54 protein-coding genes and 3 tRNA genes (1 of these 57 cut by a window edge) are annotated in these 57,124 nt (G+C 69.9%); 42 read left to right on the top strand and 15 right to left on the bottom strand.

The genetic code is table 11. The features are described from left to right. The coding region (locus R4I43_RS04880) for an electron transfer flavoprotein subunit alpha/FixB family protein (RefSeq protein ID WP_407691196.1) at positions 1–187 on the top strand (187 nt) is incomplete at its 5' end. Between the two features lie 58 nt (positions 188–245). On the opposite strand, the gene rnhA is transcribed toward R4I43_RS04880, so the two are convergent. Then, on the bottom strand, positions 246–692 hold the full coding sequence (rnhA, locus tag R4I43_RS04885; protein WP_324264309.1) for a ribonuclease HI: 447 nt from the start codon (positions 690–692) through the stop codon (positions 246–248). Positions 693–936: 244 nt separating this feature from the next. Here rnhA and R4I43_RS04890 point away from each other — a divergent pair, with 244 nt between their 5' ends. The 7 genes from R4I43_RS04890 (at position 937) to R4I43_RS04920 (ending at position 8,576) form a co-directional block, all read left to right on the top strand. Continuing rightward, complete coding sequence (locus tag R4I43_RS04890; RefSeq protein WP_324264310.1) at positions 937–2,133, top strand: glycosyltransferase; 1,197 nt, start codon at positions 937–939, stop codon at positions 2,131–2,133. An 86-nt stretch (positions 2,134–2,219) separates the two neighbouring features. After that, the gene (locus R4I43_RS04895) at positions 2,220–2,984 is read left to right on the top strand and encodes a GNAT family N-acetyltransferase (protein ID WP_324264311.1); all 765 of its coding nucleotides are present in this window, start codon (positions 2,220–2,222) and stop codon (positions 2,982–2,984) included. After that, positions 2,981–3,805 (top strand): lysophospholipid acyltransferase family protein, encoded by an 825-nt coding sequence (locus R4I43_RS04900; RefSeq protein WP_324264312.1) that lies wholly within the window; start codon positions 2,981–2,983, stop codon positions 3,803–3,805. Before R4I43_RS04895 ends, R4I43_RS04900 begins: the two co-directional genes overlap by 4 nt. 172 nt (positions 3,806–3,977) lie before the next feature. Further along, on the top strand, positions 3,978–5,351 hold the full coding sequence (locus R4I43_RS04905) for an MFS transporter (protein ID WP_324264313.1): 1,374 nt from the start codon (positions 3,978–3,980) through the stop codon (positions 5,349–5,351). A 62-nt stretch (positions 5,352–5,413) separates the two neighbouring features. After that, on the top strand, positions 5,414–6,640 hold the full coding sequence (locus R4I43_RS04910; RefSeq protein ID WP_324264314.1) for a cysteine desulfurase family protein: 1,227 nt from the start codon (positions 5,414–5,416) through the stop codon (positions 6,638–6,640). Between the two features lie 3 nt (positions 6,641–6,643). Then, entirely contained in the window at positions 6,644–7,732 is a 1,089-nt protein-coding gene (mnmA, locus tag R4I43_RS04915; protein WP_324264315.1) for a tRNA 2-thiouridine(34) synthase MnmA, read from the top strand. Positions 7,733–7,802: 70 nt separating this feature from the next. After that, complete coding sequence (locus R4I43_RS04920; RefSeq protein WP_324264316.1) at positions 7,803–8,576, top strand: alpha/beta fold hydrolase; 774 nt, start codon at positions 7,803–7,805, stop codon at positions 8,574–8,576. Here R4I43_RS04920 and R4I43_RS04925 read toward each other — a convergent pair. Together R4I43_RS04925 and R4I43_RS04930 are read right to left on the bottom strand one after the other, a co-directional pair. After that, entirely contained in the window at positions 8,573–8,782 is a 210-nt protein-coding gene (locus R4I43_RS04925) for a hypothetical protein (protein WP_324264317.1), read from the bottom strand. The genes R4I43_RS04920 and R4I43_RS04925 overlap by 4 nt on opposite strands. After that, a complete protein-coding gene (locus R4I43_RS04930) occupies positions 8,779–8,991 on the bottom strand; it encodes a zinc finger protein (RefSeq protein WP_324264318.1) in 213 nt (70 codons plus the stop codon). The genes R4I43_RS04925 and R4I43_RS04930 overlap by 4 nt, the downstream gene beginning before the upstream one ends. A 95-nt stretch (positions 8,992–9,086) precedes the next feature. On the opposite strand from R4I43_RS04930, the gene R4I43_RS04935 reads away from it, so the two are divergent. Both R4I43_RS04935 and R4I43_RS04940 read left to right on the top strand, forming a co-directional pair. Then, a complete protein-coding gene (locus R4I43_RS04935) occupies positions 9,087–9,944 on the top strand; it encodes a helix-turn-helix domain-containing protein (RefSeq protein ID WP_324264319.1) in 858 nt (285 codons plus the stop codon). Next, positions 9,941–10,141, top strand: coding sequence for a DUF397 domain-containing protein (locus R4I43_RS04940; RefSeq protein ID WP_324264320.1), 201 nt, complete (start codon positions 9,941–9,943; stop codon positions 10,139–10,141). Before R4I43_RS04935 ends, R4I43_RS04940 begins: the two co-directional genes overlap by 4 nt. 19 nt (positions 10,142–10,160) lie before the next feature. Here the strand turns inward: R4I43_RS04940 and R4I43_RS04945 are convergent, their stop codons facing one another. Then, positions 10,161–11,357: an FAD-dependent monooxygenase gene (locus R4I43_RS04945; protein ID WP_324264321.1), complete on the bottom strand. Its 1,197-nt coding sequence runs from the start codon at positions 11,355–11,357 to the stop codon at positions 10,161–10,163. A gap of 87 nt (positions 11,358–11,444) precedes the next feature. Between R4I43_RS04945 and R4I43_RS04950 the strand changes: the two genes are divergently transcribed. The 7 genes from R4I43_RS04950 (at position 11,445) to R4I43_RS04980 (ending at position 19,263) form a co-directional block, all read left to right on the top strand. After that, positions 11,445–11,972, top strand: a complete 528-nt coding sequence (locus tag R4I43_RS04950; RefSeq protein WP_324264322.1) for a TetR/AcrR family transcriptional regulator — start codon at positions 11,445–11,447, stop codon at positions 11,970–11,972. An 87-nt stretch (positions 11,973–12,059) separates the two neighbouring features. Beyond that, on the top strand, positions 12,060–13,589 hold the full coding sequence (locus tag R4I43_RS04955; RefSeq protein WP_324264323.1) for a fatty acyl-CoA synthetase: 1,530 nt from the start codon (positions 12,060–12,062) through the stop codon (positions 13,587–13,589). A 60-nt stretch (positions 13,590–13,649) separates the two neighbouring features. Next, positions 13,650–14,681, top strand: coding sequence for a methionine synthase (locus R4I43_RS04960; protein ID WP_324264324.1), 1,032 nt, complete (start codon positions 13,650–13,652; stop codon positions 14,679–14,681). A 140-nt stretch (positions 14,682–14,821) separates the two neighbouring features. Further along, positions 14,822–15,808 (top strand): DUF6461 domain-containing protein, encoded by a 987-nt coding sequence (locus R4I43_RS04965; RefSeq protein WP_324264325.1) that lies wholly within the window; start codon positions 14,822–14,824, stop codon positions 15,806–15,808. Between the two features lie 51 nt (positions 15,809–15,859). Continuing rightward, positions 15,860–16,525, top strand: a complete 666-nt coding sequence (locus tag R4I43_RS04970) for a hypothetical protein (protein ID WP_324264326.1) — start codon at positions 15,860–15,862, stop codon at positions 16,523–16,525. A gap of 43 nt (positions 16,526–16,568) precedes the next feature. Beyond that, positions 16,569–18,740 (top strand): NAD-dependent DNA ligase LigA, encoded by a 2,172-nt coding sequence (ligA, locus tag R4I43_RS04975; protein WP_407691197.1) that lies wholly within the window; start codon positions 16,569–16,571, stop codon positions 18,738–18,740. Positions 18,741–18,777: 37 nt separating this feature from the next. Beyond that, positions 18,778–19,263: a GNAT family N-acetyltransferase gene (locus R4I43_RS04980; protein ID WP_324264327.1), complete on the top strand. Its 486-nt coding sequence runs from the start codon at positions 18,778–18,780 to the stop codon at positions 19,261–19,263. Between the two features lie 24 nt (positions 19,264–19,287). Here the strand turns inward: R4I43_RS04980 and R4I43_RS04985 are convergent, their stop codons facing one another. Further along, positions 19,288–19,941, bottom strand: coding sequence for an ACT domain-containing protein (locus R4I43_RS04985; protein WP_324264635.1), 654 nt, complete (start codon positions 19,939–19,941; stop codon positions 19,288–19,290). Between the two features lie 287 nt (positions 19,942–20,228). Between R4I43_RS04985 and gatC the strand changes: the two genes are divergently transcribed. Genes gatC through gatB form a run of 4 tightly spaced genes read left to right on the top strand, consistent with a single transcriptional unit; the run spans position 20,229 to position 23,774 of the window. Beyond that, positions 20,229–20,528, top strand: coding sequence for an Asp-tRNA(Asn)/Glu-tRNA(Gln) amidotransferase subunit GatC (gene gatC, locus R4I43_RS04990; RefSeq protein ID WP_093413507.1), 300 nt, complete (start codon positions 20,229–20,231; stop codon positions 20,526–20,528). Continuing rightward, positions 20,528–22,039, top strand: a complete 1,512-nt coding sequence (gene gatA / locus R4I43_RS04995) for an Asp-tRNA(Asn)/Glu-tRNA(Gln) amidotransferase subunit GatA (RefSeq protein ID WP_324264328.1) — start codon at positions 20,528–20,530, stop codon at positions 22,037–22,039. The genes gatC and gatA overlap by 1 nt, the downstream gene beginning before the upstream one ends. Positions 22,040–22,074: 35 nt before the next feature. Then, positions 22,075–22,272 (top strand): hypothetical protein, encoded by a 198-nt coding sequence (locus tag R4I43_RS05000; protein WP_132676766.1) that lies wholly within the window; start codon positions 22,075–22,077, stop codon positions 22,270–22,272. Further along, the gene (gene gatB, locus R4I43_RS05005; protein ID WP_324264329.1) at positions 22,269–23,774 is read left to right on the top strand and encodes an Asp-tRNA(Asn)/Glu-tRNA(Gln) amidotransferase subunit GatB; all 1,506 of its coding nucleotides are present in this window, start codon (positions 22,269–22,271) and stop codon (positions 23,772–23,774) included. The genes R4I43_RS05000 and gatB overlap by 4 nt, the downstream gene beginning before the upstream one ends. 192 nt (positions 23,775–23,966) lie before the next feature. Here gatB and R4I43_RS05010 read toward each other — a convergent pair whose 3' ends face one another. Both R4I43_RS05010 and R4I43_RS05015 read right to left on the bottom strand, forming a co-directional pair. Beyond that, positions 23,967–25,115 (bottom strand): PQQ-dependent sugar dehydrogenase, encoded by a 1,149-nt coding sequence (locus R4I43_RS05010; protein ID WP_324264636.1) that lies wholly within the window; start codon positions 25,113–25,115, stop codon positions 23,967–23,969. 57 nt (positions 25,116–25,172) lie between these two features. Next, positions 25,173–26,003, bottom strand: a complete 831-nt coding sequence (locus R4I43_RS05015; RefSeq protein WP_324264330.1) for an alpha/beta fold hydrolase — start codon at positions 26,001–26,003, stop codon at positions 25,173–25,175. A gap of 249 nt (positions 26,004–26,252) precedes the next feature. On the opposite strand from R4I43_RS05015, the gene R4I43_RS05020 reads away from it, so the two are divergent. Further along, positions 26,253–26,999, top strand: a complete 747-nt coding sequence (locus tag R4I43_RS05020; RefSeq protein WP_324264331.1) for a DoxX family protein — start codon at positions 26,253–26,255, stop codon at positions 26,997–26,999. Positions 27,000–27,074: 75 nt separating this feature from the next. Here R4I43_RS05020 and ilvD read toward each other — a convergent pair whose 3' ends face one another. Together ilvD and R4I43_RS05030 are read right to left on the bottom strand one after the other, a co-directional pair. After that, a complete protein-coding gene (gene ilvD, locus R4I43_RS05025; protein ID WP_324264332.1) occupies positions 27,075–28,919 on the bottom strand; it encodes a dihydroxy-acid dehydratase in 1,845 nt (614 codons plus the stop codon). A gap of 192 nt (positions 28,920–29,111) precedes the next feature. Further along, on the bottom strand, positions 29,112–29,594 hold the full coding sequence (locus tag R4I43_RS05030) for a PH domain-containing protein (RefSeq protein ID WP_324264333.1): 483 nt from the start codon (positions 29,592–29,594) through the stop codon (positions 29,112–29,114). A gap of 386 nt (positions 29,595–29,980) precedes the next feature. Here R4I43_RS05030 and R4I43_RS05035 point away from each other — a divergent pair, with 386 nt between their 5' ends. From R4I43_RS05035 to R4I43_RS05070, 8 genes are all read left to right on the top strand, one after another. After that, positions 29,981–31,813, top strand: coding sequence for an acetolactate synthase large subunit (locus tag R4I43_RS05035; protein WP_324264334.1), 1,833 nt, complete (start codon positions 29,981–29,983; stop codon positions 31,811–31,813). A gap of 139 nt (positions 31,814–31,952) precedes the next feature. After that, positions 31,953–32,459: an acetolactate synthase small subunit gene (gene ilvN, locus R4I43_RS05040; RefSeq protein WP_093413489.1), complete on the top strand. Its 507-nt coding sequence runs from the start codon at positions 31,953–31,955 to the stop codon at positions 32,457–32,459. Positions 32,460–32,560: 101 nt separating this feature from the next. Next, on the top strand, positions 32,561–33,556 hold the full coding sequence (gene ilvC, locus R4I43_RS05045) for a ketol-acid reductoisomerase (RefSeq protein WP_324264335.1): 996 nt from the start codon (positions 32,561–32,563) through the stop codon (positions 33,554–33,556). Between the two features lie 171 nt (positions 33,557–33,727). Beyond that, entirely contained in the window at positions 33,728–33,973 is a 246-nt protein-coding gene (locus R4I43_RS05050; RefSeq protein WP_324264336.1) for a DUF397 domain-containing protein, read from the top strand. 265 nt (positions 33,974–34,238) lie between these two features. Further along, positions 34,239–35,834: a phosphoglycerate dehydrogenase gene (gene serA / locus R4I43_RS05055; protein ID WP_324264337.1), complete on the top strand. Its 1,596-nt coding sequence runs from the start codon at positions 34,239–34,241 to the stop codon at positions 35,832–35,834. A gap of 271 nt (positions 35,835–36,105) precedes the next feature. Beyond that, positions 36,106–37,149, top strand: a complete 1,044-nt coding sequence (locus R4I43_RS05060) for a 3-isopropylmalate dehydrogenase (RefSeq protein ID WP_132676788.1) — start codon at positions 36,106–36,108, stop codon at positions 37,147–37,149. 271 nt (positions 37,150–37,420) lie between these two features. Then, entirely contained in the window at positions 37,421–39,040 is a 1,620-nt protein-coding gene (cimA, locus tag R4I43_RS05065) for a citramalate synthase (protein WP_324264338.1), read from the top strand. A gap of 94 nt (positions 39,041–39,134) precedes the next feature. Then, the gene (locus R4I43_RS05070) at positions 39,135–39,917 is read left to right on the top strand and encodes a fumarylacetoacetate hydrolase family protein (RefSeq protein WP_324264339.1); all 783 of its coding nucleotides are present in this window, start codon (positions 39,135–39,137) and stop codon (positions 39,915–39,917) included. Positions 39,918–40,014: 97 nt separating this feature from the next. Here R4I43_RS05070 and R4I43_RS05075 read toward each other — a convergent pair whose 3' ends face one another. Then, a complete protein-coding gene (locus R4I43_RS05075; protein ID WP_324264340.1) occupies positions 40,015–41,244 on the bottom strand; it encodes an FAD-dependent oxidoreductase in 1,230 nt (409 codons plus the stop codon). Between the two features lie 95 nt (positions 41,245–41,339). Between R4I43_RS05075 and gltX the strand changes: the two genes are divergently transcribed. From gltX to R4I43_RS05100, 5 genes are all read left to right on the top strand, one after another. Continuing rightward, positions 41,340–42,845 (top strand): glutamate--tRNA ligase, encoded by a 1,506-nt coding sequence (gltX, locus tag R4I43_RS05080; protein ID WP_324264341.1) that lies wholly within the window; start codon positions 41,340–41,342, stop codon positions 42,843–42,845. Positions 42,846–43,052: 207 nt separating this feature from the next. Further along, positions 43,053–43,820 carry an HAD family hydrolase gene (locus R4I43_RS05085; RefSeq protein ID WP_324264342.1) on the top strand — a complete coding sequence of 256 codons (768 nt, stop codon included), beginning with the start codon at positions 43,053–43,055 and terminating at the stop codon, positions 43,818–43,820. 156 nt (positions 43,821–43,976) lie between these two features. Then, positions 43,977–44,048 (top strand) — tRNA-Gln (locus R4I43_RS05090). Positions 44,049–44,079: 31 nt separating this feature from the next. Next, positions 44,080–44,152, top strand: a tRNA-Glu gene (locus R4I43_RS05095). A gap of 411 nt (positions 44,153–44,563) precedes the next feature. Then, a tRNA-Glu gene (locus R4I43_RS05100) sits at positions 44,564–44,636 on the top strand. Between the two features lie 63 nt (positions 44,637–44,699). Here R4I43_RS05100 and R4I43_RS05105 read toward each other — a convergent pair. Next, entirely contained in the window at positions 44,700–45,401 is a 702-nt protein-coding gene (locus R4I43_RS05105) for an IclR family transcriptional regulator (RefSeq protein WP_324264343.1), read from the bottom strand. 89 nt (positions 45,402–45,490) lie between these two features. Between R4I43_RS05105 and leuC the strand changes: the two genes are divergently transcribed. The 3 genes from leuC to R4I43_RS05120 all read left to right on the top strand — a co-directional run bounded on the left by leuC (position 45,491) and on the right by R4I43_RS05120 (position 48,434). Next, entirely contained in the window at positions 45,491–46,894 is a 1,404-nt protein-coding gene (gene leuC / locus R4I43_RS05110) for a 3-isopropylmalate dehydratase large subunit (RefSeq protein WP_324264344.1), read from the top strand. A gap of 27 nt (positions 46,895–46,921) precedes the next feature. After that, positions 46,922–47,524 carry a 3-isopropylmalate dehydratase small subunit gene (gene leuD / locus R4I43_RS05115; RefSeq protein ID WP_324264345.1) on the top strand — a complete coding sequence of 201 codons (603 nt, stop codon included), beginning with the start codon at positions 46,922–46,924 and terminating at the stop codon, positions 47,522–47,524. 232 nt (positions 47,525–47,756) lie between these two features. Next, the gene (locus tag R4I43_RS05120) at positions 47,757–48,434 is read left to right on the top strand and encodes an HU family DNA-binding protein (protein ID WP_324264346.1); all 678 of its coding nucleotides are present in this window, start codon (positions 47,757–47,759) and stop codon (positions 48,432–48,434) included. Positions 48,435–48,704: 270 nt separating this feature from the next. Here R4I43_RS05120 and R4I43_RS05125 read toward each other — a convergent pair whose 3' ends face one another. The 3 genes from R4I43_RS05125 to cofC form a co-directional block, all read right to left on the bottom strand. Then, positions 48,705–49,670: an NUDIX hydrolase gene (locus R4I43_RS05125; RefSeq protein ID WP_324264347.1), complete on the bottom strand. Its 966-nt coding sequence runs from the start codon at positions 49,668–49,670 to the stop codon at positions 48,705–48,707. A 35-nt stretch (positions 49,671–49,705) separates the two neighbouring features. Further along, positions 49,706–51,964 (bottom strand): RNA degradosome polyphosphate kinase, encoded by a 2,259-nt coding sequence (locus R4I43_RS05130; RefSeq protein ID WP_324264348.1) that lies wholly within the window; start codon positions 51,962–51,964, stop codon positions 49,706–49,708. 197 nt (positions 51,965–52,161) lie between these two features. Beyond that, positions 52,162–52,806 carry a 2-phospho-L-lactate guanylyltransferase gene (gene cofC, locus R4I43_RS05135; protein WP_324264349.1) on the bottom strand — a complete coding sequence of 215 codons (645 nt, stop codon included), beginning with the start codon at positions 52,804–52,806 and terminating at the stop codon, positions 52,162–52,164. A 122-nt stretch (positions 52,807–52,928) separates the two neighbouring features. On the opposite strand from cofC, the gene R4I43_RS05140 reads away from it, so the two are divergent. The 4 genes from R4I43_RS05140 to R4I43_RS05155 all read left to right on the top strand — a co-directional run bounded on the left by R4I43_RS05140 (position 52,929) and on the right by R4I43_RS05155 (position 56,729). After that, positions 52,929–53,705, top strand: a complete 777-nt coding sequence (locus tag R4I43_RS05140) for a lysophospholipid acyltransferase family protein (protein WP_324264350.1) — start codon at positions 52,929–52,931, stop codon at positions 53,703–53,705. Further along, on the top strand, positions 53,692–54,699 hold the full coding sequence (locus tag R4I43_RS05145; RefSeq protein WP_324264351.1) for an NAD(P)H-dependent glycerol-3-phosphate dehydrogenase: 1,008 nt from the start codon (positions 53,692–53,694) through the stop codon (positions 54,697–54,699). The genes R4I43_RS05140 and R4I43_RS05145 overlap by 14 nt, the downstream gene beginning before the upstream one ends. Before the next feature lie 46 nt (positions 54,700–54,745). Continuing rightward, the gene (locus R4I43_RS05150; RefSeq protein ID WP_324264352.1) at positions 54,746–55,852 is read left to right on the top strand and encodes a cystathionine gamma-lyase; all 1,107 of its coding nucleotides are present in this window, start codon (positions 54,746–54,748) and stop codon (positions 55,850–55,852) included. Between the two features lie 439 nt (positions 55,853–56,291). Beyond that, entirely contained in the window at positions 56,292–56,729 is a 438-nt protein-coding gene (locus R4I43_RS05155) for a cysteine dioxygenase (RefSeq protein ID WP_324264353.1), read from the top strand. Positions 56,730–56,734: 5 nt separating this feature from the next. On the opposite strand, the gene R4I43_RS05160 is transcribed toward R4I43_RS05155, so the two are convergent. After that, positions 56,735–57,124, bottom strand: partial view of a pyridoxamine 5'-phosphate oxidase family protein gene (locus R4I43_RS05160; protein WP_324264354.1) — the 3' portion only. It continues 252 nt past the right edge of the window; only the last 390 of its 642 coding nucleotides appear in the window; the start codon falls outside the window, past its right edge; the stop codon is at positions 56,735–56,737.

Here is a 57,124-nt window from a genome sequence, read left to right on the forward strand (position 1 = left end):
CTACATCGCCCTCGGTATTTCCGGTGCGATCCAGCACCGGGCGGGCATGCAGACGTCCAAGACGATCGTCGCGGTGAACAAGGACCCGGAGGCGCCGATCTTCGAGATCGCCGACTACGGCGTCGTGGGTGACCTGTTCAAGGTCGCCCCGCAGCTCACCGACGAGGTCACCAAGCGCAAGGGCTGACCCCTGACGCGAAAGCGGGCCGTGCTCCCACTGGAGCGCGGCCCGCTTTTCGTTCGCCTCAGCGCGCCTCGTCGCGTCCCTTGCAGGCGAGCTTGTCGGCGCGCTCGTTCTCCGGGTGACCGGCGTGTCCCTTCACCCACTCCCACTGCACCTCGCCGTGGCGGGAGCATTCGGCGTCCAGCCGCTGCCAGAGATCGGCGTTCTTGACCGGCTTCTTCGCCGAGGTCAACCAGCCGTTGCGCTTCCAGCCGCGCATCCACTCGGTGATGCCTTTGAGCACGTAGGTGCTGTCGGTGTAGACGCGCACCACCGGGATCGGCCGGGTCAGGGCGGCCAGTCCCTCGATCACGGCCATCAGCTCCATCTTGTTGTTGGTGGTGGTCGGGTCCTTGCCGTAGAGCTCCCGCTCGTGATCGCCGTAGCGCAGCACCACACCCCAGCCGCCCGGGCCGGGATTCCCGCTGCATGCGCCATCGGTGTAGAGGTCGACGCGCTCGATCTGCATGCGCTGAATCTAGCCGTCCCGCCCGGCCTGACCGGGCAGCGGCGTGCGAGGAAAGTTCCCATGCTCACGACAGGACCGCTACGACGCGGGGTGAAAGAAACGTTCCCACGCTCACCTCGGCTCGCGGGCCGAAGCCGGTGACAGGAACGTTCCCATGATCGGGTCGTGTGGTGGCTGACAGGAAGGGTCCCTTGTTCTCTGGAGGGGACGGTGCGCGGTCGCGGGGAGTGGCAAGCTCGGCACCGTGCGAATCCTGTTCACCGCCGGGCCCGCGCACGGGCTGATGCTGCCGGTCGTGCCGCTGGTGTGGGCCGCTCGGGCCGCTGGGCACGAAGTGCTGTTCGCGAGCACCTCGGAGATGATCGAGGTCGGTTCTCGGGCGGGACTGCCGATGGTCGACGTCTTCCCGGACCACGAGACGTGGGATGCGGTGATGGGAGGCGCCATGTCACCGGGCGGGCCGTCACCGGAGCAGGTCGCCGCCGTGCCGGCGTGGATGGCCGAGACCTACGTGAAGGCCGCCGGCGAGCGGGGACCGTTCGCCCTGTTCACCCTCGCCATGACGGAGGGAACGATCGGTGCGGGACGGGCCTTCGGCGCCGATCTCGTCGTGCACACTACCGACCACCCCGTGGGCGGGTTGGCGGCTGCGGCGCTGGGAGTTCCGGCGTTGGAGGTGGGGAACCGGGTTTCGTGGTCCAGCCGCGACGCCGAGAGCCCGTTCCGGATCAACGAGGACGTGGACGGGCTGCTGCGCGAGCGGTTCGACATCCCTCAGGGGCCGCGGGTGCTCGCGCGGATCGACCCGCGGCCGCCGAGCATGGGCGGGCTGGCCACCGACGAACCGGACGAGTTCGACGCCGTGCCGTGGTGGCCGATGCGGTTCGTTCCCTTCAACGGCGGGTGCGCCGTTCCCAGCTGGGCGGTCGCGCGGCCCGAACGGCCCCGCGTCGGCGTGACTCTCGGCACGGTGGTTCCCCTGATCTCCGGCACCAGCAGCCTGGAGGTCGCCCTCGACGCCTTGGGTGGCATGGACGTCGAGGTGGTGCTGGCAGGTAAGATCAACATCGAGCGGTTGCCGGACAACGTCCGCCCGGCGGGGTACCTGCCCTTGTCGGCGTTCCTGCCGACTACTTCGCTGCTGGTGCACCACGGCGGGTTCGGGACCACGGCGGCACCGCTGCACTACGGGGTGCCGCAGCTGGTCCTGCCGTCGTTCGCCGACAACCCGCTGTCCGCGCAGCGGGTGGTGGACCGGGGCGTCGGGCTCGCCCACGACCCGGCTGCGATCGACGCGGAAACGCTGCGCGGCACGGTGCGGAGACTGCTCGGCGAGCCGGAATTCGCGGCCGCCGCACGGGCCGTCGCCGACGAGATGGCGGGGCAGGCAAGCCCCTCTGACGTGCTGCAACGGGCGGTATCGAGGGCCCGGATGGAGTAGCACGCACCTGACATTCACCGAAAGTTCCGGCTCCGTGTCATCCGCTGGTGTGTTGGGCGTTCGCCGCGCGGCGATACACCTGGGGCATGTCCGAGATGCAGCTGCTGGCCAGCGCCGCACCGAACGCGGCGGCCGACGCCCACTACTCGCTGCTCGTCGCTCGTGATGCCGATGAGGTCCACGCCGCACAACGCCTGCGCCACCGGGTGTTCGCGGAGGAGATGGGCGCCACGGTCAAGGGCGGGGAGCTCGGCGTCGACCAGGACTCCTTCGACGACCACTGCGACCACCTGATCGTGCGGGAAGACCGCAGCGGCGAGGTGGTCGGCACCTACCGGATGCTGCCGCCCGAACGCGCTTCGTCCGCCGGAATGCTCTACTCGGAAACCGAATTCGACCTCTCCGCGCTCGACTCGCTGCGCCCGTCTCTGGTGGAGACCGGCCGGTCCTGCGTGCACCCTGATCACCGCAACGGTGCCGTGGTAAGTCTGGTGTGGACGGGAATCGCCCGCTACATGCTGCTGCACGGCCACACGATGCTCGCCGGTTGCGCCTCGGTGCCGCTGGACGACGGCGGTGTGCAGGCCGCGCACGTGTGGCGGACCGTGTCGCAGAAGCACTACGCGCCGGAGGAGCGGCGGGTGCACCCGCACCAGCCGTGGGAGGCCGGTGACATCGAGGAGCGCTCGACGACCCCGCCCCTGCTGCGCGGCTACCTGCGGCTGGGCGCGGAGGTCTGCGGCCGTCCCGCGCACGACCCGGACTTCGGGGTGGCGGACTTCTTCGTGCTGCTCGACCTGGAGCGCGCTGATCAGAGATACATGCGGTTCTTCCTCGGCGAGGCGGCATGAACCACTCGTGGATGCCGGAGTCGCCGTGCGGGCCTGAGTGCCTCCCGCCGCGCGACCCCGGCACCGAGGTCGGCCGGCTGCGGCTGGCCATGCGCATCGGGATCACCCTCGGCCTGCTGCTGATCGGCAGCGCGATGGTGCTAGGCCTCCCTTCGCCGCTGCGGCGGAGGGCGGTGCCGAAGTGGTTCCGGATGTTGTTGCGGGCCTTGGGCATCCGGCTGGAGGTCGACGGCACGCTGCGTCCCGGTGGTGGGCTCATCGTGTGCAACCACGTCTCGTGGCTGGACGTGGTGGCCCTGCAGGTGCTGACGCCGATGAAGATGCTGGCCAAGGTCGAGGTCCGCTCGTGGCCGGTGCTGGGTTCGCTGGCGGGCCGGATCGGGACGGTCTACATCGACCGCGACCGGCTGTCGGCGTTGCCGGGCGCGGTGGACACCATCGCCGATGAACTCCGCGCGGGTGCGGTGATCGGAACGTTCCCAGAAGGCACCACGTGGTGCGGTTCGGCGAGCGGCACGTTCCGCCCCGCCGTGTTCCAGGCGGCCTTGGACGCGGGCGCCCCGATGCGGCCGGTCGCGGTGCGGTTCCGGGACGGTGCCGGGAAGTTGACCACCGCGGCGGCGTTCTTGGGAGACGCGAGCCTGGCGGACTCGGTGTTCTCGGTGGCCCGCATGCGCGGTCTCGTCGTGGAGGTCGTGGTCCTGCCGGAACTGACCGGCACCGACCGGAAGTCCCTGGCCAGGGAAGCGCAGGCGGCGATTACCGGAGTCACCGGCGCACGCCTGGGCCACGACGAACCCGCTGAAGCCGTCGCCGCCTGACCCTCCCCGCACGGCACCAGGGCCACGATTTCAATGGAAATCGGGACCTCGGTTTCAGTGGAACTCGAGTTCCTGACTTCCATTGAAATCCGGTCGCGGGGTGGGTGGGGGGCTCCGCCGGGTGGGTGGAAGTACTGGACCTCCACCTGGGTCGAGGTTGCAGGCTGGCGGTGTGGACACCGCCGATTCGAGCGCCCGCTCCGACAGCGCGCTGTGGGATCCGCGCCGCCGCGCGTTCACAGCCGGGCTGATCCTGGTCATCACGCTCGTGGCGTTCGAGGCGATGGGGCTCGGCACGGCGCTGCCCACGATCGTCGCCGACTTCCACGCCGGGCAGTGGTATTCGTGGCCCTTCACGGTGTTCCTGGCGGCCAGCGCCGTCGGCACCGTGATCGGCGGGAGGCTGTCCGACACCCGGGGGCCGGCCGTGCCGCTGCTGGTGGCGCTGCCCTCGTTCGCGGTGGGCCTGGTGGTCGCAGCCGTCGCGCCGGGCATGGCGGTGCTGCTGCTGGGGCGCGTGGTGCAGGGCCTCAGCGGCGGGGTGCTGATCGTTTCCCTCTACGTGATGATCGCCCGCGTCTACCCGGAACGGCACCGGCCGGCCGCGTTCGGCGCCCTGTCGGCGGCGTGGGTGGTGCCTGCGCTGGTGGGTCCCTTGATCGCAGGCCTGCTGACCGAGCACGCCAGCTGGCGGTGGGTGTTCGGCGGCCTCGCTCCGCTGGTCTGCCTGGGCGCTGCGCTGTTGGTTCCCACGCTGCGCCGCTTCCGTGAGCCGAGCGCCGGGCGCGCGGCCGCCCGGCCGGGGTTGCCGCTGGCCGCGGCGGGTGCGGCGGTCGGTGTCGTCGCGTTGAACTGGTCCGCGCAGCACCTGTCGCTGCTCGCGCTGGTGGTCGCGGTGGTGGGACTAGCAGTGCTGGTCCCTTCATTGCTGCGGCTGCTGCCGCGAGGGACCCTTCGTGCCAGTCCGGGCCTGCCGGTGATGGTGCTGGCGCGCGGGTTGCTGGCGGGACTGTTCTTCACGGCCCAGGCGTTCGTGCCGCTGAGCCTGACCGTGGTGCACGGTTTCTCCCCGGCTGCTGCTGGTGTCCCGCTGACGGTGGGGTCGGTGGGGTGGTCGGTGGGCGCTTTCTGGCAGAGCAGGCAGCGGCGGCTGCGCGGGGAGCAGATCGTCGCGGCCGGTTTCCTCCTGGTGGCGGCGGGTGTGTTCGCGCTGGTGTGGGCGCTGCCCGCCTGGGGTGTGCCGTGGCTGGTGTTCGTGGGCTGGTTCGTGGCGGGGATGGGCATGGGTATTTCCGTGGCGACGACGGCGGTCACCGTGCTGTCGTTGTCGCCGGAGGGCGAGCGCGGGTTCAACTCCTCGGCGCTGCAGATCTCCGACATGCTCGGCCAAGCGCTGCTGGTCGGGGCCGGTGGTGTGGTGGTCAGCGCGCTGGCCACGGCGTCCTCGCCGACCCGGGGTGTGCTGCCGCTGGATCTGGTGCTGCTGGTGGCGGCGCTGCCCGCGGCTGTGATGCTGCTCCGGTCGGGGCGGGTCAAACCGGTCTGACCTGCGTCTTCTGTCGGACCGCGGGGGAGGCGGCGGTCGGCTTGCATTACCCTGGACGAGCGATGACTTACCTCGACCACGCCGCTACGACCCCGATGCGGCCCGCAGCGGTGGCCGCGATGAGCGAGGCGTTGACCCGGATCGGCAACGCCTCGTCCCTGCACACCTCGGGTCGGCGGGCGCGGCGGCAGGTCGAGGAGTCCCGCGAGGACATCGCCGACGTCCTGGGTGCGCGCCCCTCCGAGGTGCTGTTCACCGCGGGGGGCACCGAGAGCGACAACCTCGCGGTGAAGGGGATCTTCTGGGCGCGGCGGGCGGCTGATCCGGCGCGCCGCCGGATCCTGGCCTCCACGGTGGAGCACCACGCGGTCCTGGACGCGGTGGAGTGGCTGGCCGAGCACGAGGGCGCCGAGGTCACCTGGCTGGAGGCCGACGCGTCCGGCCGGATCACGCCGGAGGTCTTCGAAGAGGCTCTGACCAGCGCCGATGATGTCGCGCTGGCGACGGTGATGTGGGCGAACAACGAGGTCGGCACGGTCAACCGCATCGCCGAGCTCGCCGCGATCGCCGATCGGCACGGCGTTCCCCTGCACACCGATGCGGTGCAGGCGGTGGAGACGCTGCCGGTGGACTTCGCCGCGTCGGGTGCGGCGGCGCTGACGATGACCGGCCACAAGGTGGGCGGTCCCTACGGTGCCGGTGTGCTGCTGCTGTCCCGCGACGTCAAGTGCACCCCGGTGCTGCACGGCGGTGGCCAGGAGCGGGAGGTGCGTTCGGGCACCCTCGACACCCCCGGTGTCCTGGGCTTGGCCGCGGCGGTGCGCGAGGCCGTGGACGTGCGCGATTCCCACGCGGCGCAGCTGGTGAAGCTGCGGGACGAGCTGATCAGCGGCGTGCGCGCGGCGGTGCCGAACGTGGTGCTCAACGGCGACCCCGGTGACCAGGTCATCGGTGGTGGGCCGTCCCGGTTGCCGGGCAACGCGCACTTCACCTTCCCCGGTTGCGAGGGCGACAGCCTGCTGATGCTGCTGGACGCCAAGGGCATCGAGTGCTCGACCGGTTCGGCTTGCACCGCCGGGGTTTCCGAACCCAGCCACGTGCTGCTGGCGATGGGCGCAGACCCGAAGGCCGCGCGGGGGTCGCTGCGCTTCTCCCTGGGGCACAGCTCGACCGCGGCCGATGTACAGGCACTCACCGAGGTCATCGGACCGGTGGTGCAACGAGCGCGTAGCGCCGGGTTGGCCGGGTTGCGCCGATCTTCGGCGGCCACGGCCGCCACGGAGGTGTGAGTCGTGCGAGTGCTGGCAGCCATGAGCGGTGGGGTGGACTCCGCGGTCGCGGCGGCCCGGGCGGTCGCCGCAGGTCACGACGTGGTCGGGGTGCACCTGGCGCTGTCCGCGAAGCCCGGGACGTTGCGGACCGGGGCCCGGGGGTGCTGCACCGTCGAGGACTCCCGCGATGCGCGTCGTGCCGCTGACCTGCTGGGAATCCCGTTCTACGTGTGGGATTTCGCCGAGCGCTTCACCGAAGAGGTCATCGAGACCTTCGTCGGCGAGTACGCCGCCGGCCGCACCCCGAACCCGTGCCTGACCTGCAACGAGAAGATCAAGTTCGAGGCGTTGCTGGAGAAGGCGATGGCCCTGGGCTTCGACGCGGTCTGCACCGGCCACTACGCCCGCTTGTCCATCGTGGACGGTGTTCCGGAGCTGCGGCGCAGCCGCGACGAGGGCAAGGACCAGTCCTACGTGCTCGCGTCGCTGACCTCCGAGCAGCTGCGGCACTCGATGTTCCCGCTGGGCGGTTCGCTGAAGTCGGAGGTCCGCGAGGAGGCCGCCGAGCAGGACCTGGCGGTCGCCAAGAAGCCGGACAGCCACGACATCTGCTTCATCCCGGACGGCGACACCAAGAGCTTCCTGGAGAACAAGCTCGGCCAGGCCCCGGGCCAGCTCGTCGACGAGGAGACCGGCGCGGTGCTCGGCGAGCACACCGGCGTGCACGGTTTCACGATAGGCCAGCGCAAGGGCTTGGGCATCGACGCCCCGGCCCCGGACGGCAAGCCGCGCTACGTCCTGTCCCTGGAGCCGGTCTCGGGCACGGTGAAGGTCGGTTCCCGCGAGCGACTCGCGGTCACCGAGATCGACGCCAAGCGCCCGATCTGGCCGTCGGAGGAGCCGCTCGACGGTCCGACGGAGTGCGTCATCCAGGTCCGCGCCCACGGCGGCACGGCCGACGCGGTCGCCGAGTTCGACGGCGAGAACCTCAAGATCCAGCTGCGCCAGGCCCTCCAGGGAGTGGCCCCGGGCCAAGCGGTCGTCCTCTACCGCCCGGACGAAGCCGGGGATCTGGTCCTCGGCAGCGGCATCATCTCCGCCACCCGCTGAACGACGCAGCCACATCGGGTTCCCGGCTGAAACCCGCCCCGGTTCCGGCCGAGCTTGTCACAGTTCACCCATGAGTGAGCTTCACGTGGCGGAGTTCGGTGAGGGGCCGCGGGTCGTGCTGGTGCACGGGTCGGGGACGTGGGCGCGGCACGACGCGTTCGGGTTCGGCGCCCAGCTGGAGCTGGCGGACGAGTTCCGGCTCGTGCTGCCGGATCGCCGCGGTTACGGCGGCAGCCCGGAGGTGGAGCGCAGCGACTACCGGCAGGACGCCGAGGACGTCGCTGACCTGCTGGGTGAAGGGGCCCACCTGCTCGGGCACTCCTCGGGTGGTGTCGTCGCGATGCTCGCCGCGCTGCGCGATCCGGGAGCGGTCCGGTCGCTGACCCTGATCGAACCCGCGTGCTTCCAGATCGCAGCCGACGCGCCGGTCGTGGCCGAGGCCCTGCGGCGCAACCGGGAAGCGATCGCGGCGGTTCCGGCCGGGATCGCCGATGAAGAGCTGGTGCGGCTGAACTTCGAATCCGTCGGCTTCCCGGCTCCCGAAGCGACTCCGGAGCTGGTGCGGGCCACGCGCGCCGCGCTCAACGAGCACCCGACCTGGGAGGCGCACGTCCCGGTCGAGGATCTCGCGCAGGTGGAACCGGCTCTGGTGATCACCGGAACCTGGGACGTCGCGCCGCCCGCGTACCGGGCCAACGGCGGCGAGCCGATCATGGAGTGCGCTCGCGTCACCTCGCAGCGCGTCGGTGCCGAGCTTCTGCGGATCCCAGGCGCCTCGCACTGGCCGCACAGCCAGCGCGCGGACCTCGTCAACGACAGGCTGCGCCGGTTCTGGCGCGGCTAGAGGTCGGTTCCGAGCGTGATTCCCGCGTTCCCACCGGAGGACGTGGCGTGGATAGTGAGCAGCGTGGTGAGACGGGACAGGGTGATCGCGGCTTCGGCGATCTGCTGGGTGTTGAGGCGGTCGGCGGCGGCGTCGAAGGCGAGTTCGTCGAGGAGCCACTGAGCTTGGCGGAGGCGCACGGCCAGCGCCGCGGACTGCTTGGTCATCGCGCAGGGATTCCCGCCAGGCGAAGGGATTCCTGGTAGCACGGCGGGCAGGTGTCCCAGAACCAGCCGAACTCGCTGTTCTCCGCGACGAGTTCCTGCCCGCACAAGGTCGTGACCTCGGTCCCGGTCGGGTAGGAGCGCCCGCACGGGTGCTCGTCCAAACTCGCGTGCCGCCGCCCATCGCACGGCACCCAGTGGAATGGGTACATGTGACTCCTCTCGATTTACCGGTAAGAGTTTCGCGTCGGTAAATCGATCGATCAATTACCCAATGGTGGGATAGTTTCTGCAGGTCATATGCCAAATGATGGTTTTCATGCCCGGAAAATCAGAGCACACGCCAAAGGCCCGAGCGCTCGGTGCGGAACTTCGAGAATGTCGCATCGCAGCCGGGCTGACCCAGCACCAGCTCGCTGCTCGGATCGGAGTCAGCCACGTCTCGGTTTCACGGTATGAAACCGGTACACGTTCACCGCAGCCAGAAGATGTGGCGCAGCTGCTCGCCACTCTCGGTGTTACCGGCGACAGGTACTCGGAGCTCGTTGAGCTGGCCCGGGGAGCCGAACAGCCGAACTGGCTGGAAACCGGCGTGAACGGGCTGCGGCGTGAGCTGATGACGGTCATCGAGTTCGAACGCACCGCTACTCGAATCGTCGACGTCGAGATGAACATCGTTCCGGGGCTTCTGCAAACGGCGGACTACGCGCGGGCGATCATGAGCGAAGCACCAGGCGCGGACCTCGAAGCGCGCGTTGCGTTGAGGGTGGGGAGGGCAGCGATCCTAGAGCGCAAGGGTGCGCCGCAACTCATCGCGATCGTCTCAGAGTTCGCGCTCCGACAGCGGATCGGTGGTGCGGAGGTCATGGCCGACCAGATCCGGCACCTGTTCAAGGCGGCGGAACTTCCGAACGTGACGATCCTGGTTCTGCCAGCCGTCTCCGAGCGGTGGCATCCAGCGCACGCCGGTGCGTTCATCCTCTTCGAGTTCCCGAAGAGCGACCCGATCGTGCACCTGGAGCACTTCGCTTCCGGAGCGTTCCTGAACGCAAAAGAAGTGGCTGCATACCGAGGTGCTGTGGATACGCTTCGGGAAGTGGCGATGGATGAAGAAACCTCAACGAGGTTGATCGCCGCTATCGGTGATGAGTTGGAGGGACGATGAAGGTCAAGGTTGTGCCAACGGGCTGGCGGAAGTCCACTCACTCCGGGCAGCAGGTGAGCTGCGTCGAGGTCGGCTCCGTAGGTTCCGGTGCTGCGGTGCGGGATTCGAAGAACCTCGACGCCGGGTACTTCACCACGACGTCGCGGCAGTGGCGATTATTCGTCGACGCCGTGAAGTCGGGGAGGTTCGAGCTCTGAAGGGCTGGCGATTCCTCCGCTAGGCGGTGACGTCGGCCGAATCCGCTGGCAGGTCGATGGCGTTGGCGGCCGCGTGGACCTTCTTCGAGAAGAAGGCGCGCTCGGGCAGGTGCGGTGCCAGGCGCAGGAGGCCGTTGCGCAGCAGGAGGGAACTTCGCGTCTTCGGGATGAGGATCTTCGCCCCGTCGGTGGCGAGTTTCTGGTTGCGCTGGACGAAGTCCCGCATCCGCGTCTCGTAGCGGTCGAAGGCGAGTGGATGGTTCCCACCGCAGTCGCGGAGTTCTGCGGCCAGCACGTAGGCGCCCACGAGCGCGAGGCTCGATCCCTGGCCGGACAGCGGTGAAGGGCAGTATCCCGCGTCGCCGAGCAGCACGACGCGGCCGCGTGACCAGCGGTCGAGGTGGATCTGCGAGACCGAGTCGAAGTAGAAGTCCGGTGCTCGGCGTGCTGCCGCGAGCAGTCGCGGGACGATCCATCCCGCGCCGCTGAAGGCCTCGTCGAGCAGGGCGAACTGGCCGGTCACGTCATGCGGGTCGAACGTCAGCTCCGGCGAGGTGAACGCGAGGATCCCCTTCGCGCCTCGATCGGTCCGCGCGCGGTACTGGCCGGCCATCCGACCGGGCTCGTTGAACATGGCCGTCCAGCGGTCCAGGCCGAGGACGTTCTCCGTGCTGAAGATCGACACGTGGTAGCCGAGGTGACGGCGGAAGGCGTCCTCGGGTCCGAAGGCCAGTCGCCGGACGTGGGAGTGCAGGCCGTCGGCCCCGACCACCAGGTCGAACTCGCGTGGCGGGTGGTGCTCGAAACTCACCCGGACGCCGCCGGGCCGCTCGGTGAGGCCGGTGATCGAATCGCCGAACAGGTACTTGGTCCCGTCGGTCCGCTCGTGGATCAGCCTGGTCAGCGTGCCGCGCATGAGCTCGACGTCGCCTTCAGCGCTGCCCAGCTGTGACATGTCGACGTCGGCGAACGACCTGCCGTCGGCTCCGATCAGGGACAGGCCGCGCATCCCGGTCCGGGCGGCGCGCACCCCGTCGAGGATGCCCATCCGGTCGGCGACCTCGATCGCCGCGCCCCGGACGTCGATGGCGTAGCCGCCGTCGCGGATCGCAGGCGCCCGCTCCACCACGGTCGGCCGGAAACCCCACTTGTTCAGCCAGAACGCCAGCGCCGGGCCGGCGATGCTCGCGCCTGAGATCAGGACTGTCTTGGCCATGCCCCCACGCTAGCGCGCCTGCTTACCGTGCGGCAAGTAACTTACCGGTGGGCAAGCAGTAGGATCGCCGTCCGGAGGAGGATGCCGATGCCTAGGGCCCGGGTCGACACCAGGTCGGAGATCCGCGAGATCGCCGCGGAGCTGTTCGCGCGGCGGGGGTACGACAAGACGAGCCTGCGCGAGGTCGCCGAGCAGCTGGGCATCACCAAAGCCGCGCTGTACTACCACTTCCCGTCGAAGTCGGATCTGATGCGCGGCATCGTGCAGCCCTTCGTCGACGACATCGAGCTGCTGCTCACCGAACGGGAGGCCGAGCCCCTCAACGCGGGGAGGTTCCTCGCGGACTACTTCGAGATCGTCCTGCGACACCGGAAGATCTTCGAGCTGATCGTCCGCGACGCCGGTGCGCTGGCCCAGCTCGACGTGGTGGAACAGCTGCTGTCGTGGCGGGAGCGCGTCTACGCGCTGCTCGTCGGAGCACAAGCCTCACCGGCCCAGATCGCCAAGGCCACGGTCGCCGTCGGCGGTCTCCAGGACTGCGCCATGTCGGAAGCTCCCACGGAGGACTTCCGCGACGCCGCGCTCGCCGCCGCCCGCGCGGCGCTGGAGAGCTGAAGGCCGCGATTCCGGGTGCTCCGGCTTGGCTAGTCAGCGCCGATGTGCCGGGTTAGTGTCTGGCCTCACACGACGGAGTGGAGGTCGATGGTGGAGCTTCGGGGGAGCGCGGTCGCGGACGTGTTGCGGCGGAGCGCGGCGCGCGTGGGCGATCGGGAGGCGCTGCGGTTCGTCGATTCCGCTGGTCATGAGCGGGTGTGGAGCTACGCCGAGCTCGACGCCGCGGTCAGCCGGGCGGCCGGGTTCCTGCTGGCTTCCGGGGCGGTCAAGGGTGATCGGGTCGCGGCCTACGGCAAGAACTCCGACGCTTACCTGATCGGCTTCCTGGCCTGCGCCAGGGCGGGTTTGGTGCACGTGCCGATCAACTACAACCTGACCGGAGGGGAGCTCTCCTACCTCCTCGCCCAGTCGGGCAGCGGCACCGCGCTGGTCGATCCCGGGCTGATGGGCAACATCGACGCCGTGCGAGCGGAAACCTCCCTGCAGCAGGTCATCCCGCTGCGTGACGAGGAGAACTCCTTGCTGTCGCGCAGCATCGAAGGGGAGGTTCCCGACCTCGACGTCTCGGTCGCCGACGACGACCTGGTGCAGCTGCTCTACACCTCCGGCACCACGTCGTTGCCCAAGGGCGCGATGATGACCCACCGCGCGCTGCTGCACGAGTACGTCTCCTGCCTGCAGGCGCTGGACTTCGCCGAGGACGACCTGCCGCTGCACGTGATGCCGCTCTACCACTCGGCGCAGATGCACGTGTTCCTGCTGCCGCACCTGATGATCGGCGCGCGCAACCACCTCGTCGAGGTGCCCGATCCGGCTGACATCCTGCGCCGCGTCGAGAGCGAGCGGATCACGTCCTTCTTCGCCGCTCCGACGGTGTGGGTCGCGCTGGCCAACCACGCCGACTTCGCCACGCGCGACCTGAAGACCCTGCGCAAGGCCTACTACGGCGCCTCGATCATGCCCGGTCCCGTGCTGCAGCGACTCCGCGAGCAGCTGCCCGAGCTGGGCTTCTACAACTGCTTCGGGCAGTCCGAGATCGCGCCCCTGGCGACCGTGCTGCGCCCGGAGGAGCACGAGGAGCGCCCGGATTCCGCCGGCCGCCCGGTGCTGTTCGTGGAGGCCAAGGTCGTCGACGACCAGGGCGAGGAGGTCGCGCCGGGCGAGCTCGGCGAGATCGTCTACCGCTCCCCGCAGCTGTGCACCGGGTACTGGGACAAGCCGGACGAGACCGAGGAGGCCTTCCGCGGCGGCTGGTTCCACTCCGGCGACCTGGTGCGACGCGACGAAGCCGGTTACTGCTTCGTCGTCGACCGGATCAAGGACGTCATCAACACCGGTGGCGTGCTGGTCGCCTCCCGCGAGGTCGAGGACGCGCTCTACACGCACCCGGCGGTCGCGGAGGTCGCCGTCATCGCGGTCCCGGACCCGAAGTGGATCGAGCGGATCGCGGCCGTGGTCGTCACCAAGGACGAGGTGACCGAGCAGGCACTCCTCGACCACGCCCGGAACACCCTCGCGGGCTTCAAGGTCCCCAAGCAGATCCGCTTCGTCGACGACCTCCCCCGCAACAGCTCCGGGAAGCTCCTCAAGCGAGTCCTCCGCGACGAACTCGCTTGAACGCGAAACGCCGACCCGGCCCGCGCGGGACGGAGCGGTGGAGCGGTCGATAATGGGCGGGTGACTGATTCTGCTTGGGGTCCGGGCGTGGCCACCGCCGTCGGTTCGCTGCCGGGGACCGATCCGGTCGAGGCCGCTCGGACGGTGGTCGGGGAGTTGCCGGAGCTGATGCCGGTTCCCGAGCTGCCCGCACGCGGGGTCGGCGCCGACGTGCTCGGGCGGACCGCCGGGCTGCTGGTGGACCTGGCCGTCGAGGTCGTGCCCTCCGGTTACCGCGTGACCGGGACTCCCGGGATGGATCACCGGCGGGCCGTGGACCTGCTGCGCTGGGACCTCGACGCGCTGGAGCAGGCCGTCAGCGAGGCCGGTGCGCCGGAGGTCGTGAAGGTGCAGGCCGCCGGGCCGTGGACGCTCACCGCAGGCATCGAGCTGATGCGCGGGCACCGGGTGCTCACCGACCGCGGTGCGCTGCGGGACTTCGCCGAATCGCTCACCGAGGGCCTGATCGCGCACGCCGGTCACGTCGCCGCGCGCACCGGGTCGCGCGTCGTGGTGCAGCTGGACGAACCGTCGCTGCCCGCCGTGCTGAAGGGCTCGCTGCCCACGCCGTCCGGCTACGGCAACGTCCCGGCCGTGCCCGCGCCCGACGTCCAGCGGCTGCTCGGCGAGGTGATCGAAAAGCTCGGTACCGCAACCGGATCGCCGGTCGTCGTGCACTGCTGCGCGCCGCGTCCGCCGGTGGAGCTGCTGCGCCGCGCCGGAGCCGGTGCGATCTCGCTGGACGCCTCCGGGCTCGGCGACGTCACCGGGCAGTTCGCCGACGAGCTCGGCGAAGCCTGGGAGGAGGGCGCCGCGTTGTTCCTCGGGCTGGTCCCCAGCACCGAGCCCGCGGGCCAGGCCGAGCTGCGCCGCATCGCCCAACCCGCCTTCGACCTGGCGACCCGGCTCGGGTTCGCCAAGAAGACCCTCGCCGAACGAGCGGTGCCCACCCCCACCTGCGGCTTGGCCGGTGCTTCGCCCGCGTGGGCGCGCAGAGCCCTCTCCCTCACCGGAGACCTCGCCAAGCTCTTCGCCGACGAATCCGAGTCCTGACGCGACGTCACCCGGCCAGGTGAGTCCACTGTGGACTTGCAATGCCGAGCGTCCGTTTGGACCGGTTGATGTGGTCTCGTTGCCCGAATGTTTTGCGGAAATGCGCGTGGTCTGACCTTTGCGCTGGTAGGAAGAGCCCTGTGGGGAGTCATTGCGTCAGCGAGCTTGACCGTGTCGCTTGGATCGGGCGGAGCACGATCCAAGACGCGGCGTGCCTGACCCTGGTCCGCGACAGCGACCTCGGTCGGGTGGCCGAGTCGTTCGGGGCGGTCACCTCCTACGGCCGGTCACTGGACATCGACGAGTTCTGCGAGGAGGCCTTCGCCTACCAGGAGAAGCACCCGATGATCGCGCTGCGGTCCGTCGGGGAGTGGACCCTGGTGGTCGAGGACAGCGGCGGCCAAGGCGTCCGCCCCGAAGTGCTGCGGCGGGTCGCCCGCCCCGAAGCCGTGTCCTGCTACTGGGACGAGGACGTGCGCACGCGGTTCGTGCACGCCGTCGACGGCGTGATCCGGACGTCCTTCGAAGCCGTGCTCCCCGAGTACCGGGAGGGCACCGATCCCGACGCGCTGGAGGAGCACCGCGCGCACCTCCCCTGGTCGCAAGGCTCCCCGGTGCAGCTGATGCTGGCGCTGGCCGGCCGCGTCACCGGCGTGGTGCCCAGCGAGGACTGGCTGAGCGGGGAGTTGTGCACCTACCCGGTCGCGCCGTGGCCGGACGACCTCGTGTCGCTGCCACTGGGCGACCTCGACGGCTACCCGGTGGAGATGCTCACCGCGCTGCGGGCCGCCGGGGAGCACGAGCAGCGGCGCGTGCTGCGGTCCCTCGCCCGCTACGTGGCCACCACCGCCGACTGCCTGGACCTGCCCGTCGTGCAGCGCATCCTCGCCGGCGTCCGGCCGACCTGCTCCGAGGTCGACCAAACCCTGCGCGAGCTGGTGTGGAGCGGGATCTGGGATCGGCCGGCGCTGATCAGCCGCAACCGGCTGCACGCGATGCAGGTCCTCCGGGAGGTCATGCACGAGGACTCCCGCAGCGCGCTGTCCGGCGTGCTCACCGGGGTGACCGCGGTGCGCGGCGCCGAACCGGCCGCGATCACCGCGATCGTCCGCGACGAGCTGCCGTGAAAAACCTCGTCCCGCCACGACGGTGGGACGTCGAACGGCACAATAGCTCCCATGTTCAGGTTCCTGCGCCGTCGTGACGCCGAAGCTCCCGCCGAACCGGTCGACGTTCCCGCCGAGGCCGCGGAGCGGGCGGCGGCGTTCTGGAAGTGGTGGGACGACCACCTGCCCGAGATCGCCTCGGCGCTCGGCGACAGCGAACCGCAGCGCATCGAGAACCTCGTCGCCGAGGCCGTCGCCGGCGTGCACCCGGACCTGACCTTCAGCATCGAGCACGGCGAGGGCGCGGCGTTCGCGCTGGTCATCAGCAGCCAGGCCGACCCGGAGTTGCGGCCCTACACCGATGCGTGGATGGCCGCCGCGCCCGCCGCCGACACGCTGTGGGAGTACCACGACTCGGTCCCGGCCGTGCCCGACCCGACCCAGGTGACCGTCAACCTGCGCGGCGAGAAGTACTCCTTGGAGCAGGTGCGGGTGGCCGCGCAGGTCGACGAGTCCGAAGGGCTGGTCGACGTCGCCGTCTACCACCCGGGCTTCCACAAGCTCGACGACAACGCCCGGCGAGCACTGACCTTCCTGCCGCTGGACGCCACCCTCGGCGAACGGCTCGCCGCCGACCGGCTGGGACGGGTGGAAACCGCCGAGGCCGAGCCCGAAGGCGCCATCGGGCTGCTCGAACTGCGCGAGCTGGTGCACGAGGTGGACCGCAACGCGCAGTGAGCCGCTGCGTGCCCGTGTCGGTGGCGCTCGCTAGTCTCGGGGCGTGACCAGCAAGGACGTTGACGAGCTCAATCCCAGCGAGGACGCCGAGGGCGTGCCCGCCGACCCCGCCGCCTCGGGTGCGGCCGAAGGCGTCGAGGACGTGCCGCCCGACGTGCGCGAACAGTACGCGGAGCTGGCCGAGGAGGTTCGCGGCCACCAGTTCCGCTACTACGTGCTGGACTCGCCCACGATCGCCGACGGCGAGTTCGACGAGCTGTTCACCCGGCTCCAGCGGATGGAGGCCGAGCACCCTGCGCTGCAGGCACCCGATTCGCCGACGCAGGTCGTCGGCGGCACCTTCTCCACCGCGTTCACCCCGGTCGCGCACCTGGAGCGGATGCTCAGCCTGGACAACGCCTTCGACTCCGAGGAGCTGCGGGCGTGGGTGGAGCGCGTGGAGCGCGAGGTCGGCGGCGACGCCCACTACCTGTGCGAGCTCAAGATCGACGGGCTCGCGGTCAACCTGCTCTACCGCGACGGCCACCTGGAGCGCGCGCTGACCCGCGGAGACGGCCGCACCGGCGAGGACGTCACGCTCAACGTGCGCACCATGAGCGACGTGCCCGAGCAGCTCACCGGCACCGACGAGTACCCCGTTCCGGGCCTGGTGGAGGTGCGCGGCGAGATCTTCTTCCGCGTCGACGAGTTCGCCGAGCTCAACGCCAAGCTGGTGGACGCGGGCAAGGAGCCCTTCGCCAACCCGCGCAACGCCGCCGCCGGATCGCTGCGGCAGAAGGACCCCCGGGTGAGCAGGTCCCGGCCGCTGCGGCTGATCTGCCACGGCCTGGGCAGGCGCGAGGGGTTCGAGCCGGAGCGCCAGTCGGAGTCCTACGCGGCGCTCAAGGCGTGGGGGTTGCCGGTCTCCCGGCACACCGTCGTTCTTTCCACTGTGGACGAGCTGCTGGGGCACATCCAGCACTGGGGCAAGAACCGCGACTCCGCCGAGCACGAGATCGACGGCATCGTCATCAAGGTCGACGAGGTGCCGCTGCAGCGCAGGCTCGGCGCCACCTCGCGGGCGCCGCGCTGGGCGATCGCCTACAAGTACCCGCCGGAGCAGGCCACCACGCGGTTGCTCGACATCCAGGTCAACGTCGGCCGGACCGGGCGGGTCACGCCGTTCGCCGTGATGGAGCCGGTCAAGGTCGCCGGGTCGACGGTGTCGATGGCCACCCTGCACAACGCCGACGAGGTGCGGCGCAAGGGCGTGTTCATCGGCGACCGCGTGGTGATCCGCAAGGCCGGTGACGTCATCCCCGAGGTCCTCGGGCCGGTCGCCGACGTGCGCACCGGTGACGAGCGCGAGTTCGTCATGCCCGAGGCCTGCCCGGAGTGCGGGTCGCGGCTGGCGCAGCAGAAGGAAGGCGACGTCGACCTGCGCTGCCCGAACGCCCAGGGCTGCCCGGGCCAGCAGCGCGAGCGGTTGTTCTACCTGGCCAGCCGCAAGGTCCTCGACATCGACGCGCTCGGCTACGAAGGGGCGTCCGCGCTGCTCAACGCGGGTGTGCTGGGCGACGAGGGCGACCTGTTCGACCTCGACGAGGCGAAGCTGCTCAAAACCCCGCTCTACACCACCAAGGAGGGCAACCTCTCCGCCAACGGCGCCAAGCTGCTGGCGAACCTGGAGGAGGCCAAGCAGAAACCGCTGTGGCGGGTGCTGGTCGGCCTGTCGATCCGGCACGTCGGGCCCACCGCCGCGCAGGCGCTGGCGCGGGAGTTCGTGACGCTGGAGCGCATCGAGCAGGCCTCCGAGGAGGAACTGGCCAACACCGACGGGGTCGGGCCGACGATCGCCACCGCCGTGCGCGAGTGGTTCGCCGTGGAGTGGCACCGCGAGATCGTGCGCAAGTGGCGCGAGGCCGGGGTGCGGATGGCCGACGAGCGCGACGAGTCGATCCCGCGGACGCTGGAGGGCATGTCGATCGTGGTCACCGGGACGTTGCAGCAGTACTCCCGGGACGAGGCCAAGGAGTACATCATGGCCAGGGGCGGCCGGGCGGCTGGTTCGGTGTCGAAGAAGACCTCGTTCGTGGTGGTCGGTGACTCGCCGGGGTCGAAGTACGACAAGGCCATGCAGCTGAAGGTCCCGGTGCTCGACGAGGACGGCTTCACCGTGCTGCTGGAGCAGGGGCCCGAGGAGGCCGCCGAGCGCGCGTTGCCGCCGGAGGAGTGAGGAAAAACCGTTGGTGCGGGGTGGCAGGATCGCCGTCATGGCAACGATTCGAGCCGCCCTGCCGGCGGAGCACGAGGTCGTGGGGGAGATCGCGGCGAAAGCCTACGCCGATGCGGGCAACGCGCCCGAGTACTACCTGTCCGTGCTGCGCGACGCCGCGGACCGCGCGGCCAACGCCGAACTCCTGGTCGCCCTCGACGGCGACCGACTGGTCGGGACGGTGACCGTGGTCCGGCCGGGCGATTCCTACGCCGAGATCTCCCGCCCGGGGGAGCTGGAGTTCCGGATGCTGGCGGTCGACCCGGAGTGCGGTTGCCGGGGGATCGGGCGCGAGCTCGTCGAGGCGGTCCTGGACCGGGCTCGGGCGGAGGGAATGGGTCGCGTCGTGCTGTGCGTGGCGGAGACCGCGCACCGGCCGCGTCGCCTCTACGAGCGGATGGGTTTCCAGCGGATCCCCGAGCGCGACTGGAGCCCGAACGGAGAGATCCGCCTGCTGGCCCACGGCCTCGACCTCGAAGCCTGAGCAGCGCCCTCAGCGGATCCGGGGTCAGCCGTCGAGGACGACGGAGACGATGCCCGCGAGGTGGGCGAGGCGGGCGAGTTCCGCAGCGCGGAACATCGGCCCGCCGGGGCGGCCCGCGAGCAGCACGCGGTCGGGCTTGCCGATGGGCGTGGCCGCCAGCTCGGTGCCCAGCTCCTGCCAGGTCTCGGGCACCCACGCCTCGTCGCCGTCGAGGATCGTGGCGCGCGGCAGCGGCAGCCACGGCAGTTCGAGGTAGCCCTCCTGCGGGGCGGAGGTGCTCGCGGCCAGCTGCTCGGCCCCGCCGGAGCGGTGCCCGAACACGATCGCCCAACCCGATCGGATGATCTTCGGGACGCCTTCGGCGAAGATCTGCAGGCCGCGCGCGGGTTCGGCGGCGATCTCCTCGACCAGCTCCAGCTCGCGGTGGGTGTCCAGCACGCCCGCGTAGGGGCGGACCGCGTCGACCTCGACGCCGTCGATGGACTCGGCCGCGGTGATCAGCACGTCCGGCGGGCGCCCGGAGGGCAGCTCCACCACGAGGTCGTCGATGGCCACGCCGCCGCTGCGTTCGACGACGTCGACGCTGAGGATGTCGGCACCGATCTCGCCGAGCGCGCTCGCCACCGACCCGAGGTTGCCGGGTCGATCCGGTATCTGCACCCGGATGAGGAAGGACACCGGACTCAACGCCTCCAGTTTCATGCGCGACACCTCGCCGGCCGCGCTTTTTCCTTCGCGTGCTGATCCGCTTGCGCGGCCGCTCGTGCGAGGAACCAACCGCTGGGAAATTGTGTCAGACGCGGCGTAGTCATCTTGCTACCGCACTACACGGAGTAGAACGACCAGGGCATTCGTCAAAGTTCCCGGGCACGCCTCGCCAGGCACGACCCCTACCGGGTCTGGCAGCGTGGTCGCCATAGACTGGGATGTACTCGTAAACCGGACATGACCAGGGAGCCTTCGCAGTGTCCAAGATCTCCCGCGACGAGGTCGCACACCTCGCCGGCCTGGCACGGCTGGCCGTCACCGAGGCCGAGCTCGACACCTTCGCAGGCCAGCTCGACCAGATCCTCGACGCGGTGGCGAAGGTGGGGCAGGTCGCTGCGGACGACATCCCACCGACGTCGCACGCCGTGCCGGTGACCAACGTTTTCCGCGAGGACGAGGTCCGCCCGGGCCTGACGCGCGAGCAGGCGCTCGCAGCGGCGCCCGCGGCTGAAGAGGACCGCTTCCGCGTTCCGCGCATTCTGACTGAGGAGGCCTGATGAGCCTGACCGGGCTGACCGCGTCCGAGCTGGCCGCCAAGCTGGCGGCGGGGGAGGTCACGTCGGTCGAGGTGACGCAGGCGCACCTGGACCGCATCGCCGCCGTGGACCCGCTGGTCCACGCGTTCCTGCACGTCGACGCCGAGGGCGCGCTCGCCGCGGCCCGCAAGGCCGACGAGGACCGGGCCGCGGGCACGGCGGCATCGCCGCTGGCCGGTGTGCCGCTGGCGCTCAAGGACGTTCTGACCACCACCGACATGCCCACCACCGTCGGGTCGAAGATGCTCGAGGGCTGGATGGCGCCCTACGACGCGACGGTGACGCGCAAGCTGCGCGAGGCCGGCGTGGTCGTGCTGGGCAAGACCAACATGGACGAGTTCGCGATGGGCTCCTCCACCGAGAACTCCGCCTACGGCCCGACCCGCAACCCGTGGGACACCGACCGCATCCCGGGCGGTTCCGGCGGCGGCTCCTCGGCGGCGCTGGCCGCGTTCGAGGCGCCGCTGGCCATCGGCACCGACACCGGCGGCTCCATCCGCCAGCCGGGCGCGGTGACCGGCACCGTGGGCGTCAAGCCCACCTACGGCGGGGTGTCCCGCTACGGCCTGGTGGCGTTCTCCTCGTCGCTGGACCAGCCGGGGCCGTGCGCGCGGACCGTGCTGGACGCGGCGCTGCTGCACGAGGTCATCGCCGGGCACGACACGATGGACTCCACCTCCATCGACCAGCCGGTGCCGCAGGTCGTCGAGGCCGCCAAGCAGGGCGCCAACGGCGACCTGACCGGCGTGAAGGTCGGCGTGGTCCGCGAGTTCTCCGGTGACGGCTACCAGCCGGGCGTGCAGCGGGCGTTCGACGCCGCGGTCGCGCAGCTGTCGAAGCTGGGCGCGGAGGTCGTCGAGGTCTCCTGCCCGCACTTCGACTACGCGCTGGGCGCCTACTACCTGATCGCGCCGAGCGAGTGCTCGTCGAACCTGGCCCGCTTCGACTCGATGCGCTACGGCCTGCGCGTCGGCGACAACGGCGAGAACAGCGCCGAGCAGGTCATGTCGATGACCCGGGAGGCCGGGTTCGGACCCGAGGTCAAGCGCCGCATCATGCTGGGCACCTACGCGCTGTCCTCGGGCTACTACGACGCCTACTACGGCCAGGCGCAGAAGGTGCGGACGCTGATCACCCGCGACTTCACCGCCGCGTTCGAGCAGGTCGACGTGCTGGTCTCGCCGACCACCCCGACCACCGCGTTCAAGATCGGCGAGCGGGTCGACGACCCGATGGCGATGTACCTCGCCGACCTGTGCACCATCCCGTCGAACCTGGCGGGCAACGCCGCCATGAGCGTCCCGTGCGGACTGTCCGATGAGGACGGCCTGCCGGTGGGTCTGCAGATCATGGCCCCGGCGATGGCCGACGACCGGCTCTACCGGGTCGGCGCGGCCTACGAGGTCGCCCGCGACGAGGCCGAGGGCGGCCCGCTGATCAACCGCGTGCCCGAGCTCGGAGCGGCCGTATGAGCCGCTCCCACGCCACCGATGCAGGAGGTCGCAAGGTGAACCCGAAGTTGAAGGCAGCGTTCCAGCTCGCTTCCGTGCTCTCGGCGGCCTTCGGGCTGAAGGCGAGCTACAAGGCCGCCCGCGAGAAGAACGACAAGCTCGAACTGGCCGACGTCATCATCACGACGCTCGGCCTGATCACCGGTACCGCGCTCGCGGTGCGCGCGCTGCGCAAGGGGAGTGACGAGGAGTGACCGCCGTCGCCGAGATCATGGACTACGACGAGGTGCTGGCCCGGTTCGACCCGGTGCTGGGCCTCGAGGTCCACGTCGAGCTCTCCACCAAGACCAAGATGTTCTGCGGCTGCGCCAACGCGTTCGGCGCCGAGCCCAACACCCAGGTCTGCCCGGTGTGCCTGGGACTGCCGGGCGCGCTGCCCGCGGTCAACGGCAAGGCCGTCGAGGCCGCGATCCGGATCGGCCTGGCGCTCAACTGCCAGGTCGCGGAGTGGTGCCGGTTCGCCCGGAAGAACTACTTCTACCCGGACATGCCGAAGAACTTCCAGACCTCGCAGTACGACGAGCCGATCGTCTTCGACGGTCACCTCGACGTGGTGCTCGACGACGGCGAGACCTTCCGGGTCGACATCGAGCGGGCGCACATGGAGGAGGACACCGGCAAGTCGCTGCACATGGGCGGTGCCACCGGTCGCATCCACGGCGCCGACTACTCGCTGCTGGACTACAACCGGGCCGGCGTGCCGCTGATCGAGATCGTCACCAAGCCGATCACCGGTGCCGGTGAGCGCGCTCCCGAGGTCGCCCGCGCCTACGTGACCGCGCTGCGGGACCTGCTGCGCGCGCTGAACGTCTCCGACGTGCGGATGGACCAGGGTTCGCTGCGCTGCGACGCGAACGTGTCGCTGATGCCCAAGGGCAGCAGCGAGTTCGGCACGCGCACCGAGACCAAGAACGTCAACTCGCTGCGCAGCGTCGAGCGCGCGGTCCGCTACGAGATGCAGCGGCACGCGGCGGTGCTGACCTCCGGCGGGTCGATCCTGCAGGAGACCCGGCACTTCGACGAGTCCACCGGGTTCACCTCGGCCGGCCGTCCGAAGGAGACCTCGGAGGACTACCGGTACTTCCCGGAGCCGGACCTGGTGCCGATCGCGCCGTCCCGCGAGTGGGTCGAGGAGCTGTCCAAAACCCTGCCGGAGCTGCCGTGGGAGCGCCGCAAGCGCGCCAAGGAGGAGTGGGGCCTGTCCGACGAGGAGCTCCGCGACCTGGTCAACGCCGGTGCGCTGGAGCTGATCGCCGAGACCGTCGAGGCCGGTGCGGCCCCGGGTGACGCCCGCTCCTGGTGGGTGGCCTACCTGGCGCAGCAGGCCAACACCCGCGGTGTGGAGCTGGCGGACCTGGCCATCACGCCCGAGCAGGTCGCGCGGGTCGTGGCGCTGATCGACGAGGGCAAGCTGACCAACAAGCTGGCCCGCCAGGTCGTCGACGGCGTGCTCGACGGCGAGGGCGAGCCGGACGAGGTCGTCGCCGCTCGGGGCCTGGAGGTCGTCTCGGACGACTCGGCGCTGCAGAAGGCGGTCGACGAGGCGCTCGCGGCGCAGCCGGACGTGGCGGAGAAGATCCGCGGCGGCAAGGTGCAGGCCGCTGGTGCGGTCGTCGGTTCGGTCATGAAGGCCACCAAGGGCCAGGCCGACGCCAAGCGGGTCCGCGAGCTGGTCCTCAAGGCCTGCGGCCAGTAACCCAGGAGTTCCCGGGACGCCCTCGACCTGCTCAGGTCGGGGGCGTCTTGCTGCGCGCGGTGCGGGGTGTCAGCGGATGCGGGCGATGTAGCCGTCGGGGCGGATCAGGACGGTGGTTCGCTGACCGACGAGGAGGCGATCGAGCTGCTCACCGACCTCGTCCACCGCGGCATCCACGGGTGATCGCAGGCCTCAGTCCTTGCCCGCTGTGCCGCCGGTCGGGGGCTCCAGGCGCAGGACCCGGTCGTCGCTGGGGACCGGGCGGCCGCCGTCCCGGTTGGTGGTGCCCAGCCACACCAAGCCGTCCGGGGCCAGGGTCGCGGTGGCGAAGCGGCCGTAGCGGTTCTCCAGCACCTTGGTGGGCTGACCGGTGAAGCTGCCGTCCGGTGCCGGGTGCAGCGTGTAGAGCGCGGCGGCGTCGCGCAGCGCCACGATCACCGTCGACGGGTCGGCCGCGCAGCCCGACACACCGGGTCGGTCCGCCCAGGTCCAAGCCGGATTGCCCAGCGGCTGGCCGAACTTCACCTGGTAGAGCGCGTCCCGGCCGCTGCTGCGGTCGGTCACCCAGAACATGTTCAGCGCGGAGGTTCCGCAGATGCCGGTGGGCTCGGTCAGCCCGGAGGTCACCACCGGCGAGTTCTGCTGCGGGTTCCCCTCCGCCGAATTGCCGAAGCCGTCGATCCGCAGCAGCTTTCCGGCCAGCGATGACGGGTCGGCGGCGTTGCCCGGGCTCCCGGCGTTGCCGGTGGCCACCAGCAGGGCGCCCTTGCCGTCGTCGAGCAGCGCGCCCGCGTTGCCGGTGGAGCCCTTGGGGATGCCGGTCAGCACCGGCTTCGGGCGATCACCGCTGGCGACCCGCACGACCTGGTTGTCGGAGCTCGTGGTCACGTAGGCGTAGAAGAGCTCGTCCTCGTGGTAGGTCGGGGACAGGGCGAGGCCGGTGAGCCCGCCGCCGCTGCTGGCGTCGACCGGGATGCGGGCCAGCTCGACGGGTTCGGTGCCCTTCTGCACGCGCAGCACGCGACCCGTGGAGCGCTCGCCCACCAGGGCGCTCTGCCCGTCGGGCAGCACCGCGATCGCGCCGACCGGGTCCAGGCAGGTGGTGATCACCGCGGGATCCGGGTCTTCGCAGCCGGAGGCTTGCGGAGGCGGCTGCGGGTTCGGCGCGCCCGGCGACTCCGACGGGGGCGCTTCGCTCTCGAACGAGGGCTGCGGTCCCGCCTGCGGCGCCAGCGACGGCTGCTCGGCGAAGGGCCGGTTGTGCTCGTCGGGGAACTCGGCGCATCCGCTCAGCACGACCCCGAGCACCGCGCAGGCGCTCACCAGCACACGAGACCCCATCACGCCACGACCCTATCCGCCGCCCGGTGAACCCGGGGTGAGCCACCGGGATCTCGGTCAGAACGGGGGGTGGAGCGCTCGGCGCCTGCGGGGGCGGTTCTCGGGGAGGAGGGGGAGGCGGAGCCTGCGCACCGGCGGGGGCGGTGGATCCTCGCCCCGGCGGGCGCATTCGACCGCTTCGACCCTGCGCAGCAGGACGTCGAACTCCTCGCGGACCTCCTCCGGGGCCTCCAGCGGGATGAAGTGCGAGGTGTCGAGGAACCGCACCCTGGCCTGGGGGAGGGAACCGACCTGCCGCGCCGTGGTCAGCGGTTCGCCCAGGGGATCGTTGCGCCCGACCAGCAGGGTGACCGGGCACGTGATGCGCGGCAGGTCCTCGCGGACCGAGGAGCTCCAGGCCAGCGCGAGCTCGGCGTGCCTGCGCCAATCGCGCTGCACCAGGTCCCGCAGCGCGGCGGTGGTGGTGGCGCGGTCGCCGTCGGCGGGCAGCAGGCCGGCCTGGCGCAGCAGGCGGGCGGGCCAGTCCCCGACCGGCAGCTGAGCGGTGACGGCCTCCACCAGGTCACCGGTCAGGCGCAGCGAGGCCATGCCGCCGGCGGCCAGCAGCCGCCGAATCGAGTCGGGCACGCCGATGTGCGACAGCAGCGCCTCGGCACCGGCGGTGGGCGGCCCGGCCAGCAGCAGGAGACCGCGAACCCGGTCGGGGTGGCGGGCGGCGAGTTCCACGGCGGTGGAAGTGCCCCCGGACCAGGCCAGGACCACGCAGTCGGCGACGTCGGAGTCGTCGAGGACCGCCACGGCGTCCGCGACGTGATCACTCGTGGTGCGGGAGGAAATGTGCTCGGGCGACCAATTCAGCAGCTGCGCCGCGCAATCGAGCGGAAGCAATTCCGACGCCGAAACGAGTTCGGGAACGATAAGCACCGCACGCGGCGCCGCCGAACGCGACAGCTGGAAATGCGCTGCACCTGCGAAGACGTCAGATTTCCTGGACGTCGTCGCTCCGAATTCAGGGTCCTCCATCAGCACATTTTTCCACCTGAACCGAAACTTGCGGTATCGAACCTGTCACGTGTGGGGAAGGTTTTATCGCAAAGGGTCGCACCATCGGGTGAAGATGCCCTAACCTCCTGCGGCGTGAGGATCCAAGACGATCGCCCCGGCGGTGCGGGCGGCTCCCCCGACGATCGCAGCTATGGTGCGCACGCCCAGCGGCCACGTGGCGCGAAGGGTGCGGCCAAGAGCACGCAGAGCCTCGGCGCACGCCAACACAACTACTACGACGAAGACGACGGCTACAGCGCGGCGGAAGCGACCTCGCTGGTGGGCGGCGTCGGTGAAGACTCCGGCTACGCCGAAGAACTCGGCAAGCAGCGCAAGCCGTTCGCCTGGAACGGTGGCACCGACCTCGGTCTGCTGATCCTGCGCCTGGCGCTCGGAGGGGTCTTCCTCCTGCACGGCGCGCAGAAGCTCTTCGGCACGTTCGGCGGTCCGGGCCCGGAGGGCTTCGCGGAGGTGCTCTCCGGCATGGGCTTCCAGCAGAGCGCGGCGCTCTCGCTGGTCACCGGCGGCACCGAACTCGGTGCAGGTGCGCTGCTGGTCCTGGGCCTGTTCACGCCGGCCGCCGCGGCCGGTGTCGTGGGGCTGATGGCCAGTGCGGTGTTCGTCAAGCTGGGTGCCGGTTTCTTCAACGCCAACGACGGGTTCGAGATGGAAGCCATCCTCGGCGCCCTGGGACTCGGCTTGTTGTTCACCGGTCCCGGCCGGGTGGCCTTGGACTACGGGCGAGTGTGGTTCCGCCGCCCGTTGGGATTCGGCTTCTTCGGCCTGATCATCGCGGCTGGCGCGGCCGCGGCGATCCTGATCCTTTTCCACCGCCCCTAAGACGCGCACCACGAGGATCGGGCCCCGCTCCAAACCAGGAGCGGGGCCCGATCTTTTCGTTTTCTCAGGAAGGAATCACTTGTTCACGTCGCGGACCGCTCCGTAGGACGCGGAGGTGGCGAGCTTGGCGTAGGCCTTCAGGGCCGTGGTGACCTTGCGTTCGCGGTCGGCGGGGTTCCAGGGGTTCTCGCTGGCCTCCATCTTGGCGCGGCGCTCGGCCAGGACCTGCTCGTCGACCAGCAGCTCCAGCTTGCGCTCGTGGACGTCGATGAGGATCTGGTCGCCGTTCTCCACCAGGCCGATCGTGCCGCCGCCGGCGGCCTCCGGGGAGATGTGCCCCACCGACAGGCCCGACGAGCCGCCGGAGAACCGGCCGTCGGTGATCAGCGCGCACTTCTTGCCCAGGCCGGAGCCCTTCAGGAACGCGGTCGGGTGCAGCATCTCCTGCATGCCCGGGCCTCCCGCGGGTCCCTCGTAGCGGATCACCAGCACCTCGCCGGGCTGGACCTCCTTGTTGAGGATCGCGGAGACGGCCTGCTCCTGGCTCTCCAGCACCCGCGCGGGGCCCTGGAAGTGCCAGAGCTCCTCCTCGACGCCGGCCGCCTTGATGACCGCGCCGTCCTCGGCGAGGTTGCCCTTGAGCACGGCCAGCCCGCCGTCGACGGTGTAGGCGTGCTCGACGTCGCGGATGCAGCCGCCCGCGGCGTCGGTGTCCAGCGACGACCAGCGGTTGTCGGTGGAGAACGCTTGCGTGGTGCGGACCCCGCCCGGTGCGGCGTGGAACAGCTCCAGGGCCTTCTCCGACGGCGACTCACCGCGAACGTCCCAGGCGGACAGCCAGTCGGTCAGGCTCGCGCTGTGCACGGAGGCGACGTCGCGGTGCAGCAGGCCCGCGCGGTCGAGCTCGCCCAGGATCGCGCTGATGCCGCCGGCCCGGTGCACGTCCTCCATGTGGTAGTCGGAGTTCGGCGCGACCTTCGACAGGCACGGCACCTTGCGGCTGATCTCGGCGATGTCGTCGAGGGTGAAGTCGATCTCGCCCTCCTGCGCGGCGGCGAGGGTGTGCAGCACCGTGTTGGTGGACCCGCCCATCGCCATGTCCAGCGCCATCGCGTTCTCGAAGGCCTGCTTGTTGGCCACCGAGCGCGGCAGGACGGTCTCGTCGTCCTCCTGGTAGTAGCGCTTGGCGATGGTGACGACCGTGCGGCCGGCCTCCTGGAACAGCTCGCGGCGCAGCGCGTGGGTGGCCAGCGTCGAGCCGTTGCCCGGCAGCGCCAGGCCCAGCGCCTCGGTCAGGCAGTTCATCGAGTTCGCGGTGAACATGCCCGAGCAGGAACCGCAGGTCGGGCACGCGGAGCGCTCCACCTCGGACAGGCCCTCGTCGTCGATCGCCGAGTTCGCCGAGGCCGAGATGGTGGTGATCAGGTCGGTCGGCGCGTGCGCGACGCCCTCGACCACGACGGCCTTGCCCGCCTCCATCGGTCCGCCCGAGACGAACACGGTCGGGATGTTCAGCCGCATCGCGGCGTTGAGCATGCCCGGGGTGATCTTGTCGCAGTTGGAGATGCACACCAGCGCGTCGGCCTGGTGCGCGTTGACCATGTACTCGACGGAGTCGGCGATGATCTCCCGCGAGGGCAGCGAGTAGAGCATGCCGCTGTGACCCATCGCGATGCCGTCGTCGACGGCGATGGTGTGGAACTCGCGCGGCACGCCCCCGGCCTCGCGGACCGTTTCGGCCACCACGTCACCGAGGTCGCGCAGGTGCACGTGGCCGGGCACGAACTGGGTGTAGGAGTTGGCGATGGCGACGATCGGCTTGCCGAAGTCGTCATCGGTCATGCCGGTGGCGCGCCACAGCGAACGGGCGCCGGCGGCATTCCGGCCGTGAGTCGTGGTTCGGGAACGCAGCTGGGGCATTGGGGACCTTCTTCGATTCCAGGCTCTGTGCGGGTCTGCGCCGAGTGCGGAGCCGGCTGGCTTCAACGCGGAACGGCCCATCCCGCTGACGTCGCCTTGTGGGCGCTAAGCGTGGCGGTGACCCGACCCTACTCCTCCGAACAGCGCTGTTGACCACGCATGTCGGATGGATTACGGCCGGGCCGACGAGCTTCAGTCCTCGTCGGGGGTGTGCGCGGTGGGGTCGGGGAGGTGGCCGCGGCTGACGAGGGAGATCGCCGGCAGGTCGCGCGGGCGCACGTTGGGCAGCGTGACCTCGGCTCCTTCGGTGGTGCTGGCGCGGACCTTGGACTGCTTGGTGATGGCCAGGCCCTTGAGCGACTCCCAGCGCAGGGTGCGGCCGCCGACGAGGCTGCGGACCTTGATCCGCTCGGCGTCGACGGTGGTGCGCGGCCACAGCACGACCCACAGCAGGACCAGCGGGATCAGGAAGACCAGCGGTCCGAGCGGGCCGGAGGTCGTGGCCAGCGGCACCGCGCAGGCGGCGACCGCGAGCACCGCCAGCAGCGACACCCGGGGCACCCGGAAGTTCAGCGACTCCGGGATCTCGGCGGGCTGCTCGGCGGCCTGCGCGGGTTCGCTGCTCTGCGGTTCGGCGGTCTCGTCCCGCTCGGGGTCCTGGGGTGTCTCGCTCACGCCCCGATCGTCTCACCTGGCCGGATCCGGCCGGACGGGCACCACTTTCCCGCCGGCTGGGACGGCGGTAGCGGCGCGCATCACATCTTCCGGAAATCAGCCCGAAACAACCAAGCTGAACTGGGAGAACCGGGAACCGGCAAGATCGGGTTACCTCGAACGGGTGCCCACCATGCGGGACGATCGTCTCGGATCGTTTGACGCGGCACGACCGACCCCACTAACGTCCTGGCCATGCTGCGACTGCACGACATTCTCGTACTTCCCCGGCGCGTCGACGCCTAGGAAGTTCGCAGCGTCGACGCGCCAACCCTCGTGGGGCCTCTTTGTGGCCTGCGGGGGTTTTTTCGTGTCCGGTCCCACTCCCAACCACCGAGGTTGACCCGATGACCAGCGCCAATACCAGGCAGAATCCGGTCCCGGCGCCCCCGCCAGGACGCCGACCCAAGCCCGCGCCGCCCAGCGGTGCTCCGGTGAAGATGACGGGTGCGCAGGCGCTCGTGCGCTCGCTGGAGTCCGTGGGTTGCGAGGTCGTCTTCGGGATTCCGGGTGGCACCATCCTCCCGTCCTACGACCCGCTGCTCGACTCCGAGAAGGTCCGGCACGTGCTGGTTCGCCACGAGCAGGGCGGCGGGCACGCGGCGACCGGATACGCGCAGGCCACCGGCAAGGTCGGGGTGTGCATGGCGACCTCCGGCCCGGGTGCGACCAACCTGGTCACCCCGCTCGCCGACGCGCACATGGACTCGGTCCCGGTCGTGGCGATCACCGGTCAGCAGGCCACCGGCCTGATCGGCACCGACGCCTTCCAGGAAGCCGACATCTGCGGCATCACGTTGCCGATCACCAAGCACAACTTCCTGGTCACCGACCCCGAGGACATCCCGCGGATCATCGCCGAGGCGTTCTACATCGCCTCCAGCGGACGCCCGGGCCCGGTTCTGGTCGACATCCCCAAGGACGTCCAGCAGGCCACCATGTCCTTCTCCTGGCCGCCGGAGATGAAGCTTCCCGGCTACCGGCCGACCAGCAAGCCGCACGGCAAGCAGGTCCGCGAGGCCGCGAAGCTGATGGTCGAGGCCAAGCACCCGGTGCTCTACGTCGGTGGCGGGGTCATCAAGGCCGAGGCGCACGCCGAGCTGCGGCAGCTGGCCGAGCGCACCGGCATCCCGGTGGTCACCACGCTGATGGCCCGCGGCGCGTTCCCGGACTCGCACCCGCAGCACCTGGGCATGCCCGGCATGCACGGCACGGTCGCCGCGGTCGCCGCGATGCAGCGCTCGGACCTGCTGATCGCGCTGGGCACCCGGTTCGACGACCGGGTCACCGGCCAGCTGTCGTCGTTCGCGCCGGACGCCAAGGTCGTCCACGCCGACATCGACCCGGCCGAGATCTCCAAGAACCGCTACGCCGACGTCCCGATCGTCGGTGACTGCAAGGACGTCATCGCCGAGCTGACCGAGGCCTTCGAGGCGGCCGAGGCCGAGCAGGGCACCGCCGACCTCAAGTCCTGGTGGGCGATGCTCGACGACATCCGCGGCCGGTTCCCGCTGGGTTACGCCGAGCCCAGCGACGGCAGCCTGTCGCCGGAGTACGTCATCGAGCGGCTGGGCAAGATCGCCGGCGCGGACGCGGTCTACGCGGCCGGCGTGGGCCAGCACCAGATGTGGGCGGCGCAGTTCATCGGCTACGACAACCCGCGCTCCTGGCTCAACTCCGGTGGTCTGGGAACGATGGGCTACGCCGTTCCGGCCGCGATGGGCGCCAAGGCCGGTGTGCCGGACAAGGTCGTGTGGGCCATCGACGGCGACGGCTGCTTCCAGATGACCAACCAGGAGCTCGCCACCTGCGCGATCGAGGACATCCCCATCAAGGTGGCCGTCATCAACAACGGCAACCTGGGTATGGTCCGGCAGTGGCAGAACCTGTTTTACGCCGAGCGTTACTCACACAGCGACCTCGGCACCCACAAGCACCGCATCCCGGACTTCAAGCTGCTCGCCGACGCCTACGGGTGCGCCGGCCTGCGGTGTGAGTCCAAAGAGGACGTCGACAGCGTCATCCAGCGGGCTATGGAGATCAACGACCGACCGGTCGTGATCGACTTCGTGGTGGGCAAGGACGCCCAGGTGTGGCCGATGGTGGCGGCAGGCACCGGCAACGACGAGATCATGGCGGCCCGCGACATCCGCCCGTTGTTTGAGGAGGACGAAGCGTGACCAGCTTTGTGCCTACAGCAGTTCTGCTCAACCGGACCTCAGGGGAACGTGATGCAGACCAGCCACAATCAACCTCGGGACGAGCGATTGGGCGCAACGCAACCAGTCCCATGAATCGCGGAGAGGCGGTGCTGGAGGCGTGACCAGGCATACGCTCAGCGTTCTGGTGGAGAACGTTCCCGGTGTTCTCGCCCGGGTTTCCGGCCTGTTCTCGCGCCGGAGCTTCAACATCGAGTCGCTCGCGGTCGGCCCGACCGAGCACCCGGAGATCTCCCGGATGACGATCGTGGTCGCCGTCAGCGACCAGCCGCTGGAGCAGGTCACCAAGCAGCTCAACAAGCTGGTGAACGTGATCAAGATCGTGGAGCTGGAAGACGACGCCGCGGTGCAGCGCGAGCTGCTGCTGGTCAAGGTCCGCGCCGACTCGTCGGTGCGCAGCCAGGTCCTGGAGACCGTGCAGCTGTTCCGCGCGAAGGTGGTGGACGTCTCGCCCGAGGCGCTGACCATCGAGGCCACCGGCACCGCCGATAAGCTCGACGCGTTGCTGCGAATGCTGGAACCCTACGGCGTCCGCGAGATGGTGCAGTCGGGAACGATCGCGATCGGGCGTGGCCCCCGCTCCATCACGGCCACCGCAGTGCGCTGACAACCGGCTACCCCGCCACAGGGCCCAACAGGCTCACGAGCTAGCGGTTGCCAGCCACGGCCGACAACCGATGAAGTCCCGAAAGGAAACGCTGAATCATCATGGCAGTTGAAATCTTCTACGACGCGGACGCGGACCTCGGCATCGTGCAGGGTCGCAAGGTCGCGGTCATCGGCTACGGCAGCCAGGGCCACGCCCACGCGCTGAGCCTGCGGGACTCGGGCGTGGACGTGCGGATCGGTCTGCCGGAGGGCTCCAAGTCCCGCGCCAAGGCGGAGGAGGAGGGCCTGAAGGTCCTGACCCCGTCCGAGGCGTCGGCCGAGGCCGACCTGATCATGATCCTGGCGCCCGATACCAAGCAGCGCGAGATCTACGCCAACGACGTCGCCCCGAACCTCAAGCAGGGTGACGCGCTGTTCTTCGGCCACGGCTTCAACATCCGCTACGGCCTGATCCAGCCGCCGGCCGACGTCGACGTGGCGATGGTGGCGCCGAAGGGCCCGGGTCACCTGGTCCGCCGCCAGTTCGTCGACGGCAAGGGCGTGCCGTGCCTGATCGCCGTCGAGCAGGACGCCTCGGGCAACGGCCAGGCCCTGGCGCTGTCCTACGCGGCCGCCATCGGCGGTGCCCGCGCCGGCGTCATCAAGACCACCTTCAAGGAGGAGACCGAGACCGACCTGTTCGGTGAGCAGGCCGTCCTCTGCGGTGGTGCCTCCGCGCTGGTGCAGAACGGCTTCGAGGTGCTGGTCGAGGCCGGTTACCAGCCGGAGATCGCCTACTTCGAGGTCCTGCACGAGCTCAAGCTGATCGTGGACCTGATGTGGGAGGGCGGCATCGCCGGTCAGCGCTACTCCTGCTCCGACACCGCCGAGTACGGCGACCTCACCCGCGGTCCGCGCGTCATCGACTCGCACGTCAAGGACTCGATGCGCAAGGTGCTGGGCGAGATCCAGGACGGCACCTTCGCCAAGGAGTGGGTGGCCGAGGACGAGTCCGGTCGTCCGAACTTCACCAAGCTGCAGGCCGAGGGCAACGCCCACCAGATCGAAGAGGTCGGCAAGAAGCTGCGCTCGCTGATGTCGTGGACCAACAAGTGAGTTGATCCCGCAGCTCCGCGGAGCGCCCGCAGCTCGATTCGCTGGGCCCGGTGAAACCTCGTCGACGAGGTTTCACCGGGCCTCGCGTGTTTTGGCGGTGGTGGGTAGGTTTCCGCCGGGCGGGTCTCCCACAACGGGATATCGCTAGGAGTGAGGGATACGGTACGCATCGTGAGTGCAGAGAACGAGATCGTCGACGACAAAGCTCATATCCGCGACAAGCTGGACTTCACAGCTGCGGAGTGGATCACGAGCACGGACGATCCGGATGAACCGGGCGTCGAGATCGCCTTCGTCGACGGTTATGTGGGGATGCGGAACGGAGCGGATCCTGAAGGGCCGGTCCTCGTGTTCACCCCCGAGGAATGGGACGCGTTCGTCGCGGGAGCCAAGGACGGCGAGTTCGACGAGCCGTGAGTCAGGCCGCCGGTTCGGGCCTGGCGCTGGCGGGGAGGGCGGCGTGGGCCCGTTCGGGTGGCGATCTCTCCCGCACTCTGGAACAGATGCCTTCCGCATGGGGGATGATCTGCGAGAATGCTGGAAAAGCGGGTCTTGCGGACGTGTTCGATCCAGCGGTGATCCGAGCTACACTCTTGTGAACGCTTTCTCAATCTCCCGTTAAACTTCCAACGTCCGGGCACATCGTCGTGCCGATCGTGATCTTCCAGCTTGGAGTTCGCCCGTGACCAACGCAAGCCGTCCTGTCGTTCTTCTCGCCGAGAAGCTGGCCCCGTCCGTGATCGACGCCCTCGGCGAAGAGGTCGAGATCCGCAACGTGGACGGCACCGACCGTCCGGCGCTGCTCGACGCTGTCGCCGACGCCGATGCGCTGCTGGTCCGTTCCGCAACCAAGGTCGACGCCGAAGTCCTGTCGGCCGCCAAGAGCCTCAAGGTCGTCGCCCGCGCCGGCGTCGGCCTCGACAACGTCGAGGTGCCCGCCGCCACCGAGCGCGGCGTCATGGTGGTCAACGCCCCCACCTCGAACATCGTCTCCGCCGCCGAGCACGCGATGGCGCTGCTGCTCGCGGTGGCGCGCAACGTGCCGCAGGCCGACGCCAGCCTGAAGGGCGGCGCCTGGAAGCGCAGCTCCTACGGCGGCATCGAGCTCAACGGCAAGACCATCGGTGTCGTCGGCCTCGGCAAGATCGGGCAGCTGTTCGCCGCCCGCGTCGCCGCCTTCGGCACCAAGCTCATCGCCTACGACCCCTACGTGTCGCCGGCCCGCGCCGCGCAGCTGGGCATCGAGCTGGTCTCGCTGGAGGAGCTGCTCACCCGCGCCGACGCGCTGTCGATCCACCTCCCGAAGACCGCCGAGACCCTGGGCCTGATCGGTGCCGAGGAGCTCAAGAAGGCCAAGCCGAACCTGATCATCGTCAACGCCGCCCGCGGTGGCCTGGTGGACGAGGACGCGCTGGTCGACGCGCTGCGCAACGGCACCATCGCCGGTGCGGGCATCGACGTGTTCAAGTCCGAGCCGATCACCGACAGCCCGCTGTTCGAGCTGGACAACGCCGTGGTCACCCCGCACCTGGGCGCCTCCACCGCTGAGGCGCAGGACCGGGCCGGCACCGACGTGGCCAAGTCGGTGCGGCTGGCGCTGCGCGGCGACTTCGTGCCGGACGCGGTCAACGTCCAGGGCGGTGCGGTCGGCGAGGAGGTCCGCCCGTACCTGTCGCTGACGCAGAAGCTGGGCCAGCTGCTGGCCGCGCTGCAGGGCGGCACGCCGAGCTCGGTGACCATCGAGGCCCGCGGCGAGCTGGCCGACGAGGACATCTCGGTGCTGCAGCTGGCGGCGCTGCGCGGCGTGTTCGCCGGTGCGGTCGAGAGCCAGGTGACCTTCGTCAACGCTCCGCAGCTGGCCGAGGAGCTGGGTGTTCAGGTCGAGGTCAAGACGTCCTCGGAGAGCCCGAACCACCGCAGCGTCGTGTCGCTGCGCGCGCACATGGCCGACGGCACCACCTCGGTGGTCTCCGGTGCGCTGTCCGGCCCGAACCAGGTGGAGAAGCTGGTCGAGGTCAACGGCCGGCACTTCGACCTGCGGGCCGAGGGCAACGTGCTGCTGCTGGAGTACCCGGACCGCCCGGGCGTGATGGGCAAGGTCGGCACCCTGCTGGGCGAGGTCGGCGTGAACATCGAGGCCGCCACGGTCAGCCAGACCACCGAGCGCTCGGAAGCGATCATGCTGCTGCGCGTGGACCGTCCGGTCGAGCAGGGCGTGCTGGAGCCGATCGGGGCTGCCGTGGGCGCTCGGATCGTGCGCACCGTCAGCTTCGAGTGAGCCAGCAACTAGGTGTCGCTGAGTAGGTGCTGAACGGTGAGTTCGCACGCTGAATAACTCGGAAGCGTGAAGAGGGGTCGTCCCAGTTCATGGGATGGCCCCTCGCGCGTACCTGGACCGAAACAGTGACTCACCCATCTGGGTGTCCCACAGTTCGGGACTTATCATCCACTTGGTGGGCCCGGCGTGCCGCTCGGCGCGGCCATGCCGGTAGCCTTCGGCTCAACAGTTCGAGCCCCGCAGTTCGGGGTGGTTCTCGGGAGGTGTGTAGATGCGGCTCGCTGTGATCCCCGGCGACGGGATCGGGCCGGAGGTCGTGGCCGAGGCACTGAAGGTGCTCGGCGAGGTGGTGCCGGATACCGAGATCACCCGATACGACCTCGGAGCCGCTCGCTGGCACGCGACGGGGGAGCTGCTCCCCGAGTCGGTGCTCGGTGAGCTCCGCCAGCACGACGCGATCCTGCTCGGCGCGGTCGGCGACCCATCGGTGCCCAGCGGCATCCTGGAGCGCGGTCTGCTGCTGCGGCTGCGCTTCGAACTCGACCACCACGTGAACCTGCGCCCCGCGCGGCTGTACCCGGGCGTGAAGAGCCCGGTCGCCGACCCGGGCGAGATCGACATGGTCGTCGTCCGCGAGGGCACCGAGGGCCTGTACGCGGGCAACGGCGGTCTGCTCCGCAAGGACACCACGCACGAGATCGCCACCGAGGTCAGCATCAACACCGCGTTCGGCGTCGAGCGGGTCGTGCGCGACGCGTTCGCCCGCGCCGCCTCGCGGCCGCGCAAGCACCTGACCCTGGTGCACAAGACCAACGTGCTCACCCACGCCGGCTCGTTGTGGTCGCGCGTGGTCGAAGAGGTCTCGCTGCAGTACCCGGACGTCACCGTGGCCTACCAGCACGTCGACGCCACCACGATCCACATGGTCACCGACCCGAGCCGGTTCGACGTGATCGTCACCGACAACCTCTTCGGCGACATCATCACCGACCTCTCGGGTGCGATCACCGGCGGCATCGGTCTGGCGGCCAGCGGCAACATCGACGCCACCCGCCGCAACCCGAGCATGTTCGAGCCGGTGCACGGCAGCGCCCCGGACATCGCCGGGCAGGGCGTGGCCGACCCGACCGCCGCCGTGCTGTCGATCGCGATGCTGCTCGACCACGTCGGGCTGACCGAGGCCGCCAAGCGCGTCGAGGCCTCGGTGGCCTTCGACCTGGCGACCCGCGACCACTCCTCGCCGGGCGCCACGTTCGCCATCGGCGACCGGCTGGCCGCGCTGGTGTCCTCGCACGAGGTCGTGCCCCAGCCCTGACGGTCCAGAGCTCGCGAGGGCGCCTTCCCAGCCTGGGAGGCGCCCTTCGGCTTTTCCGGATCGTGAGAATTCCGTCGCGTTCGATGGACATCCGCGGGCGATGTGTGCAGCATGGGTTCGTGGCTTTCCGCAGTGCGATCATTATTGGCGAGCGCGTCGGGTGAAACATCTCCGCACCCCGACGCGCTGACCTCTCGCATTCGCGGGGGGTCTTTTTTGTTGCCTGCGCCAAGTCCACGCCGAACCGAACGATCCGACGGGAGACCATCCAGTGACCCGCACCAAACCGGCCGGCACACCCCTGGGCGACGGCTTCCACGTCTACGACACGACGCTGCGGGACGGCGCGCAGCGCGAGGGGATCTCGTACTCGGTGACCGACAAGCTGGCCGTCGCGCGCCTGCTGGACGGTCTCGGCGTCGGGTTCATCGAAGGCGGTTGGCCCGGAGCGCTTCCCAAGGACACCGAGTTCTTCCACCGCGCCGCGCGGGGAGAGCTCGAACTCGACCACGCCGCGCTCGTCGCGTTCGGCTCCACCCGCCGCGCGGGTTCCAAAGTGGACGAAGATCGTCAAGTCGCGGCGCTGCTGGACTCCGGCGCGCCCGTGGTGACGCTGGTGGCCAAATCGGACCGCCGGCACATCGAAAGGGCGCTGCGCACCGATGTCGCCGAGAACTGCGCGATGATCGCCGACACCGTCCGCCACCTCGTCGACCACGGCAGGCGCGTCTTCCTCGACGCCGAGCACTTCTTCGACGGCTACGCCTTCGACCCCGACACCTCGCTGCGCGTCCTGGAGGCCGCGGCGGGCGCGGGGGCCGACGTGGTCGTGCTGTGCGACACCAACGGTGGTCAACTCCCGCTGCAGCTGGCCGACACCGTCGAGAAGGTCATCTCCCGCACCGGGATCCGCGTGGGCATCCACTGCCAGGACGACACCGGCTGCGCCGTGGCCAACAGCGTCGCCGCCGTGCAGGCGGGCGCCACCCACGTGCAGTGCACCGCCAACGGCTACGGGGAGCGCGCGGGCAACGCGGATCTGTTCGCGGTGCTGGGAAATCTGGGAGCCAAGCTCGACATGCCGGTGCTGCCGGAGGGGAAACTGCGCGAGCTGACCCGGGTTTCGCACGCACTGGCCGAAATCGCCAACCTGGCACCGGACACCCACCAGGCCTACGTCGGCCAGTCGGCGTTCGCGCACAAGGCCGGTCTGCACGCCAGCGCGATCAAAGTGGACCCCGAGCTCTACAACCACCTCGACCCCGCCGACGTCGGCAACGGGATGCGGGTGCTGGTGACCGAGATGGCCGGTCGCGCCAGCCTGGAGCTCAAGGGGGCCGAACTCGGGCTGGAGCTCTCACCCGAAGCCGTCGGAGGAGCCGTGCGGCAGGTCAAGGAGCTCGAGTCGCGCGGCTGGTCCTTCGAGGCCGCCGACGCGTCGCTGGAGTTGTTGCTGCGCCGCGAAATGGCGGACTCCGCGCTCGAAACGCCGTTCGAGCTCGAGTCGTACCGGGTGCTGCTGGACCACCGCGACGACGGCGAGGTGGTGTCCGAGGCGACCGTGCGGGTGAGCGTGAAGGGGGAGCGGGTGATCGCCACCGCCGAGGGCAACGGCCCCGTCAACGCGCTCGACGCCGCGCTGCGCAAGGCCCTCGTGCCGCACCTGCCGTGGCTGGAGTCGGTGGAGCTGTCCGACTACAAGGTCCGCATCCTCGTCGACGAACCCGGCACCGACGCCGTCACCCGCGTGCTGGTCGAATCCCGCGACGGCGAGCAGGAGTGGACCACGGTGGGCGTGCACGCCAACATCGTCGAAGCCAGCTGGCTGGCGCTCTGCGACGCCCTGATCTACAAGGCCCTCCGCAGGAATGTGACCGCAGCCTCCCGCTGAACCCCGGAATGCGGTGGTGGGATCCGGTGCCCGAGTATGTTGGGCGCGGGTTCCCACCACCCGTCCACAGCAGATTTCATTGCGGAGGTTCGTCTTGCGGTTGGCTCGTGTCGCCCACTCTGACGGGGTGTCGTTCGTGGCGTTGGAGCCGGATCCGGCCGCGCCTCGGGAGAAGATCGTCGCGGTCGAGATCGACCAGCACCCGTTCGGCACGCCCACCTACACCGGTCGCAAGTGGCCGATGGCCGACGTGCGGCTGCTCGCGCCGATCCTGCCGAGCAAGGTGATCTGCGTCGGCAAGAACTACGCCGAGCACGCGCGTGAGATGGGCTCCGAGGCGCCGGAGAACCCGCTGATCTTCATGAAGCCCTCGACGTCGGTGATCGGCCCGAACGCGCCGATCAAGCTGCCGTCGAACTCCGAGCGGGTGGACTTCGAGGGCGAGCTGGCCGCGATCATCGGCCAGCCCTGCAAGGACGTCCCGGAGGCGCGCGGCACCGAGGTGCTGCTGGGCTACACGATCGCCAACGACGTCACCGCCCGCGACCAGCAGAAGGCCGACGGGCAGTGGACGCGCGCCAAGGGCTACGACACGTTCTGCCCGCTGGGGCCGTGGATCGACACCGAGATCGACCCGTCGGACCTGGCGATCCGCACCGACCTGGACGGCGAGGTCCAGCAGGACGGCCGCACCTCGCAGCTGGTGCACGGCATCGGCGGCCTGGTCTCGTGGGTTTCGCGGATCATGACGCTGCTGCCCGGCGACGTCATCCTCACCGGCACCCCGGCCGGCGTCGGTCCGATGACCGACGGCCAGAAGGTCACCGTCTCCATCGACGGCCTCGGGGCCCTGACCAACCCCGTCCAGAACGCCTGAGCGTGCGGAGGCGGGCAGTTCTCGACGGGATTGCCCGCCTTTCGCGTCCGATCCGTCCGGTCGACCCGCACCGGAACCGGCCGCTGCCTCTCAGTGGCTACCGCAGGGCCTCGCGCGGCGGGCGTTCCCGCACCGCGCCGTAGGCCAGCAGGTACGGCGGGATGCGGCGCAGGAACGGCAGGCGGCTGACCGCGCGGATCGGCAGCGGCAGCCGCGCCGAGTCGCCGAGGTCGATCTCACCGCGCAGCGCCGGGCCGACCACGTTGTCGTGGATCAGCCGCTGGAAGCCCTGGATGAGCACCGTGGTGGGCCAGCGCCGCCACTGGATCGCCGCCACGTGCCTGCGGCGCAGGCGTCGTTCGCTCAGCGGGCGGGCGAGGTGGCGGGCCGCCGCGACCGCGTCCTGGACCGCGAGGTTGATGCCGATGCCGCCGACCGGTGACATCGCGTGCGCGGCGTCGCCGATGCACAGCAGTCCCGGCACGTGCCACTTGCGCAGCCGGTCCAGCGTCACGTGCAGCAGCTTCACGTCGTCCCACGAGCGCACCAGCTCGCGGTCGCCCAGCCACGGGATCTCCTGCCTGAGCTGCGCGTTGAAGTTCTCGATCGGCTCGGACCGGCCCTCGTGGTCGGTGCCCTTGTGGATGATCGAGGCGACCTGGAAGTAGTCACGCCGGTCGATGAGCACCTGGAACGCGCGCCTGCGCAGCATCCCGACCAGCCCGTCCGGGTCACCCTCCTGCCGCGGCAGCCGGAACCAGCGGACGTCCATCGGCGTGGGGAAGTCGCGCAGCCCCAGCTCCGGCAGGTCGCGCACGAAGGACTTGCGGCCGTCGCAGGCCACGGTGATGTCGGCGCGCAGCTCGCCGGTCTGCCCGGCTTCGGTGCGGTAGCGCACGCCGCGGACCCGGCCGCCCTCCCGGATCAGCTCGGTGGCCTCGGTGTTCATCCGCAGCGTGAAGGCCGGTTCGGACTTGCCCTCCTCGGCGAGCATGTCCAGCAGGTCCCACTGCGGAACCATCGCGACGTAGTTGTACTTGACCCGCAGCAGCCCGAAGTCGCCCATCGTGAACAACTTCCCGTCCGGTCCGAGCGGCAGCTGGATCCGCGTGATCCGGCTCTGCGGGAGCTGGGCGAAGCGGTCCGCCAGGCCGAGGTCGTCGAGCAGCTGCAGGGTCGTGGGGTGCACCGTGTCACCGCGGAAGTCGCGCAGGAAGTCGCCGTGCTTCTCCAGGACCGTGACCTCGACGCCTGCCCGGGCCAGCAGCAGTCCGAGCACCATGCCGGCGGGTCCGCCGCCGACGACGCAGCAGGTGGTGCGCTCCATCGCGATCCCCTCCAAGGTTTTCAACGCGTGTTGAATAAACTCAGCATGCACCTACCGGGTGCGACCGTCAAGCGCCTGGCTACGCTGAATCCGTTATGAGCACGCCAGAAGCCAGCAAAGACGCAGCCAAGGAAGAGGCAGGCCGGTCGGTCCGCGCCCGGTTCTGCCCGTCGCCGACCGGAATCCCGCACGTCGGCCTGATCCGCACCGCCCTCTACAACTGGGCGTTCGCCCGGCACAACAAGGGCAAGCTGGTGTTCCGCATCGAGGACACCGACGCCGCCCGGGACAGCGAGGAGTCCTACCAGGCGCTGCTCGACGCGCTGCGCTGGCTGGGCCTCGACTGGGACGAAGGCCCCGAGGTCGGCGGCGACCACGGCCCCTACCGGCAGAGCGAACGGCGCGACATCTACGCCGACATCGCCCAGCGCCTGCTGGCCGCCGGTGAGCTCTACGAGTCCTACTCCAGCCCCGAAGAGGTCGAAGCCCGCCACAAGGCCGCCGGACGCGACCCCAAGCTCGGCTACGACAACCTCGACCGCGACCTCACCGACGAGCAGCGCGAGGCCTACCGGGCCGAAGGTCGCAAGCCGGTGCTGCGGCTGAAGATGCCTGCCCGCGACATCACCTTCACCGACCTGGTGCGCGGCGAGATCACCTTCCCGGCGGGCAGCGTCCCCGACCCGGTGCTGGTGCGCGGCAACGGCGACCCGCTCTACACCCTCACCAACCCCGTCGACGACGCGCTCATGCAGATCACCCACGTGCTGCGCGGCGAAGACCTGCTGTCGTCCACGCCGCGCCAGATCGCCCTCTACGAGGCGCTCCAGCGCGTCGGCGTCACCGACTTCACGCCCGAGTTCGGCCACCTGCCGTTCGTCATGGGCGAGGGCAACAAGAAGCTGTCCAAGCGGGACCCGCAGTCCAACCTCTTCCACCACCGCGACCGCGGCTTCCTGCCCGAAGGCCTGCTCAACTACCTCGCGCTGCTGGGCTGGTCGATCGCCGATGACCGCGACGTGTTCACCCTCGACGAGATGGTCGAAGCCTTCGACATCTCCCGGGTCAGCTCCAACCCGGCCCGCTTCGACCAGAAGAAGGCCGACGCCATCAACTCCGCGCACCTGCGCGCCCTGGCCCCCGACGACTTCGTCGAGCGCATCGTGCCCTACCTCGTCGGAGGCGGGGTGCTGCCCGAGCAGCCCACCGAGTCGCAGCTGGAAACCGTGCGCGCCGCGGCGCCGCTCGTGCAGGAACGGCTCATCGTGCTCTCCGACGCCGTCGGCATGATGGGCTTCCTGTTCGCCGGCGACGACTTCCAGCCCGAAGAAGCCGCCGCCCAGAAGGCCCTCGGCGACGACGCCCAGCCCGTGCTGCAGGCCGCCATCAGCTCGCTCGAAGCGCTCCCGGAGTGGACCACCGCCGCCATCGAAGAGGCCCTCAAGGTCTCCGTCGTCGACGGCCTGGGCATCAAACCGCGCAAGGCCTTCGCCCCGGTTCGCGTGGCCATCACCGGCCGCACCGTCTCGCCGCCGCTGTACGAGTCGATGGAACTCCTCGGCCGCGACGTCTCGCTGGCCAGGCTCCGCAAGGCCCTCTGAGCAACACCGCACGCGCCGCCGCGACGCTCACCGGAGCGGCGCGGCGGCGCTGTAGGCGCACCAGCGGGGACCGCCCCGCACCCGTTGGAGCCCAACTGCTAGGACGGCACCGAACCCGACCTCGGTTGCACAGTGTTTCCAGACCCACAGCAGACTTCACTAGGTTGGCAGAGTCGAACGCGGTCGGTGAGCGCCTAGCCTCTCGGAGTGACATCCGCGGCTGACGAATCGAATCCCCGCAATCCCGCCCAGATCAAGGCCGTCTGCCTCGACATCGACGACACCTTGATCGACAGCCAGAGCGCGGCGCGCAGCTCCCTCAGAGAGCTGCTCGGCACCGACCGGGCGTGGCCGGTGTGGCAACGCACCACCGACCGGTACTACGGGCGATTCGTCAGCGGCCAGCTGCCCTTCGACGTCATGTGCGTCGAACGCACCCGCGCCTTCTTCGCCGCCTTCGGCGAGCACATCGACCACGCCGAGGCGCAGCGCCGCGAAAACCAGCGCATGGCCGCCATGCAACGCGCCTGGGGACTCTTCGACGACGTCGCCCACAGCCTCGACTGGATGCGCGCCACCGGCCTCCGCCTCGCCGTCGTCACCAACGCCCCCGGCGACTACCAGCGCAAGAAGCTCGCCGCCGTCGGACTCGCCGACGCCTTCGACACCGTCGTCATCTCCGGCGAAACCGGCGTCGCCAAACCCGATCCGCGGATCTTCCACACCGCCTGCCAACGCCTCGGACTCCAACCCCACGAAGTCGCCCACGTCGGCGACCGGCTCACCACCGACGCCCAAGGCGCCACCCGCGCCGGACTCCTCGGCATCTGGCTCAACCGCGATCAGATCCCCGCACCGCGCGCCTTCGCCGAAGACGTCGTCCCCACCATCACCGGGCTCGGCGAACTCCCCGAACTCCTCGTCACCGAGATCGCCGCACCCCACCTCGCCGACCTCGTCGGCCACGCCCCCTGAACCGGCGCGCCACCTGCGATAACGCCAAAAGTGGGGGGTGCTCGAAACGGCCCTCCACGGGTGGTCTAATATATTCACCAACGCGGCGGACAGAAGTCCGGAAGCCGAACTCCACAGCGGAGATCGGAATTCGTGACAACTGCCCGTCCAGCACCGTGGGGTATGGTGTAATCGGCAGCACGACTGATTCTGGTTCAGTTAGTCTAGGTTCGAGTCCTGGTACCCCAGCGAGCAGATCACCCCGGTGATCTCTCAACGCGGTCCCGTCGTCTAGCGGCCTAGGACGCCGCCCTCTCAAGGCGGTAGCGCGGGTTCAAATCCCGTCGGGACTACAGAGGTAGGAGGCGTGTGCCTGCGGAAAAGCGCAGGCCTCGCCTCCTTCGTCATTGTATTGGGGGGTCGAACCCCCCATGCCCCCCACGGTGCGGTGGTCGCTTGGGGAGGGCTCCTCGCTCTGGGGCTTGTTCCCGGCCTGGTTTCCGACCAGCTGGCTGCTTGGGTGTGTTCGCCTTCGCTTCGCTTGGCTCGGCTTGGTTGGGCTTTGGGGTTTCGCCTTCGCTTCGCTTGGTTGGGGCTTTGGGGTCTTTTCTTTGCTCTTGTTCTGCTGGCTTCTTTGTTCTTTGGCCTTTGTTCTTCTTGTTTGTTGTTTGGGTCACTCTCGTGTTGTTTTTGCTGGTTGTGGGGTTGGGGTGGGGGGTTGTTCGCGGGGGTTTTCGGGTGTTGTATTGTTGTCCCCGTTGCGCGGTCCCGTCGTCTAGCGGCCTAGGACGCCGCCCTCTCAAGGCGGTAGCGCGGGTTCAAATCCCGTCGGGACTACAACGCGAAGGGCCCCGGAGTCATCCGGGGCCCTTCGCTCGTCTTCAGCCTCTCCCGCAGCTCCTACAGCCTGTTCTGCAGGCCTTCTGCTGCTGCCAGCAGGTCGGCGGCCCACCTCGCGCCCGGCCTCCGGCCCATCCGGTCGATCGGGCCCGAGACCGAGATGGCCGCCACCACCTGGCCCTGCGTGTCCCGCACCGGAGCTGACACGCTCGCCACGCCCGCCTCCCGCTCCGCGACGCTCTGAGCCCAACCCCTGCGGCGCACCTCCAGCAGAGTCCGCTCCCCGAACACGGCCTCCGACAGCACCGCGCGCTGCGTCGCCGGATCCGCCCACGCCGCCAAGACCTTCGCGCCCGACCCCGCCGTCATCGACAACGCCGTGCCCACCGGGACCGTGTCGCGCAAACCGCTCGGCGGCTCCGCCGTCGAAATGCACAAGCGCTGCATGCCGTCCCGGCGGTACAGTTGAACGCTCTCACCCGTGACATCCCGGAGTTTGGGCAGCACCGTGGACGCCGCCTCCAGCAGCGGATCCACCGCACCGCCGGCCAGCTCCGCCAGCGCCGCGCCAGGACGCCACCGGCCATCCGACCCGCGGCGCAGCAGGCGATGCGTCTCCAGACCCACCGCCAGCCGATGCGCGGTCGCCCTGGGCAACCCCGTGCGGCCGCACAGTTCCGCCAGGCCGCACGGCTCCTGAGCCACCGCCTGCAGAACGGCCACTGCCTTGTCCAACACTCCGATGCCGCTATGCTGTCCCACGTACCGATACTAACTTCCCGGCATCTGGGAAGTCCACTCTGTGGGAGAGACCCTTCCTCGGGTCTCGGCGCGCTCGACTGGGAGCAGTGATGGGAAAAACGCTCGCGGAGAAGGTGTGGGACGCGCACATCGTGCGCCAAGGTGAGGGGCACGAGCCCGACCTGCTCTACATCGATCTCCACCTGGTGCACGAAGTCACCAGCCCGCAGGCGTTCGAAGGGCTCCGGCTGGCCGGCCGCGAAGTGCGGCGCCCCGACCTGACGATCGCCACCGAAGACCACAACGTCCCCACCGTCGGCCTCGACCTGCCGATCGCCGACCCGGTGTCGCGGACCCAAGTCGAAACGCTGCGCAAGAACTGCGCGGAGTTCGGCATCCGGCTGCACCCGATGGGCGATGCCGAGCAGGGCATCGTGCACGTCGTCGGCCCGCAGCTCGGCCTCACCCAGCCCGGGACGACGGTCGTCTGCGGTGACAGCCACACCTCCACCCACGGCGCGTTCGGCGCGCTGGCCTTCGGCATCGGCACCTCCGAGGTGGAGCACGTGCTGGCCACCCAGACGCTGCCGCTGAGGCCGTTCAAGACGATGGCCATCAACATCGAGGGCTCGCTGCGCCCCGGCGTGACGAGCAAGGACGTCATCCTCGCGGTCATCGCCAAGATCGGCACCGGCGGCGGTCAGGGCTACGTGCTGGAATACCGCGGCGAGGCCGTGCGGCAGCTGTCGATGGAAGCCCGCATGACCATCTGCAACATGTCAATCGAGGCCGGTGCGCGCGCGGGCATGATCGCGCCCGACGAAACGACTTTCGAGTACCTCCAGGGCCGCCCGCACGCCCCCCAGGGCGACGAGTGGGACGCCGCCGTCGAGTACTGGAAGACGCTGCGCACCGACGACGACGCCACCTTCGACGCGGAAGTCACCCTCAACGCCGACGAACTCACCCCGTTCGTCACCTGGGGCACCAACCCCGGCCAGGGCCTGCCGCTGGGTGAGAACGTGCCGGACCCGGAGACCATCGTCGACGAGGGCGAGCGCTTCGCCGCCGAAAAGGCGTTGGCCTACATGGGCTTGACCCCGGGCATGCCGCTGCGCGAGGTCGACGTCGACACGGTCTTCCTGGGCTCCTGCACCAACGGCCGCCTCGAAGACCTGCGGGCCGCCGCGGACGTCATCAGGGGCCGCAAGGTCGCCGAAGGAACCCGGATGCTCGTGGTGCCCGGCTCGATGAAGGTGCGGCTGCAGGCCGAGAGCGAAGGGCTCCACGAGGTTTTCACCGCCGCCGGAGCGGAATGGCGTTCGGCCGGTTGTTCGATGTGCCTGGGCATGAACCCGGACCAGCTGACCCCGGGCGAGCGCAGCGCCTCGACCTCCAACCGCAACTTCGAGGGCAGGCAGGGCAAGGGCGGCCGAACCCACCTGGTTTCCCCGCTGGTGGCCGCCGCCACGGCCGTGCGGGGCACCCTCTCCTCGCCCGAAGACCTCGACTGAGCATCCCCACCACCAGGAGCATCAACGATGGAACCGTTCAAGACGCACACCGGGATCGGCGTCCCGCTGCGCCGGTCCAACGTGGACACCGACCAGATCATCCCGGCCGTGTACCTCAAGCGGGTCTCCCGCACCGGCTTCGAGGACGCCCTGTTCGCCGCCTGGCGCGGTGACGAGGACTTCATCCTCAATCAGGAACCCTTCTCGTCCGGCAGCGTGCTGGTGGCCGGGCCCGACTTCGGCACCGGGTCCTCCCGCGAGCACGCGGTGTGGGCGCTCAAGGACTACGGCTTCCGCGTGGTCATCTCCAGCCGTTTCGCCGACATCTTCCGCGGCAATTCGGGCAAGCAGGGCCTGCTGGCCGCCCAGTGCGAGCAGTCCGATGTGGAGCTGCTCTGGAAGCTGCTGGAGAACGAGCCGGGCACCGCTGTCACGGTGGATCTCCAGGAACTCACCGTGCACGCCAAGGACCTCACCGTGCCCTTCAGCATCGACGACTACACCCGCTGGCGGCTGCTGGAAGGCCTCGACGACATCGGTTTGACGCTGCGCCACGCCGAGACGATCGACACTTTTGAGCGCGGACGCCAAAGTTTCAAACCCGCCACCCTGCCCGCCCGCAAGGGCTGAGGCGAACCCCCGGTCGGGACGGGTTTTTCCTTTCACAGCAGGAAAAATCCGTCCCGATCGGGACAACTTCAGAGTTGCTCCCAGCGCTGCTCGGACCCCGTTGCCCGGACTCGAATGCCCGCGCCCCAAGGAAAAAATGGGGCGTGGCGAATGGCATTTGTTGTTCCGGGGCTTTACCGTTGACATTGAGTCGGCCCAACGGGGCCGTTGTTGTGTCCTGGGAGGGACTGAAGTGAACAAGGCCCAACTGATCGAGGCTCTGGCAGAACGCCTCGGAGACAAGAAGACCGCCAGCCAGGCCGTTGAAGACGTCGTCGACATCATCGTTCGCAACGTCAACAAAGGCGAGAAGGTCAACATCACCGGTTTTGGCGTTTTCGAGAAGCGCGCCCGCGCGGCTCGCGTCGCTCGCAACCCGCGCACCGGTGAGAGCGTGAAGGTCAAGAAGACCAACGTTCCCGCGTTCCGCGCCGGCACCCAGTTCAAGGAAGTCGTGGGCGGCCAGCGGAAGCTTCCGCGCGCGACCACCTCCGGCAAGGCGGCCACCACGCGCGGCGTGACCACGCGCACCGCCTCGGCGAGCAAGACCACCACCGCTCGCAAGGCCACCACCTCGCGTGCCGCGGCCACCAAGACCGCCACCCGCACCACGGCCAAGGCCTCCACCGCCAAGGCTTCGACCGCCAAGGGTTCCACCGCGAAGCCCACCAAGGCGAGCACCGCCAAGGCGGCGCCGAAGCGGGCCACGACCAAGGCCAGCACGGCCAAGGCGGCCCCGGCGAAGGCCTCGACCACCAAGCGGGCCAGCACCGCCAAGGCCTCGACCAAGGCGGCGCCGAAGTCGACCGCGAAGACCACTCGCCCGGCCACCAAGAAGGCCACGACGACGCGCAAGTCCACCAAGAAGTGATCGCTCGCCTCGATTGCGAGCTCCAGTGGACCGAGCGGGCGGCGGCATAGCCCCCATTTCGGGGGCGTGCCGCCGCCCGCTCAAAGCGTTTGGGAAACGCGAGAACCCGCCGCAGCACACGCGGCGGGTCGCTTTCTCCCCGGCCACCCCCGCTCATGAGGGCTCAGAAGCTCGCTGAGCGGCGGAATCAGGTCGGCCGGTCCCCTGCGGCGGACGCGCCCGCGGCGGCGCCGTGCGGCGCGATCAGCGCCCGGCAGGGGTTCTTCGCGGTCAGGCCAGCGGATCCGGAAGGTAGTCGGCCGCCGCGAGGACCGGGTCCGGCGCCTGCCCGCCGTCCGCGGGCTCACCTGGGCGGAAGGCCAGCGTCCACACGCTGCCCTTGCGCGAGGCCACCTCGTCCAGCTCCAGCCCGGCCGAATCGGCCAGCCGCGTCACCAGATCCGGGATGACGCCGCCCTGGCTGCACACCACGCTCGTGCCGCCCTCCGCGGCCACCTCCAGCAGAGCGCGCACGCCCGCGGACGGATCGGCGGAATAGACCTCCTCGGAGAACAGCGGTTCGCTCAGGACGTCGATCCCGCCATCACGCGCCACCGGGGCCACGGTTTGTTCGCAGCGCACGCGCGGGGCGGAATAGATCCGGGAAGGTGCGAACAACGGCAACAGTGAATGCAATGCGTCGCGTTGTTCCCGGCCCGCTTCGCTGAGCGGACGAAGAGCGTCATCTCCGGACCATTCGGATCGCTTGCCCGCTTTTGCGTGCCGAACCAGCAATACGGTTGCGGTTTCGGAGCGGGACTCGTCGAATGCGTCGAGCACTCGCGCATCGTGCGGATAGCTCAACTCCGCACGCGCCTCCTTCAGCGGGAGCCAGCGGAGTTCGTCCACTTCGTCGTTGGGCGCGAACTCGCCACCGCGCAGGCGCGCGGAGAAGTAGTACACGACCTTCGGCGCCAACCCGCCCGTGCGCCTCGGGACCGAGTAGCTCACCTGCGCGAGGGGGCGGGTGAGCGTCGCCTCGAAGCCCGTCTCCTCGACGACCTCGCGGGCCGCCGCGTGCGCCGCGAGCTCTCCCGGGTCGAGCTTTCCCTTGGGCAGCGACCAATCGTCGTAGCGGGGCCGGTGCACCAGCACCACCTCGGGCCCCTGCGGGCTCGGCCGCCACAGCAAGGTCCCCGCCGCGCGCACGAGGGCCGGAACCTCCACCGCCTCGGCAACCGGGATGTCTTCGGTCACGCTCTACTTCCTCAACAAGCCTGTGAACGGTTTACCTACGAGACCTTCGCGCCGTGGCCCGAGAGCATCTCCGTTTGGTGGTCTCGGACCTGTTCGCCGCTGCGCGGGGAGGCTTCCCAGTCTCCCTTGGCGTTGAGCACCCAGCAGCGGGTCGACGGGTGCAGCGCGGAGTCCATCATCGCGTCCAGCTGCGCGGTCAGCTTCGGGTCGGTGACGCTGACCTGGGTTTCGATGCGGCGGTCCAGGTTGCGGTGCATCATGTCCGCGCTGCCCAGCCAGTGCTCGTCGATGCCGACGAAGTGGAACACCCGCGAGTGCTCCAGGAAACGCCCCAGGATCGACCGGACCTCGATGTTCTCGCTGAGCCCCTCCACGCCCGCCTTGAGCGCGCAGATGCCGCGCACCACGACCTGCACCGGAACACCGGCCAGCGAGGCGCGGTAGAGGGCGTCGATGATCTGCTCGTCGACCAGCGAGTTCACCTTCATCCGGACGCCGCAGCTCAAACCTTCCCGGGCGCGCTCGATCTCGGCCTCCACCCGCTCCACGATCCCGTTGCGGATGCCCTGCGGGGACACCAGGATCCGCCGGTAGTCGCCGTGCCGGGCGTAGCCGGTGAGCACGTTGAACAGGTCGGTGAGGTCGGCGCCGATCTCCGGGGAGGCCGTCAGCAGGCCCAGGTCCTCGTACATCCGGGCGGTCTTGGGGTTGTAGTTGCCGGTGCCCAGGTGGCAGTAGCGGCGGATCGTCGACCCCTCCTGGCGCACCACGAGCGAGGTCTTGCAGTGCGTCTTGAGCCCGACCAGGCCGTAGACGACGTGCACGCCCGAGCGTTCCAGGGTGCGCGCCCACTGGATGTTGGCCTGCTCGTCGAACCGCGCCTTGAGCTCCACCAGCGCCACGACCTGCTTGCCGGCTTCGGCCGCGTCGATGAGCGCGTTGACGATCGGCGAGTCACCCGAGGTGCGGTACAGGGTCTGCTTGATGGCCAGCACGTGCGGATCGGCCGCGGCCTGCTCGATGAACCGCTGCACCGAGGTGGAGAACGAGTCGTAGGGGTGGTGCACCAGCACGTCGCCCTCGCGCAGCGTGGAGAAGATGCTCTTGGGCGTCTGCCCCTCGGCGAAGGCCGGGTGCGTGGCGGGCACGAACGGCGCGTTCTTCAGGTCGGGGCGCTGCAGCTTGTCGAGCTGGAACAGGCAGGACAGGTCCAGCAGTCCCTTGACCTCCACCACGTCGTGCTGGTCGACCTCCAGCTCGCGCAGCAGGAGCTCGAGCATGTTCTCGCTCATGGTGTCGGTGACTTCCAGCCGCACCGGCGGGCCGAACCGGCGCCGCGCCAGTTCCCGCTCCATCGCCTGCAGCAGGTCTTCGTCGCGGTCCTCCTCGACCTCCAGGTCGGCGTTGCGGGTGACGCGGAAGATGTGGTGCTCGGAGACCCGCATGCCCGGGAACAGCTTGCTCAGGTGCGCGGCGATGAGCTCTTCCAGCGGCAGGAAGGTGGCCAGCTCGTTCTCGCGGTCGGCCTCCACCCGGATCAGCCGCGGCACGTTGTCGGGGACCTTCACGCGCGCGAAGCGGCGCAGCCCGGCGTCCGGGTCGGTCACCGTCACCGCGAGGTTCAGCGAAAGCCCGGAGATGTAGGGGAACGGGTGCGCGGGGTCGACCGCCAGCGGGGTGAGGACCGGGAAGATGTGGTCCTCGAAGTAGCGGGTGAGCTTGTCCTGGTCGTCAGCGCCGAGCTCGTCCCAGTCCAGGATGCGGATGCCGCTGGCGTCGAGCTCGGGCAGCAGCTCGTCGACGAAGACCCGCCCGAGCTTCTCCATCAGGTCCTGGTTGCGCGCGGCTATGCGCACCAGCTGCTCGTGCGGGGTGAGCCCGTCGGCGCTGCGCACCGACAGCCCGGTCTCCTCGCGGCGCTTCAGCCCGGCGACGCGCACCATGTAGAACTCGTCCAGGTTGGACGCGAAGATCGCCATGAACTTCGCCCGCTCCAGGACCGGCTGCGACTGGTCCTCGGCGAAGGCGAGCACGCGCGCGTTGAAGTCCAGCCAGGACAGCTCCCGGTTGAGGTAGCGGTCCTCCGGCAGGTCCGTGCTGGCCGCCGCCCTGGTCACCGCCGGCGGCGCAGACGGCACCCGCGCACCGCTGTTGGCCGCGGGCAGGGGCTCGGTCGTCTTGCCGTTGCTGCTGGTGCGGCGAGCAGGACGCGGCGCGCGGCTCGCGGCCTTGCCGTTGGACGAGGTGCGCTTGGCGGGCCGCTTCGGCGACCGGTCGCTGCTGTTCGTGCTCACCGCGCCATTGTCACTCAAGAAACCGTTTCAGATCGACCGTCGTGGCCGTTCGCTTGATGTTCGTCTGAGCACAACCGACCCTTCGTGACGTGCGAAGGGAACTTTCCTGCCACCCGCGCCGGTGATGGGGAGATCCGGGCGAGCCGGGGCGCGAGGAGGGGGGACCTCCACGTCACGGGTGCGTGGGAACTTTCCGCTCACCGGCCTCGATCCAGCCGCGCGGCGGTGCGCGGGCCGAGGCCGGTGGCCTTCGCCGAGGTCAGGTCGGCTTCGATGTCGACGTCGCGGCGCAGCGACTCCCACGGGCCGAGCAGGGTTTTCGCACCCGACTCGGAGTGCGCGGAGGCCGAGCCGGGACCGAACTGCGGGTCCAGCGGGCGGTCGGGTTCGGCGAGCAGCAGCGTCGTGCCCTCGCCGGAGTGGTCGGGGCAGAACGAGCGGTCGGTTCCCGCCGCGCGCAGCGCCCAGCCCAGCTCCCCGGAGCGCAGGGCGGGCAGGTCGGCCTGCAGCGCGCCGACGCGGAACACCCCTCGGGCGCGCAGCACCTCGTCGCCGTGCCGCAGCGCGGCGTTGAGGCCGTCGGCGGGATCGTCGGGCAGGACCTCGACGCCGAGCCCGGTGAAGGCCTCGGTCAGCGCTGGATCGGAGGAGACCACCACGACACCGGCGACGCCGCGGGCGCGGCGGGCGGCGGCGACGGTGTCCAGCGCCATCGCGGTGACCAGCTCGAAGTGCCCTGCGGAACCGCGCCCGGCCAGCAGCCGGGACTTGGCGCGGGCCAGGGGCTTGAGCGGCACCAGCAGGTGGACCCCGGTGGTGACGGGCGTGTTCTCGGTGGTCACGGGGTCCATCTTGCGTCAACGCCCCCCGGTGCGGTGGAGGGCTTGCCAACTGCCGCCTGGTTGACGAGGCCGGGGGCCGGGCCGGGTAATTTGACGGGCGCTCGAGACTTGGAGGAGTGGCCGTGGCGGAACCGAGAAACCTCCGACGCCAGCGGAGGCAGACCAGCGAGAAGGCACACGGGATGGGCATCTTCTGGTTGGGCCTGGCCCGCTGGGTGTTCTACCCGCTGACCCACCTGCTCGCGCGCGTCCGAGTGCGCGGGGCGCACAACATCCCGGCCGAGGGTGGTGCGCTGATCGTGCTCAACCACGTCTCCCACCTCGACCCGGTCTTCGACGCGGTCACCGTTCACCGCGCCGCCCGGGTTCCCCGGTTCATGGCCAAGAACAGCCTGTGGAACGTGCCGGTGCTCAAGAACGTGCTGGTCGGCGTCGATCAGATCCCGGTCTACCGGGGCACGGCCGACGCCCAGAAGAGCCTGCGCGCCGCGCACTCGGGCCTGGAGCGCGGCAAGGTCCTGGTGATCTACCCGGACGGCACCATCACCAAGGACCCCGACGGCTGGCCGATGACGCCGAAGGTCGGCGTCGCGCGGCTCGCGCTGGCCAACGACGTCCCGGTCATCCCCGCGGCCCGCTACGGCACCCGCGAGATCTACGACCACTACAACAAGAAGTTCCGGCCCTTCCCTCGCAAGACCGTGAACTACGTCTTCGGCGAGCCGCTGGACCTGTCGGCCTACCGCGGCGCCGACCCCGACGTGGAGACGATCCGCGAGGTCACGACCCTGGCCATGACGCGGGTCCGGGAACTGCTCGGCGAGATCCGCGAGGAGCAGCCGCCCACCGAGTTCTACTCGTCCGCGCGGAAGAACAAGGGGACCGATGGGGCAGCCTGAGCGGATCGCGGTGCTGGGCGCTGGGTCCTGGGGGACCACGTTCGCGAAGGTGCTCGCCGACGCGGGCAACGACGTCGCCCTGTGGGCGCGGCGTCCGCAGGTGGCGCAGGAGATCAACGAAACCCGTTGCAACGACTCCTACCTGCCCGGCGTCGAACTGCCCGAGCGGCTGCGCGCCACCGACGACGCCGCCGAGGCGGTGCACGCCGCCGAGTTCGTGGTGCTGGCGGTGCCCAGCCAGACGCTGCGCGAGAACCTCGCGGGTTGGCAGCCGCTGCTGCCCGCGGACACGACTCTGGTGAGCCTGGCCAAGGGCGTGGAGCTGAGCACCCTCAAGCGGATGAGCCAGGTCGTCGCCGAGGTCGCCGACGTGCCGATGGAGCGGGTCGCGGTCGTGTCCGGACCCAACCTCGCCAAGGAGATCGCCGCGGGCCAGCCCACCGCGACCGTCGTGGCCTGCCCCGACGAGGAACGCGCGGTGGCGCTGCAGAAGGCCTGCTTCACGTCGTACTTCCGGCCCTACACCAACACCGACATGGTGGGCATCGAGATCTCCGGTGCCTGCAAGAACGTCATCGCCCTGGCTTGCGGCATCGCGGCGGGCCTCGGTTTCGGGCACAACACGATGTCGTCGCTGATCACGCGGGGTCTGGCGGAGACGGCGCGGCTGGGCGTCGCGCTGGGCGCCGACCAGATGACCTTCGCCGGGCTGGCGGGTCTGGGCGACCTGGTGGCGACCTGCTCGTCGCCGCTGTCGCGCAACCGGACCTTCGGCGAGCGGCTGGGCAGGGGGGAGACGCTCGCCCAGGCGCAGGAGGCTGCCCACGGGCAGGTCTCGGAGGGCGTGAAATCCTGCTCGTCGATCCGCCAGCTGGCAGACCGGCACGGCGTGGAGATGCCCATCACCGACGTGGTGCACCGGGTGTGCCACGAGGGGCTGGAGCCGGGGCCGGCCACGGCGGAGTTGCTGGGACGCGAGCGCAAGGCCGAATGAACCGGTCGCCGCACTCGCGTCGATCGCGAGTGCAGGAGTGACCAAAGTGGATCTTGGGGATTTCGGCGACGGAACGCGCGTGGTGCACGGCGGGCACCCGGAGCCCGAGGCGGGCGCGCCGCTGCTGCCGGGGCCGGTGTTCGCCGCGCCGTACCACCTCGGCGAGACCGGGCCGAGCGGTGATTTCTACGGTCGCGCGGGCAATCCCACCTGGCGCGCGCTGGAATCGGCGATCGGCGAGCTCGACGGCGGGCACTGCGTGCTGCTGCCCTCGGGCATGGCGGCGATCAGCACGCTGCTGCGCTCGGTGCTGAAGGTCGGCGACAAGCTGGTGCTGCCCTCGGACGGTTACTACGCCTCGCGCCAGTTCGTCACCGACGAGCTGGCCGAGCTCGACCTGGACGTGCGGGAGATCCCCACGCCCGGCCCGTGGACCGACGACGTCTTCGCCGGTGCGCGGCTGGTGCTGCTGGAAACCCCGTCCAACCCGGGCGGGGACGTCTGCGACATCGCGGCGCTGGCCGAGCGCGCCCACGCCGCAGGCGCGCTGCTGGCCGTCGACAACACCACCGCGACCCCGCTGGGGCAGCGACCGCTGGAGCTCGGCGCCGACATCGTCATCGCCAGCGACACCAAGGCCCTGTCCGGGCACAGCGACATCCTGCTGGGGCACGTGTCGGTGCGCGACGAGGAGCTCGCGAACCGCCTGCTGCGCGCGCGTTCCCTGTCCGGGGCGATCCCCGGCCCGTTCGAGACGTGGCTGGCGCACCGCAGCATGGGAACCCTCGACCTGCGCCTGTCGCGGCAGGCCGAGAACGCCGCCGCCCTCGTCGAAGCCCTCTCCGAGCACCCGGCCGTGAGCGGTCTGCGCTGGCCGGGCTGGGCGCAGGACCCGTCGCACGCCTTGGCGCGCGAGCAGATGCGCCGCTTCGGCGGGGTGTTCCGCTTCGAACTCGCCGACGCCGACGCGGTGCAGTCCTTCCTCGCCAAGTCCCGCCTGGTCGTCGCCGCCACGAGCTTCGGCGGTCTGCACTCCACCGCTGATCGCCGAGCCCAGTGGGGCGACCCGGTTCCCGAGGGCTTCGTCCGCTTCTCAGCAGGCTGCGAAAACCCCGAGGACCTCGTCCAAGACGTCCTCCAAGCCCTCTCCTGACCCCCTCGCATTACCTCGTCGAACCACTCCAGTCCCACCCGCACCCTCACCTCGGGCGCGGGTGGGACGGATTACTCCGGTAATCGGAGTCCTGATTACGGCGGCAATCCGGGTGCTTCGACGGAATACCGGCGTAATCGGGTGGCGGAATACCGGCGTTATCGGGCCACCCTCACCCTGACGGGTGTGAAGTGGGTCGCGGGTTGTGGGGGCGGAGGTGGGATCTGGTTGACGGCGGGGCGAGGGGCTGGTTCAGTACGTGGCGTGTTGAAGCGCGAGTTCACCGGCCGACGGGGTCACATCGACCTGCACCGCGTCGCCAGCGCGCTCTGTTCGTGTTCTTCGTGTTGATCGATCTCATCCACTTCCCGGGTTGACCGCGGCGTCCTAGCGCGCCTGCGCCCCGGGGTTCGTTCACGATCTTCGAAGGACTTCCACCGTGTTCGCCGTTCCGCCCAACACCGTTGCCGCGCCCGCCGACCTGAGCATCGCGCACCCGGCCCGCATCGCCCGCGAGTTCGCCGCCGACCGCGAATCCTGGGCGCACCTGCTGCGCTACGACGCCGATGAGCGCTGGGCCGGGCTGCTCGCCCGCACTGACGCCTACGAGGCGTGGCTGCTGAGCTGGCTGCCCGGCCAGCACACCGACCTGCACGACCACGGCGGCGCCACCGGCGCTTTCACCGTGGTGCAGGGGAACCTGACCGAACGGGTCGCCCGGCCCGGCAACTCCGAGGTGCTGCACGCGCTGACCACCGGCCAGTCCCGGGTCTTCGGACCGAACTACGCCCACCAGGTCAGCAACCTCAGCGCCGACCCGGCGGTGACGATCCACGTCTACCGCCCGCAGCGCGCCAACCGCACGATCCGGGGCTGATCGGCTCAACGCCGCAGAACGTGCTCCGGCACGGGCAGTTCCGCGATCAGGTCGGACGACGGGACGGGTTCGCCCCAGGTCTGGCGCAGCGGCAGGACCCCGGCCCAGGCCTCGTTCGCCTCGACGTCCTCGGCGTCGTCGCCGGGGTCGCCGCTGCGGATCTTCACCGACGCCTCGGTGAGGTCCAGCGCGAGGACGGCGGTGGCGGCGAGCTCCTTCTTGCTGGGCTGGCGCGCGTAGTCCCACGATCCCGGCGCGAGCTGCTCGGTGATCACCCGCAGGCCTTCCCAGCGCTCGTCGGCGTCCTCGACGCGCCGGATCCGCCCGTGGATCACCGCCGACCGGTAGTTGATGGAGTGGTGCATCATCGACCGGGAGTAGACGACGCCGTCCAC

Source organism: Saccharopolyspora mangrovi (genome assembly GCF_035320975.1).
Classification (GTDB): domain Bacteria; phylum Actinomycetota; class Actinomycetes; order Mycobacteriales; family Pseudonocardiaceae; genus Saccharopolyspora; species Saccharopolyspora mangrovi.

Excerpts from the sequence above, each read along its gene's own strand:
- rnhA (WP_324264309.1), bottom strand. The coding sequence starts at position 692 with ATGCAGATCGAGCGCGTCGACCTCTACACCGATGGCGCATGCAGCGGG.
- R4I43_RS04895 (WP_324264311.1), top strand. The coding sequence starts at position 2,220 with ATGTCCGAGATGCAGCTGCTGGCCAGCGCCGCACCGAACGCGGCGGCC.
- R4I43_RS04900 (WP_324264312.1), top strand. The coding sequence starts at position 2,981 with ATGAACCACTCGTGGATGCCGGAGTCGCCGTGCGGGCCTGAGTGCCTC.
- R4I43_RS04910 (WP_324264314.1), top strand. The coding sequence starts at position 5,414 with ATGACTTACCTCGACCACGCCGCTACGACCCCGATGCGGCCCGCAGCG.
- R4I43_RS04920 (WP_324264316.1), top strand. The coding sequence starts at position 7,803 with ATGAGTGAGCTTCACGTGGCGGAGTTCGGTGAGGGGCCGCGGGTCGTG.
- R4I43_RS04925 (WP_324264317.1), bottom strand. The coding sequence starts at position 8,782 with ATGACCAAGCAGTCCGCGGCGCTGGCCGTGCGCCTCCGCCAAGCTCAG.
- R4I43_RS04930 (WP_324264318.1), bottom strand. The coding sequence starts at position 8,991 with ATGTACCCATTCCACTGGGTGCCGTGCGATGGGCGGCGGCACGCGAGT.
- R4I43_RS04935 (WP_324264319.1), top strand. The coding sequence starts at position 9,087 with ATGATGGTTTTCATGCCCGGAAAATCAGAGCACACGCCAAAGGCCCGA.
- R4I43_RS04940 (WP_324264320.1), top strand. The coding sequence starts at position 9,941 with ATGAAGGTCAAGGTTGTGCCAACGGGCTGGCGGAAGTCCACTCACTCC.
- R4I43_RS04945 (WP_324264321.1), bottom strand. The coding sequence starts at position 11,357 with ATGGCCAAGACAGTCCTGATCTCAGGCGCGAGCATCGCCGGCCCGGCG.
- R4I43_RS04950 (WP_324264322.1), top strand. The coding sequence starts at position 11,445 with ATGCCTAGGGCCCGGGTCGACACCAGGTCGGAGATCCGCGAGATCGCC.
- R4I43_RS04955 (WP_324264323.1), top strand. The coding sequence starts at position 12,060 with ATGGTGGAGCTTCGGGGGAGCGCGGTCGCGGACGTGTTGCGGCGGAGC.
- R4I43_RS04970 (WP_324264326.1), top strand. The coding sequence starts at position 15,860 with ATGTTCAGGTTCCTGCGCCGTCGTGACGCCGAAGCTCCCGCCGAACCG.
- R4I43_RS04980 (WP_324264327.1), top strand. The coding sequence starts at position 18,778 with ATGGCAACGATTCGAGCCGCCCTGCCGGCGGAGCACGAGGTCGTGGGG.
- gatA (WP_324264328.1), top strand. The coding sequence starts at position 20,528 with ATGAGCCTGACCGGGCTGACCGCGTCCGAGCTGGCCGCCAAGCTGGCG.
- R4I43_RS05010 (WP_324264636.1), bottom strand. The coding sequence starts at position 25,115 with ATGGGGTCTCGTGTGCTGGTGAGCGCCTGCGCGGTGCTCGGGGTCGTG.
- ilvD (WP_324264332.1), bottom strand. The coding sequence starts at position 28,919 with ATGCCCCAGCTGCGTTCCCGAACCACGACTCACGGCCGGAATGCCGCC.
- R4I43_RS05035 (WP_324264334.1), top strand. The coding sequence starts at position 29,981 with ATGACCAGCGCCAATACCAGGCAGAATCCGGTCCCGGCGCCCCCGCCA.
- ilvC (WP_324264335.1), top strand. The coding sequence starts at position 32,561 with ATGGCAGTTGAAATCTTCTACGACGCGGACGCGGACCTCGGCATCGTG.
- R4I43_RS05060 (WP_132676788.1), top strand. The coding sequence starts at position 36,106 with ATGCGGCTCGCTGTGATCCCCGGCGACGGGATCGGGCCGGAGGTCGTG.
- R4I43_RS05075 (WP_324264340.1), bottom strand. The coding sequence starts at position 41,244 with ATGGAGCGCACCACCTGCTGCGTCGTCGGCGGCGGACCCGCCGGCATG.
- gltX (WP_324264341.1), top strand. The coding sequence starts at position 41,340 with ATGAGCACGCCAGAAGCCAGCAAAGACGCAGCCAAGGAAGAGGCAGGC.
- leuC (WP_324264344.1), top strand. The coding sequence starts at position 45,491 with ATGGGAAAAACGCTCGCGGAGAAGGTGTGGGACGCGCACATCGTGCGC.
- leuD (WP_324264345.1), top strand. The coding sequence starts at position 46,922 with ATGGAACCGTTCAAGACGCACACCGGGATCGGCGTCCCGCTGCGCCGG.
- R4I43_RS05145 (WP_324264351.1), top strand. The coding sequence starts at position 53,692 with ATGGGGCAGCCTGAGCGGATCGCGGTGCTGGGCGCTGGGTCCTGGGGG.